This window comes from Desulfallas thermosapovorans DSM 6562 (genome assembly GCF_008124625.1).
In the GTDB taxonomy this organism is placed as follows: Bacteria; Bacillota; Desulfotomaculia; order Desulfotomaculales; family Desulfallaceae; genus Sporotomaculum; species Sporotomaculum thermosapovorans.
The window spans coordinates 288,356-346,026 of sequence record NZ_VNHM01000001.1 but is presented as its reverse complement, the minus strand read 5'-3'; the positions used below and the strand labels follow the sequence as shown (position 1 = coordinate 346,026).

Here is a 57,671-nt window from a genome sequence, read left to right as displayed (position 1 = left end):
AGGTAAAATTTAACTTTGTATGCATTGTGGACAGTTGATTTGGTGTGTGTAAATGATGGTGGTAGTAAGCAAGTTTATATATCGCGTCTGCTTGTTGGAGCGTAGAGTAGGAAGCAAGGTAGGAAAAAGTAAAAAGGACACCGCTTCGTGGCGGTGTCCTGTATTAGCGGGATAATTCCAAAAAATGTGATTCGTAAAACGATCCCGGATAGGTGTGCTTACCGGTTTTATTACTCCAGGGTCATAATCACAGTGTCGGTGTTTACAACATCGCCAGCCGCTACCTTGATCTCCTGCACGGTGCCGTCGGAGGGAGCATAAATCTTAACCATCATTTTCATTGCTTCGATGGTGGCCACCGGGTCATTGGCCTTAACCTTATCGCCCACCTTAACATCAACGGAAACCAGTTTTCCTACCATTGGAGAAACTACATTAGCCATTTTACCAACCTCCTTGGAATAATATTGTATTTTATATGCGGCTAAATTTTAATTTTCATCAATAATATTTTAAACACTTATAAATATTTTAAACATTTATAATAAAAATAATATCTTTCGCCCGCAGTCCTTCCCTCATTCTCTAATATTTGGAATATCCTTCAATTCACTTGAAAGAATTATTGCATATTTCCAATGCAACGTCAACATGTTTACTTAATAATGCTAGGTGATATTTAAACAATAATTTAATGCATGTTACCTTGTTATTTTGCCGGAATCATGCTAGAATATAACCTTAAAAGATTGCCGGGTTATAAAACCGGCTATTTATTTGTAAATGTTATTATATTACCAACGCCACTGAAGGAAATTATTGCATGGCGGTAGAATACTATTTGTAATTGCGCTGGTTTTGGATAAAATAGTACTAGCCATGGAAAACATTACATACGACAACTTAAAAGGGGGAGCATTAATGAAAGCGACCGCGGAAAAGCTGGAGAACAATACAGTAGTACTTGACGTGGAAGTTGATGCAGAACAGTTGGCCAAAGCTCTTGATCAAGCATATCGCAAATTGGTCAAAGATGTACATGTACCCGGATTTCGCAAGGGAAAAACACCGCGGGTGGTATTTGAAAATTATGTCGGCAAAGCCGCCCTTTATAATGAGGCTGTGGAATATGTCATTCCTGAAGCTTATATGAAGGCTGTAGATGAAACTGGTATTGAACCGGTTTCCCAGCCCCAGCTTGAAATTGAACAAATGGAAGAAGGCAAGGCTGTAAAATTTAAAGCCACCGTGCGTGTTAAGCCCGAGGTTGAACTGGGGCAGTACAGCGGTCTTGAAGTAACCAAGCCCAAGGCGGACATTGATGAAAAGGATGTGGATAAAGAACTGGCCAAACTGCAGGAAAGACACGCTCAATTAATTAATGTAGAGGAGGGTGCTGTGGCCAGTGGCGATCTAGCGATTATTGACTTCACCGGGCGCAAGGACGGTGTTGAATTTGAAGGCGGTAAGGGAACAGATTATTCCCTGGAGATCGGCTCGGGCACTTTTGTACCGGGTTTCGAGGACCAGCTTATCGGAGCCGGCGTGGGAGAAACCAGGGATATCACCGTAACCTTCCCGGAGGATTACCCGAATGAAGACCTCAAGGGTCAGGAAGCCGTATTTACAGTAACTGTAAAGGGTATCAAGCGGAAAGAATTAGCTGCTTTGGATGATGAATTTGCCAAGGATGTCAGTGAATTTGATACCCTGGAGGAATTAAGGAACGACCTGTTGAATAAGTTAAAAGAAGCCGCTGAAAAGCAAGCCGAGCAGCAGATTAAGGGTGAAGCGGTACAAAAGGCCGTGGGGAACGCGACGGTGGATATCCCCGAAGAAATGGTGGACACCCGGGTTGAGGAAATGTTGGATAACATGGAAAGACGTCTTTTATCCCAGGGCTTGAACATGGAGAATTACCTAAAATATACCAATTCAAGCATTGACGATTTGAAAAAAAGTTTCCGTGATGATGCCAGAAGGGGTGTAAAGACAACCCTGGTGCTGGAGGCCATTGCTAAAAAAGAAGCCATTGAAGTAAGCGATGAAGATTTGGAAAAGGAAATTGCCAGGATGGCAGAAAATTACCAGCAGGATCCCGGTGTTTTGCGCAAAATACTAGAAGGACGGAATCAGATTGAATTTATCCGGGAAGGTTTGCAGCAGCAGAAAACCATTGATTTTATCGCCGAGCGGGCCAAACTGGTTGAGGACACAAACCAAGAGGCCCAAGAATAAGTTATTAGCGTAAGGGATATTTCTATTGATATGTTCGCAACGAATTCCGACTAATAATTAGGAGGAGATCCGAGTGTCTTACCTTGTTCCCATTGTGGTTGAGCAGACCAACCGGGGTGAGAGATCCTATGATATTTATTCCAGGCTTTTAAAGGATCGGATTGTCTTTATCGGCGGTCCCATTGATGATACTGTTTCTAACCTGGTTATCGCCCAGCTATTGTTTTTGGAAGCAGAAGATCCTGAAAAAGATATTAATGTTTATATTAATTCGCCCGGCGGGGTGGTAACGGCGGGCATGGCTATATACGACACCATGCAGTATGTCAAGCCCGATGTATCCACCATTTGCCTCGGCCAGGCAGCCAGTATGGGTTCATTTTTACTGGCCGCCGGTGCACCCGGCAAGCGTTATGCACTCCCCTACGCCAGAATAATGATTCACCAACCGCTGGGCGGCGTGCAGGGTCAGGCAACGGATATTGATATCCATGCCAGAGAGATATTGCGCATGAAGGATACCTTGAATGAACTGCTGGCCAAACATACCGGCCAGCCCAAGGATAGGGTGGCCCGGGATACGGAACGTGACTTCTTTATGTCGGCTGAAGAGGCAAAAGAGTACGGCCTCATAGATAAGGTATTTGTGAGGGCCAAGCAAAGCTAAAAGAGGTGGAATTATGTTTAATGAAAAAGGTCAGCTAAAATGCTCCTTTTGCGGCAAGCTCCAGGATCAAGTGAAAAAACTCGTGGCCGGGCCGGGTGTTTACATTTGCGATGAGTGCATTGAACTATGTAATGAAATCATCGAAGAAGAATTAAACGAGGATATCGGTCTGGATCTCGGGGATATTCCCAAGCCAAAGGAAATAAAAGAGGTACTGGATCAGTATGTCATTGGGCAGGAAAGTGCTAAAAGGTCATTGGCTGTGGCTGTATACAATCACTACAAGAGAATTAACCTGGGCGGCAAAATTGATGATGTGGAATTGCAAAAGAGCAACATTGTAATGCTGGGCCCCACCGGCAGCGGGAAAACCCTGCTGGCCCAGACGCTGGCCAGATTACTGAACGTTCCCTTTGCCATAGCCGACGCTACATCGCTCACCGAGGCCGGTTACGTGGGCGAAGATGTGGAAAATATTTTGCTGAAGTTGATTCAGGCGGCCGATTATGATGTGGAAAAAGCCGAGCGGGGCATCGTCTATATTGATGAAATTGATAAAATTGCTCGCAAGTCTGAAAACCCGTCCATTACCCGGGATGTTTCAGGTGAGGGTGTGCAGCAGGCCTTGTTGAAGATACTGGAGGGCACAGTGGCCAGCGTGCCACCCCAGGGTGGTCGCAAACACCCGCACCAGGAATTCATTCAGCTTGATACCACCAACATCTTGTTTATCTGCGGTGGTGCTTTCGATGGCATTGAAAAGATTATCCAAAACCGCACCGGTCAAAAGGTAATGGGTTTTGGTGCCGAAATCAAGCCCAAACAGGAAATGCGTATCGGCGAAATATTATCCCATATATTGCCCGAAGACCTGCTGCGTTACGGGTTGATCCCCGAATTTGTGGGGCGTTTGCCGGTTATAGTTACCCTGGATGCGCTGGATGAAGAGACGCTGGTGCGCATTCTTACCGAGCCGCGCAATGCCCTGGTCAAACAATATGAAAAGTTACTGGATCTAGATGGTGTTAGTCTGGAATTCCAGGGTGATGCCCTGAGGACCATTGCCCAGGAGGCGTTACGCCGTAAAACCGGAGCCCGGGGCCTCAGATCCATACTTGAAGATATCATGCTGGATATAATGTATGACATTCCTTCCCGGCAGGATATCGCCAAGTGCATTATTACCAAGGACACTATACTGAATAAGGAAAAGCCGATCATTATTTCCATGGAGCGCAAAAAAAAGAAAGAAGAATCCGCATAAAAAAATGCCACCTTTAGGGTGGCATTTTTTTATGCGGTTTTTACCGGTAATTATTGTGCCCCGTTGCAATCACATTTTCCCGGTGGGGTCAGCATGCTGCGCCGGGTGCTGTTGTGCTTTAGCATCTTCTCCCGGTACATATTATCGTCGGCCAGTTTGTATAAATTAGCCATGTCTTTGCCTGTTTGGGCCGTGGCACAACCCAGGGATATACTGATGGGCAAATCCGGTTTTTGACGGTTATACTGTGCGATGGAATCCCTGATACGCCGGCAGGCACTCTCAGCGGCGTCCAGGTCCGACTGGGGCAAAATTATAACGAATTCATCGCCGCCCACTCTGGCTACCACATCAGAGGCACGCAGTGCATTTTTAATAATCGTTGCTGTGCTAACCAGTAATTCATCACCCTTTTTGTGGCCCAAAGAATCATTAACCTGTTTAAGCCCGTCCACATCAGCGCAGATCAATGAAACAGGGAACTGGCGTCCCTTAACCAGGCGATGCATTTCCTCTTCAAAATAATTACGATTGTACAGCCCGGTCAAGGCATCATGCAAGCTCAGAAAACGCAGGCGGTCCTCTGTTTTCTTGCGCTCGGTGATGTCCCGGGCGGTACCCCTGAAACCGCAAATTTGGCCTTTGGGGTCACGGATGGGGGAAACTGAAACCTCCAGGTCCCTTTTTTCCCCGTCCGGGCGGATAATGGCCCAGGAAAAGCCACGTTCCGGCACCCCTGTTGAAAACACCTTGTTATAGGCGGCAAAGGCCTTGCAGGCGTTTTCTTGATCCACCAGTTCACGGTAATTGCGGCCGATCAATTCTTCTCTTTTGAACCCGAATACCCGGTAGACCGACTCGTTGACAAAGGTAAAATTACCGGCAAGATCAACCTCATAGAAAACATCCTCAATATTTTCCAGAAGTAATCGATATTTTTCTTCGGATTCCTGTAATGCCCGCTCGGTTTGTTTGCGCTCGGTAATATCAATAATGGAACCGATGCTTTGCTGGGTGCCCGGAATCATGCCGATGGTGAAGAAAACTTCCAGAACCGCGCCACTGGCGTGGATGAGCCTGAATTCATAATGGTCGGGTGTCTTATTACCCTTACTCCTCCTGGACGAGTGATAAGCGAGCATTTTTTCCCGGTCGCCGGGGTGCACGAATTCATCCCATTTTCTCTTGCCGTCTACCAATTCAGCCCGGGTATACCCGGTAATGCGTTCCAATTCGCGGTTGATCATGCTGATAGTGCGGTCGTTCTCAATAACCAGCATGGCAGTGCCGGTATGCTCAAAAATAGCCTGGTACATAACTTCGGTGCGATTTATGTATTGTTCCAGTTGTTTGCGTTTTAAGCTCTCCCTTTGCAGTGTTTCTTCGTATTGATGCAGGGTGGTAATGTCCCGGGCAATTAAAATACTTCCCTTTAACCGGCCATTATCTATAAACGGGTAGGCGGCAATTTGTAAATGGCGGATTTTAGCTTCAGCGGTCAGTATGGTTCTGTTGAATACGCACGGGTGGGGAGCTTCTCCGGTGATTACCCTTTTTACCGGGCAACTAAATCTACAATCCCCCTTTACACCGGGAAATATATCATAACATTTTTTATTTAATAAAAATTTTGCAGGCCATTTGGTGATGTTCTCCGTAGCTTTGTTTGCATATACCAGGTTATCCTGGAGGTCCTTCACGTACACTGCCTCGCCAATGCATTCATTTAAAGTGTAAAAACTAAACTGGTTCATCCGGCGGCCCCCTTAATTGTGTTTGTTAATTGGACAAAGAAACCCCTTTTCCCTGCCATTGGTATTAACAAACTTCATACTATATTGCGATAAAAAAAGACAATTCACGCTGTCGGATAAAATATGTAAAAGATAGTAATAATATATGATAAATAAAGGCAATAATAGCCAGTGCGGCAGTATCAGGGGAGGTATCTATGGTGGATTTTTCCAGCGGCGTAGCCAGCTTTATTACTTTTATTCAGGTTTTTTTTGCTGTAATAATCGGATTATATTTTTGGAATTTACTTAAAGCTCAACAGGGCAATAAATCGGTGGTGGAAAGGGAATCCCGTAGAGAATTGGAAAAATTACAGAACTTGCGGCAGATATCCCTTTCCGAACCTTTAGCCGAAAGAACCAGACCCGGAAATTTTGATGAAATAATCGGGCAGTCCGAAGGTTTGAAGTCTCTAAAGGCGGCGCTGTGTGGTCCCAATCCCCAGCACGTAATTGTATATGGTCCCCCCGGGGTGGGTAAAACAGCGGCGGCCCGGCTGGTGCTGGAAGAGGCCAAAAAAAATCCCGCTTCTCCCTTTAAGGAGGACGCCAAGTTTATCGAAGTGGATGCCACCACCGCCCGTTTTGATGAGCGGGGCATAGCCGACCCCCTTATCGGCTCGGTGCATGATCCCATTTATCAGGGTGCAGGGCCCATGGGCGTGGCCGGCATACCGCAGCCCAAGCCGGGAGCGGTAACCAAAGCCCATGGCGGCATATTATTTATTGATGAAATAGGGGAACTGCATCCCATACAAATGAATAAACTGCTTAAAGTGATGGAAGATCGCAAGGTACTGTTGGAAAGCGCCTATTATAGCCCGGAAGATACTAACATTCCCGGGCATATACATGACATATTCCAAAACGGGCTGCCGGCTGATTTCAGGATGGTGGGTGCTACTACCCGTACACCCGACAGTATCCCGCCGGCCATCCGTTCCCGGTGCATGGAAATTTTCTTCCGGCCCCTTATGCCCGAGGAAATAGGAACCATTGCCGCCGGTGCTGTGCAAAAAATTGGTTTTACCATGGACGAAAAAGGTCTGGAGATTATTAAGAAATATGCCACAAGCGGCCGGGAAGCGGTTAATATTATCCAGCTGGCGGCGGGTATTGCCATTACCGAGGGGCGTAAAGAGATTTTAACTGCGGACGTGGAGTGGGTGGTCAACAGTGGCCAGTATGCACCTCGCATGGAAAAGAAAATACCCGCCAAACCCCAGGTGGGTCTGGTCAATGGTTTGGCGGTATATGGTCCCAATATGGGTATATTGCTGGAAATTGAGGTGGGGGCTATACCGGCGGCACCCGGGCAGGGTAAAGTGGTGGTTACAGGCATAGTGGATGAAGAGGAATTGGGCAGCCCGGGCAAGACTATCCGCCGCAAAAGCATGGCCCGGGGGGCGGTGGAAAATGTGCTTACCGTGCTCCGGCGGACCATGGGGGTAGACCCCCGGGATTATGACCTGCACGTAAATTTCCCCGGCGGTGCGCCGGTGGACGGCCCATCGGCCGGAGTGGCGGTGGCCACTGCTGTTTATTCCGCCATTACCGGTATACCGGTTTCCAACACAGTGGCTATGACCGGCGAGGTATCCATCCGGGGTTACGTTATGCCCGTGGGTGGCGTGGTGGCCAAAGTGGAGGCGGCCCGGCATGCCGGCGTGAAAAAAGTATTTATACCGGCAGACAATTACCAGGAAATGTTTCGGAATATGCCGGATTTGGAAGTGCTGCCGGCTGAAACACTGGAAGAAGTTATTAACGGTGCGCTACTACCGCGCATATCGGAAAAGAAACTGGTTATTAGCGGTCAGCAAAGAGAAAAACTGGGTGCCGGTAATTTTGTGCCTGCCACCGGAGCAACGGTAACGGGCGAGTGTCAGCCCGGCACCAAAACTACTTTTCAGACAAACTCTTTATGGCAAACCGGGGGTAAAGAAAGTTATTGAAGGCTAAAATTAGCAGATAATCAGTGTAAATATGCGGAAGATCGCCTACGTGCACAGTTTTTCGTTACTATGTCACTTATTGCTATGGCGATACCCTTTGTGGTGTGTTAGAATGAACTGTGGATTTGTGCCCATGCATTACTACATCGAAGGAGGTGCTCCATGAATCCGATAAAAAAGCGGGTGTTACCTCTGTTACCCTTAAGGGGAATACTGGTTTTCCCTTATATGGTTATTCACCTGGATGTGGGTCGGGAGAAATCAGTTCAAGCGATAGAAGAAGCTATGGTCAAGGAAAGGGTTATTTTCCTGGCCACCCAAAAGGAGGCCCAGACAGACGACCCCGTTGAAACAGATATCTATAGCACCGGTACCGTTGCCGAGGTAAAACAGTTGTTGAAACTGCCCGGTGGCACAATCAGGGTTTTGGTTGAGGGGATTGCCAGGGCGAAAATTAATAAATATATCAGCAGCGAGCCTTTCTTCAGTGTTGAAGTGGATCAGTATACAGAAGAATTTGATAAAAGTCCCCAGGTGGAAGCTCTAATGCGCAATCTGGTTACCCAGTTTGAGCAGTACGTTAAGTTGAGCAAAAAAATTCCGCCGGAAACCGTGGTCACGGTGGTTAATATCGATGACCCGGGACGTTTGGCTGATATAGTTGCCTCACATTTGACTTTGCGCATAGAAGATAAACAATCCGTGCTGGAAGCCATTGATATAGCAAAGCGATTGGAGAAATTATGCTCTATTGTGGCCAGAGAACTGGAAATTGTGGAAATGGAGCGCAAAATCAATGTTCGTGTGCGCAAACAAATGGAAAAAACCCAGAAAGAATACTACCTGCGGGAGCAAATAAAGGCCATCCAGCGGGAACTTGGTGATAAGGAAGACCGCATAGCCGAGGGCGAGGAACTGAGGGAAAAAATCGCCAAGGCCAAGCTGCCCAAGGAAGTGGAGGAAAAAGCCCTCAAGGAAGTGGAGCGGCTGGAAAAAATGCCCCCCATGGCTGCTGAGTCTGCAGTGGTGCGTAACTACCTGGATTGGCTTTTATCCCTGCCCTGGTCCAAAAGCACCAGGGACCGGTTGGACATCAATATGGCCGAGACGATACTGGATGAAGACCATTACGGTCTGAAAATCGTTAAGGAGCGTATCCTGGAATACCTGGCCATTCGCAAGCTGGCCAAGAAAATGAAGGGGCCCATTATTTGCTTTGTGGGGCCGCCCGGCGTGGGTAAAACTTCACTGGGCCGTTCCATCGCCCGTGCCCTGGAGCGCAAATTCGTGCGCATTTCCCTGGGCGGCGTGCGGGATGAAGCCGAGATCCGGGGACACCGCCGCACTTATGTGGGTGCTATGCCCGGGCGTATTATCCAGGGTATGAAAACTGCGGGTTCGAAGAACCCGGTATTCTTGCTGGATGAAATCGACAAGATGAGCACTGATTTCCGCGGCGACCCGTCATCGGCGCTGCTGGAAGTGCTGGATCCCGAACAGAACAACACTTTTAGTGACCACTACATTGAAGCGCCCTATGACCTGAGCAATGTTATGTTCATTACCACGGCCAATGTTCAACATAATATCCCCAGGCCGCTGTTGGACCGGATGGAGATAATTCATATTTCGGGCTACACTGAAGAAGAGAAATTGCAAATTGCCATACGTCACCTGCTTCCCAAACAAATTAAAGAGCATGGGCTAAACAACGAGATGGTGCATATATCTGAAAACACCATTCGGCGAGTTATCCGGGAATACACCAGGGAAAGCGGCGTGCGTAATTTGGAACGCAATATTGCCTCTTTATGCCGCAAGGTAGCCAAACAGATTGTATCCGGTAAGGCCGAAAAGGTTAAGGTAACCGTGCAAAACCTGGAACAATTCCTGGGCAAGCCTAAATACCGCTACGGCATAGCAGAGCAGGAAGACCAGGTGGGTGTGGCCACCGGCCTGGCCTGGACCGAGGTGGGCGGTGACACGCTGGCCATTGAAATAACCACCTACAAGGGCAAAGGCAAACTAACCCTGACCGGTAAACTGGGCGATGTAATGAAAGAATCAGCCCAGGCCAGTTATAGCTATGTGCGTAGCCGGGCCGCGGAACTGGGTATTAAAGAAGAAATGTTTGACCAGTATGATATCCACGTCCACGTTCCTGAGGGAGCTATTCCCAAGGATGGTCCCTCCGCCGGTATAACCATGGCGGTGGCCCTGGCTTCGGCACTGACCGGTCGCCGGGTGCGTCATGATGTGGCCATGACCGGTGAGATTACGCTGCGGGGGCGGGTGCTGCCCATCGGCGGGCTCAAAGAAAAGGTGCTGGCTGCGCACCGCGCCGGTATAAAAACAGTACTGCTGCCTGTTGATAACCGTAAAGATATTGAGGAAATACCCAACAATATTAAAAAACAGCTGGAATTGGTGACTGTAGGCCATATGGATGAAGTGCTTAAGATTGCACTGCGGGAATTGGAGGTTCCACCTGAGACTGAGCAAATAGAACCACCGCCCCGGGTACCATATGGAAACATTATGGAGTCCGATGGAGGAACCGAGCTACCCAATGAAAATAACTTCAGCTGAATTTGTAACCAGTGCTACGGGACTGGATAAATGCCCGGCCGGGAGTCGCCCCGAGGTGGCCCTGGCCGGTCGCTCCAATGTGGGGAAGTCCAGCCTGTTAAATAACCTGGTAAGCCGCAGGCGACTGGCTCGCACCAGTAATACGCCCGGTAGAACTCAGTTGATTAACTTTTTTTCCATTAATGATATGTTTTACCTGGTGGATTTGCCCGGCTATGGTTTTGCCAAAGTACCGGTCCGGGTTAAAGCCCGGTGGGGTAAAATGATTGAGGATTACCTGGCCAGGCGGGAGCAATTACGCGGCCTAATATTGCTGGTGGATGTACGGCATAAACCTACGGCAGATGACCAGCAGATGTACCACTGGTTGTCAACTTATCATATTCCAACTTTGGTGGTGGCCACCAAGGCGGATAAGTTGAGCCGGGGACGAGCTATACAAAATTTGGCAATGATACGTAAAAACCTTCAGTTGCCCGCAAGTGCCCCGCTAATACTTTTTTCCGCCGTAACCGGCCAGGGCAAAGAGGAAATCTGGGCTGTCATCCAAAACTGGGTAGAAAACTATGGTGCCGAAGATTCCGGTGCCGGGTGTTGAAAGCCTGGAAGAAATTCTTTCATAATCTTTTGTGCCCTGGAAAGGCATGCATATAAGGTTTAAAGTTTAAACTAACCGTTATTTATACCGTAAACACGCCAAAGAGGCTACCCCGGTCGAGCAGCCTCTTTGGCGTGTTTTACAATAAACCATAAAGCATATTTAAACCATAGTGCACAGGTTTAAAATTCGGCGGGAAACTGGGCCAATGCCAGCGGATTTGTTATACCATAAGGCGCTGTTGTTTTAATGGAAATCCACGTCTATCGACTTGTGCCGGCCATGGGTTTCCTTGGCCATGCGTACTTCCAATACACCGTTACGATAAGTGGCCTTGGCACCTTCGGTGTTAACCCTGGCGGGCAGGGAAACGTTGCGCTGGAACCGGCCGTAAAATCTTTCGGTGCGGTGATAGCGATTTTCATCCTTAACTTCGTTGGTTCTGTTGATTATGCCGGAAATGGAAAGTACATTGTCCCGTACGTCGATATGAATATCATCTTTTTTCTCCACACCGGGAATTTCACAAAGGGCCACCACTTCATTATCGGTTTCGTATACGTCAACCCGGGGTCCTATATCCCAATCACGCCTGGTGTCTCCGTAAAAAGGGGCAAAAACCCGCTCCATTTCACGGCGCATCATATCCATGCTGCGGAATGGGTCGTAGGGAACTAAAGCCATATGATCACCTCCAAGTTGTTTGAAGTTATTATAAGCTCATCGCGACAAAAAAATGCATCCCCGGCCTGCAGCTTTAAAGGCCGGGGGATTATATATTAATATGGATGATAGGTATTGTTGTTACGATATATTAGCTTTCCACCAGTTCAGTAACAGGAACCTCTCTGATACTTCCGTTGCCCTCCAGCGGTCTTACCAGGGCCATTTGGTTATCTGTGCTGAAGCCTTCTATCCATACCGGTGTCCCGTCTAACAGTACCTGATGGGTTTGTTCGGAATTAAATATTTGCCGAGCTCTTGTAACATCCATAATAATTCACTGCTCCTTTGCATTATTGAACTGTAAAGCTTTTATTACTATTATTGCCGGGTTGGCCGCAAATAATCATTTTCAATGTATAATTTTGCGCCACCAGTTTTGCTCCCTTTCCTCCTTGGGTATATACTGAATAGAGTTGGCGGCCTGGAGAGCGAAGGTGTTGTTAACGGATTTTTCATAAGTAATGGGCATGGCCAGTTGACCAGCGGTCTCCATTATTCGTACCACTTCAGTAAAGGATTGTTTTTGAACCTGGGGTGACGGCTGCCACATTTTCATATTTAAGTATTCCTCAAATAACTCGCCCCTAATTCTTTTATCCAGTTTATCCAGATAGTCGGCAGCGGCTTTGACCCCAAGCTCCGGCTCATGCTGCATCCACAGCATAGCTTTATAAATGGCGTTAACAAATCCCTGGAGCGCTTCGGGTTGTTGACTGATTATTTTGGGTTTGGCGGTGCAAAATGCGGAAGGGAAGTTTTCTGCCGCATCACCCGGGCGGGCGATAATCCGACCGGCACCGTTTTTCTCGGCCATTAGAGCTTCGGCCCCGGAGAGCTGTATATACGAGCCGCTGCCGGATTTGAAAACTCCCAGGCGCAGTTCACCGGGGATACGGTTATACAGGCATAGGTCGCGAAAGGGTACCATACCCGCGTCCCTGATGATTTTTTCCATAACCAAACCAGGCCCGGTTTCCGGCGGGTAGCAGATAACATTTTTATTTTTCATATCACCCCAGACAAAGGTTTCCTTTTCCCGGGCCAGCAAAAAGGTGCCGTCCCGGTGGGCCAAAGCAGCTACTATAACCGGCGCCGAGGGATTTACCGATTTACGGTACAGGCAATCAGCCGGGTCGGTAATTATGATATCGGCCAGGTCATCTGCGTAGGGGTCTTTGGCTGCCGTTTTCTCACCGTCCAGCAGTTGTACCTTGATACCTTGTTCGGCGAAATAACCTTCCTTTAGAGCTACGTAAAGCGGTAGCTGAAGCATGTTTCTTTCATTTTCCCATACCTTCAATGTAACTACTTCTTTTTTGCCCCTGCCATGGATGCTGAGGGTATAGATAACGGTGCTCCCCGTAAGAATACCCAGTACAATGATAAATACCAAAATAGTTTTGGGTTTAAACAAAACTCAATCACCTCTAAAACAAAACTATTCAATATTATTTATAGCTATGTGCCTGTGGCGAATTAATGACTGCAAAATCACGAACTTCTTGCGGATAAATACCGGGCATATAAATACAACTGTTGCATAAAATATAGAAATATTTTTTCGGGGGTAGATTATATGTTCAGGGGGATAACGCTGGTTAGTTGGTCCCATAGAGATGGACAGGCCGGTTTAAAACCGGGCGCGTTGTGGTCGGGGCTTGTCTGGGCACTTACAAGTACGGCATTTATATGCGCGGCACTTTTGCTCTGGGTGTTCATGACGGCACACCAAGTTTATCACTTCAGTTCTATCATCATGGCAGGCATCTGCCTGGGTACATTGCTGGGCGGTGGGGTAAGCGGCAGAACAGCGGGAAACCTGGGCTGGTTGCACGGATTATTGGTGGGGTTTATATTCTTCCTGGTTGTCACGCTGCTCCTGGTGGTTTGGAATACCGGGTTGCCCGCCGCCTTACCAGCCTGGTTGGCCCACGGCCTGGTGGTGGTGGCCCTATCCACTTTGGGAGGTATCATTGGCGTAAACATACCCGCGGCAAGGCCAAAGTCTCCAGTAACCCGCGTGCGCAGAAATCGATTCGGGGGTTAATCCGGTTTGACTGGACACGTGTTGACAAGATTAAGTAAAATAATTAATATAAGAAGAGTTAATAACCAGGCGAGGAAGGGGAGTTTGGCCGTAAAGGCGATCCCAGAGAGGGAATACCCGCAGGCTGCAAGGTATCCTGATCGCGGCGGCCCGATGTCGCCCCGGAGCTGCCGGATCGAACAGTCAATTCAGTTACTTTCCGGGAATATTGATTTCAATTCCCGGGCCAGGCTGCTAGGTCCGTGCCGGTTCAGCCCGTTACAGCTGTTCAAGAGCCGCACGGGGTATTTAATGTGTGCCCCGCTGGAATTAAGGTGGTACCGCGAAAGCCCTTTTTCGTCCTTAAACGAAAAGGGTTTTTATTATTACCGGGTAGAAATTCACAACGGAGGTTTTGATATGGCCAATCAGTTTGATATGCCCACCACCTATGCCCCCCATATAGTGGAGGATAAATGGTACCAATACTGGGAGGAAAACAAATATTTTCGTTCCGTCGTTGACCCTGAAAAAGAACCCTTTTGCATCGTTATGCCCCCGCCAAACGTCACCGGGCAGCTGCATATGGGACATGCCCTGGATAATACCCTGCAGGATATTTTGACCCGCTGGCGCCGCATGCAGGGATACAACGCCCTGTGGCTGCCCGGCACCGACCACGCCGGGATTGCCACCCAGGCCAAGGTGGAAGAGCAACTGGCCAAAGAGGGCACCAATAAATACGAGTTGGGCCGGGAGAAGTTTCTGGAGCGGGTCTGGGCCTGGAAGGAACAGTACGGGGGTCGCATTACCCACCAACTGCGCCGGCTGGGTTCTTCCTGTGACTGGGACAGGGAGCGGTTCACCATGGATGAAGGCTGTTCCGAGGCCGTGCAGGAAGTCTTTGTGCGCCTGTACCAGCGGGGCCTTATTTACCGGGACTATTATATAACCAACTGGTGCCCCCACTGCCAAACCACCATTAGTGACATCGAGGTGGAACACCGGGACAAGCCGGGCCAGCTTTACTATATTAAATATCCCGTGCAGGGCAGCCCGGATGAATTCATCACCGTGGCCACCACCAGACCCGAAACCATGCTGGGTGATACAGCGGTGGCGGTACACCCCGAAGATGATCGTTACCAACACTTAATCGGTAAAACAGTAATTTTACCCCTGGTGGAGCGGGAGATTCCCGTTATTCCGGACGAATATGTAGAGCCTGAATTTGGCACCGGCGCCGTCAAAATCACCCCGGCCCATGACCCCAACGACTTTGAAGTGGGCCGCAGGCATGATCTGCCCTCGGTACAGGTTATCGACCGGGAAGCCCGGATGACCGCCGAGGCCGGTGCCCGGTATGAAGGCCTGGACCGCTGGGAGTGCCGGAAACGCATTATCAAGGATCTGCAGGCCAGGGGCCTGCTGGTTAAGATTGAGGACCTTTCCCACGCCGTGGGGCACTGCTACCGTTGTTCATCGGTAATTGAGCCCATGCTTTCCAAACAGTGGTTTGTGCGTATGAAACCCCTGGCTGAGCCTGCTATTGCCGCAGCCAAGGACGGTCGTTTAAAATTTATCCCCGAACGTTTTACCAAGATATACTTGAACTGGATGGAAAACATCCGGGATTGGTGTATTAGCCGCCAGCTCTGGTGGGGACACCGCATACCGGTTTATTACTGCCGGGATTGCGATGAATTGATGGTAAGTAAAACCCGCCCGAAAAAATGCCGGTGTGGCTCCAGCAATCTGGAGCAGGATCCCGACGTGCTGGATACCTGGTTCAGCTCGGCACTTTGGCCCTTTTCCACCCTGGGTTGGCCCCATAAAACGGTGGACCTGGCTTATTACTATCCCACCTCGGTGCTGGTGACGGGCCGGGACATTATCTTTTTCTGGGTGGCCAGGATGATCTTCAGCGGTCTTGAACACATGGATGATGTACCCTTCCGGGAGGTGTTCATCCACGGGTTGGTGCTGGATGCCCTGGGCCGCAAAATGAGTAAATCTTTGGGTAACGGCGTTGATCCCATTGAAGTTATTGAAAGCCACGGCGCCGACAGCCTGCGGTTCATGCTGGTGACCGGCAACACCCCGGGTAACGACCTGCGCTTCCATTTTGAACGCCTGGATGGAGCCCGTAACTTTGCCAATAAGATCTGGAACGCCTCCCGGTTTGCCTTGATGAACCTGCAGGATTACGCACCGGAAAAATCACCGGAGCGGGAGCAGTATACCCTGGCCGACCGCTGGATATTGAGCCGTTACCAGCATGCGGTGCGGGAGTGCACCGGTTTTTTGGAGAAATATGAACTGGGTGAGGCGGCCAGGGTATTATATGAATTTACCTGGAACGAGCTTTGCGACTGGTATATCGAGTTGGTCAAACCGCGCCTGTACGGCAAAACCGGGACCGCCGACCGGGAAGTGGCCCAGCATGTGCTGGCCGGTGTGCTGCGGGGCGCGCTGGAACTGCTGCACCCCTTCATGCCCTTCATCACCGAGGAAATCTGGCAGCGCCTGCCCCACCGTGGCAGCACTGTTATGCGGGCTCCGTGGCCCAAGTACCAGGCGGAACTGGTGGACGGACAAGCTGAGGAGCATATGAGTATAGTTATGGAGGTAATCCGGGGTATCCGGCAGATTCGCAGCGAAATGAACGTGCCCCCGGGCAAAAAGGCCGAAGCTGTTATAGTCACTGCTGTGGCTGAATTGCGTGCCGTCCTTGACGATAACCTGACCTACGTGGAGGGACTGGCCAACTGCCAGGCCCGGGTGGTGGCCGAACTGGCCGAAAAACCCCGGCAGGCAGCCACCGCTGTAGCCCAGGATATCCAGATATTTGTGCCCCTGCGGGGTCTCATTGACGTGGATAAAGAGATGGCCCGTTTGCGCAAGGATATGCAGTCCCTGGAAAAAGATTTGGCCCGGGTGCAGGGTAAACTCAATAATCCCGGTTTCCTAAACAAAGCTCCCGCCCAAGTGGTGGAAAAGGAACGGGGTAAAGAGGCCGAACTCAGCTCCAAGCTGGGGGCCATCAAGGAACGACTGGCTGTATTCGAGGGTAAATAATGGCCTGCTGGATGATATTGCATTTAATCCGGTGAGAATGAAAGAATAAGAAGAGAAAGAGGAGCTTTATCGGTTAACAAAATAAATTACCCGTTTTCCACATGTAAATGGCGATGAGAATAAACTCATCGCCATTGGAATTTGGTGGCTCACCACTGAAAAGTAGTTCTTGCACCACCTTCTTTATGGTGTTTAAAATGGCAGCCTGCTATTACTGTCTTTACACGTACCGGTGCTTAAACATTTACTGCACGCGCCCGAGCAGCCAACGCAATCCATTGCAGGTTTATTGCAGCGCGGGCAGCGCAACGCAGCCCCGGGGTTGAAGCGGTAGCCGCACCGGCTACACGTGATTGTGATTAGTTTTATTTGTTTTTGCATGGTATACTCACTCCCGGTTGCGCGGTTAGAGCAGGTAAATCCACTAACAACCTTTTAGGCAAAGACCGTAAGGGTCGCCGGGTTAACACGGCTGGAGCAATTACGATAAGCCCGACCCCGGTTTGGGTTTTGCCGCCAGCCGGCAGGTAAACAGCACGGCCAGGGTTATGGCGATAAAGGTGGCGATCACCAGGGGAATACTTAAGCTGTCGTTGCCGCCGAATATGCCCGACAATTGTGCCACTACGCCTCCTGCAAAAAATGCAATCACCCATGTGCCGAGCCACATCAAGGCACCTTCCCCGCGGCCCCGTTCTTTGATGATGATTAATATTGAGGCAATGCAGGGCACGAATAAAGTAATGGTGATTAAGGAAATTACCGTTGCCATAGGTGTCAGCGCCATATCTGTGAGCCCCGCAGCCCCGAAATCGCGGCGGACAATACCCATGATAAAGGCGGTGGCTGTTTCCGGCGGCAGCATCAACCAGCCCACGGTCAACGGGGCTAATGCTTTTTGCAGCACTGTTAAAGCGCCTGTAATTTGTAATATACTGATGAGCAATGCCCCCAGGGCGAACAACGGTGTGGCCTCTTTCAAGAAAGCATAGGATTTAGTCCCGGTTTTGCGTAACACGTTGTCCAGCCTGGGCAGCCGCAGCGGGGGCAGGTCGATTAACAGTTCCGTGGACTTGCCCGGTAGTAAAGTGTTAAGCATTGTGCCCACTATGACCAGCACTGTCAGAATAACCAGTGCGTACAGTGCCATGTACTGGGGACCCAGTCCGGCCAGCAGGCCGGCAATTACGCCCAGTTGGGCCGAGCATGGAATAGCCAATCCCAACAAAAAAATAGTGATTCTTTTTTCCCGCTCAGAACCCAACAGCCGGGTGGTTATGCTGGCCACGGTCACGCAACCGAATCCCAATATCAGCGGTATCACAGCCCGGCCATTGAGGCCGATACCTGTGAGCACCCGGTCCACCAGCGTAGCTATGCGCGGCAGATAACCCGAATCTTCGAACAAGGAAAGAAAGAAGTAAAACCCAACCACCAGCGGCATTAACAAGCCCAGCACGTAAGTTGCCGTCATGGTCAATACCCCGAATTCGCCGGTTAGAATAATGCCCGGGTTGCTGCTTTCCGCTATAAACCGGCCTACAAAATTTCGTATCGCCGGTTCGTACATGCCGATCATAATTGATTCCTCTGTAATCCCCACCACTGTGCCCGCTACGAACACCCCGATAACCTGGTACATAGCCCAAAGGGCCATAAGTAAAATGGGTATGCCGGTAACGGGGTTAATCATATAACGTCCCAAAGTGGTACCAATTCCAGCACCGCGAGAGTTTTCGGCAACCACGTGATGCACAATATCGTTTACCCGTTCCCGGCGCTTGAGGTAAATCTGTTCCCGGTCATTCTCAGGTTCCAGGCCGTGGCGCGCTGCAACTACAGTATCGCCCTCCAATACCAAAAGCGCCTCACCCTGGCTGCCCACCCGGTCCGCCAGCCGGGTTAGTTTTTGCTGCAATTCATCGTCAATATTGCCCTTTCTGGCCAAATTAATCGAGTTTTTAACCTGCTCCAGACCTTGTTTTTTGATGGCTACGGTGGGAATTACCGGTACCCCCAACAAATCGGACAGTAAGTCGGTATCAATAACCAGTCCTTGCTTTTCGGCTTCGTCAACCATATTTAAAGCCACCAGCACCGGCACGCCGGTGTCAATAATCTGCCGGGTCAAAAATAAATCCCTTTCCAGGTGCACGGCGTTGACCACATTGATCACTACATCAGCGGCTAAAATAATGTCCCTGGCAATGCGTTCTTCATCATTAAAGGAAGAAATCCCGTACACCCCAGGGGTGTCGATAACAACGTCACCGCCCAGGCGCCCGTGGGAAATTTCCAGGGTTGTTCCCGGGTAGTTGGAAACATCCACATATAGCCCCGTAATATAGTTGAAAAAAACTGATTTACCGGCGTTGGGGTTACCGGCCAGAACAATCCTACGGGCGCCCGGGGGGATGCTTATATTTATATTTGTGTTATGGCAATGGGCCATGTGCTTTCACCACCTTAAACGTCAAATAAATGGAAACTATTGAAATGTAATATATGGTAGCCTCTGGCTTATCAGGATCGCCTGTTTGTTAATTCAAAGCTATCGTGATTCTGTTGGCCAATCCCCGGCCAATGGCGATTTCCTGCCTGTTTTTTCGCAGTACGATGGGACCGGCAGGCAATACCTCCTCACATAATACAACCTCCCCCTCGGCAATGCCGAAACGGATGGCCTGGGCCCGAATGTTTTCGTTCGGAATGCTGATAATCTTGACGTGCTGACCGCGCTTGGCCTTATCCAAAGTCATGCTTAGGCACCTCCATATGAATTTTGCAATCGAGTTTAGAATAACGATTATCATTATCATAGTAATGACAAAATAAAAAGGTCGTATGATTCCTTTATGATATTGCATTGATAATGATTATCAAATTCATTATATTGGGTATGGACTGCCTTGTCAATTAGTTAATGAAAAAATGGGCTTTTTTTGATTTTGCTTTAATGTTGTATGTCCAATACAGAAGGTTCAAATTAAAAAGCGGTATCTTAATTGAGATACCACTTTACAGTTAGATTTACTTGTTGTCTTTAAACTTCCATATTTCAGCCACTTTATTTAATTTTTCGGCCGTGCCGGTCAATTCCCGGGCTATGGCCGCGGTTTGCTGGGAACTGGCGGCTGATTGCTGGGCCACCGCGGCGATGGCCTGGGTACTACCCAGCATGCCGGCGGTGGAATCGGCCTGTTCCCTGGCCACCCGGGCGATTTTTTCCACCAGCGCTCTGGTATCATGCATGGTATGGCTGATATCGTCAAAGATTTTTCCGGCTTCCTGGGAACGTTCAAGGCTGGTTTTTACTGCATTGACGGTATCGTTTACAGCACCCATGATTTCATTGACAATTTGGGCTACCTCTTGGGTGGCCCGGCCCGAATCTTCGGCCAGACTGCGTACTTCCTCGGCCACAACGGCAAAACCACGGCCGTGTTCGCCCGCCCTGGCGGCTTCGATGGCAGCGTTCAGGGCCAGCAGGTTGGTCTGGGCGGCGATGTTTTGAATAACCTCAAGAAATTGTCCGATACGTTCCGAACTGTGGCTTAAATGGATAAACTTCTGTTCCAGCAGGTTCATGCCCGCCAGCGCTTCCTTTATGGCGGCGCTGCCCTGGTCGGTGGTTGTGGCGGTATTGCGGGCGGCCCGGGCGGCTTCATCCGCCTGCCGGGCGCTATCTTCCACCTGTCCGGTAAACTTTTCAATGGACTGCAGCAACCTGGTTACCTGTTCCGCCTGTTCTTGACTACCTGAGCTGACCTGCTGGGTGCCAAGGGTAATTTGTTCCGCCGCCCGGTCCAGAATGACACTGGCATCCCTGACCAGGGCAAACCATTTATGTACTCCTTTGAGGATTTTACGCACATTATTAATTAATAAATTAAACTCTCCCCAACCGTAATTTTTATCTTCTATCTGTCCCGTCAAGTCGCCCTTAATGGCTTTTTCGGTATTATCCAGAACATGCTGAAGATTTAGGTGTAAAGGAGCAAATAAAAAATAACAGGCCGTTGCGGTAATTAGTAATCCAACCAGCCCTCCGCATAATAGACCCGCGGCGGTATCTCCGCCTAACCACCACCCGCAATAAGTGGCGATAAGGGTGATCAGGCCGGCGGCAGCGGAAAGCAATATGATTTGCGCCCGAAAAGAATTCATTAATTCCCCCCCTGTTTTTTGGATAATATTAAATGAGGAGTTCGCCAAAATATTCTAAATTACCTGCCGGGTAGCTTTTTTTGTTATTTATGATTTAATAGGGTATAGGAAAAAGCATATCATTGTAGAATTGTATTGTTAAATTTTTCGCCCGGAGTGTGATAACATTGTTATACGAAGAAGCCATGGAATATCTGCAAAATTTGACCAAGTTTGGTATGAACTTCGGACTTGGGCGTATTACTGAATTGTTGCGCCGGCTGGGTGACCCCCACCGGCGAATTAAAGTGATACATGTGGGCGGTACCAACGGTAAGGGATCAACCACGGCTATGCTGGCCGGTGTTCTGCAATGCGCGGGCTACCGGGTGGGCACCTTTACATCTCCCCATTTGCATGCCTATACCGAGCGCTACCGGATCAATGGTAGGGAAATTGACCCCGGCCGGGTGGCCGGCTTGATCACCCGGCTGCGCCCGCACCTGGAAGCCATGGTCCAGGAAGGTTTTGAGCACCCCACTGAATTTGAAGTCAGCACAGCTTTAGCCTTTTGCTACTTTGCCGAGGAAGCTGTGGATTACTTGGTCTTGGAAGTGGGGCTGGGCGGTGCCATTGATTCCACCAATGTAGTGCACCCGCTGGTATCCGTTATCACCAACGTAGCCATGGACCACATGGACTACCTTGGTAATACCGTAGCAGATATCGCCCGGGTCAAGGCAGGGATTATAAAACCAGGTGTACCGGTGGTCACCGCTGCGGAAAATCCCGACGCGCTGGCAATTATCAAGGAAACCTGCCGCGAGAAAGGATGCCACCTGCTTCAGGTGGGCAAGGATGTTACCTGGACCTGTGGCGGGCACTCCCTACGGGGGCAGCATTTTAGTTACCTGGGCCAAAGGCTCTACTTACCGGATTTATGGATACCTTTAATTGGTCGGCACCAGGTGATGAATGCCGCCACTGCCCTGGGTGTGCTGGAAATATTGGCCGGCCAGGGGGTGCACATAACCGAAAATGCGCTCAAAGAAGGGCTTTCCCGTGCAGTTTGGCCGGCTCGTTTGGAATTAATCGGTGATAAACCGCCGGTTTTAATTGACGGGGCGCATAATTATGACGGAGCCCTTAGCCTGCGTCACGCCCTTGATGATTATTTCCCGGGGCGGGACGTAATTATGGTGTTGGGTATGCTGGGCGACAAGGAACGAGCCCGGGTGGTAGCCGAGCTGGCGCCGCGGGCACGTTATGTAATAATTACCAGACCCAACAGCCCCCGGGCCGGTGACTGGCAGCAAATGGCTGCTGAGGCTCGCCGGTATTTGGCGGAGGTGGACACCGTAGAGAATATCTCCGGGGCAGTGCAGACTGCGTTAAAAAAAGCCCGGGAGAGTGATCTGGTATGTATAACCGGTTCGTTGTATATGGTGGCCGAAGCCAGAGAAATTGTGTTGGAGTTGCGACGGTAGTCCTGTGTTGACAGGAGCAAATGGGGCATCTTGTTCATTGACGATAAATGCATTTTGCGGTAGACTTTAGTGCAAATAGCCCCTGAAGGCTGGTTCATATTTGCGGGCCAAAGTATAATAATGTCATGTTTGTCATAATTTTATTACGGAGAATGATAAAGTAAATTTTAAAAAAATGAATAGCTGCAAGCTTGTGTATGATAAAATGAGAAGGTAAAAATAGAATCCAAAAAGAACTTTGCTTGCTGCTTGATAGTATGTTTGGGGTGGAACGATGGCCAAGAATTATCGGAGTAGTAATGGTTTCTGGGTGCCCTTTTTGCTGTTGGTGGCCGGTGGACTGGCTGGCAGCGTCATTGCCAACAGTCTGGCCAAAACAGTGCCTTTTTTAGCCAACAACACAAAGATTGGCTGGCAACCGGCTACACTGGATCTAAATTTCGTGCAGCTAACCTTGGGTTTTACTATGCATATCGGACCCCTCACCGCTCTGGGGCTGGTGCTGGGGTATATTGCATACAGAAAAATGTAGTTTGTGGACGGTTTTGACACAGTAAGTGCTGGCGCGGCCAGTGTTTATAAAATATGAGCATAGTTATAGCAAAAGTGGAGGTAAAAAATTGCCCACTATCTATCTGGCATCATCGTCACCGCGGCGGCGGGAATTACTTGACCAAATCGGTTTACCCCATGTTGTATTCACCGTGGACATTGATGAAACGCTACCGCCGGGACTGCCACCCGCTGAACAGGTGATGTCGCTGTCCCGAAGCAAGGCCGAAGCTGCGGCGGCTACGCTGGCGGAAGGAATTGTTCTAGCCGCCGATACAGTGGTGGTGCTGGGCGGTGAGGTGTTGGGTAAACCGGAAAATGAATCGGCAGCCCGGGTTATGCTGGAACGCTTGCAAGGAAATACCCACGAAGTATATACCGGTATTACATTGATGGAATTAGCCGGCGGGCGGGTATTATCCGGATACGAACGCACCGAGGTGCGGTTACGGGAAATGTCCCGGGCTGAAATCGAGCATTATGTTGCCACCAAAGAGCCCCTGGATAAAGCCGGCGCCTATGGTGTGCAGGGAAGGGCGGCGGTTTTTGTTGCCGGTATCCGGGGTTGTTATTTTAATGTGGTGGGATTACCCTTGTTTAAACTGGCGCAAATGCTAAAGGAATTAAATATTGAGGTATCCCAATGCTGGAGGTAGGTTGGGTTGGAATCTCCGGTTTATCGTGTTGCCATAAAGGACATGCCCGTGCCCCTGCGGCCCCGGGAAAGGTTGCTGCAGGAAGGCCCGGAGGCGTTGTCCGATATTGAGTTGCTGGCCATTATGCTTCGCACCGGCCATGCCGCAGCCAGTGCGGTGGAATTGGCCACGGCGTTGCTGGGACATTTCGGCGGCATTAAGCAATTGCTGGACGCCTCGGCGGAAGAACTGATTGTTTTTAAGGGCGTGGGCCCGGCCAAGGTGGCTCAAATCAGGGCTGCGCTGGAACTAGGCCGGCGGGTGGCCATGGCCACCACCTGGGACAGGCCCTGTATCAAATCACCGGAAAACGCCGCCGCGCTAGTGATGGAAGAAATGCGCCACCTGGACCGGGAACACTTCTGTGCCCTGCTTTTAAACGTTAAAAATCAGGTCCTGGCCAGGGAAACGATTTCCGTGGGTACACTTAATTCATCGGCGATCCACCCGCGGGAGCTGTTTAAAGCGGCCATCAGGCGCAGCGCCGCCGGGGTTATACTGGTGCATAATCATCCCAGCGGTGATCCCACGCCCAGCCGCCAGGATATCGAGGTCACCAAACGTTTGATTGAAGCGGGAAATATCATCGGTATTGAAGTTCTGGATCACCTGGTAATTGGAGATAATAAGTTCGTTAGTTTCAAGGCCAAGGGCCTGATGTAAAAACAATCGCCACAGAGAGGGGCCTGTATTAATGCGATTAGGCATTTTTTCCAAGGATATGGGAATTGACCTGGGGACGGCAAATTCACTGGTTTATGTTAAAGGCAAGGGAATAGTATTGCGGGAGCCGTCGGTGGTGGCTATCCAGCGGGACAGCGGTAATGTGCTGGCGGTGGGTGAAGAGGCCAAGCAGATGATCGGTCGCACCCCCGGCAATATTATAGCCATTCGCCCCATGAAGGACGGTGTTATTGCCGATTTTGACGTTACCCAGAGCATGATCAGATATTTTATCAGTAAAGCGCTTCGCGGCCGTACTTTTTTAATCAGACCCCGGGTGGTGGTTTCCGTGCCCTCCGGAGTCACGGCGGTGGAGGAACGGGCGGTACGGGAGGCCGCGCTGCAGGCCGGGGCCCGGGAAGCATACCTGATTGAAGAGCCCATGGCTGCTGCCATCGGAGCCGGGCTGCCGGTGCATGAGCCCACGGGCAATATGATTGTGGATATCGGTGGCGGTACCACCGAGGTAGCGGTTATTTCTCTGGGGGGTATCGTCATCAGCCGTTCCGTGCGCAAAGCCGGGGATGAAATGGATGACGCCATTATTCAGCATGTGAAAAAGACCTACAATTTAATGATTGGTGAGCGTACCGCTGAAGAAATAAAAATTGAAATCGGGACCGCTTATCCCATTGATACGGTGGAAACCTACGATGTGCGGGGACGGGATCTGGTCAGCGGCTTGCCCAAAACCATAGAAATAACTTCGGAGGAGATTTACAAGGCACTGTCCGAGCCCGTTTCCAGTATTTTGGAAGCAATTAAGAGTACCCTGGAACTGACCCCGCCGGAACTGGCCGCAGATATCATGGACCGGGGGATAGTGATGGCGGGTGGCGGCTCTTTGCTGCGGGGCCTTGACCGCCTGGTCAGCGAGCAAACCGGCATGCCTGTGCACCAGGCTGATGAACCGCTGCTGGCGGTGGCCTACGGTACCGGGCGGGTGCTGGAAAACATTAATATCTTGCGAAAAGTAATTATCCAACCCAAGAAATTGGCATAATGCAGCGATTTATAATTTGAATATAAGGTGTGTGGCATGTGTCCCGTCTATCAGCTGGAAAAGGCCTGTTTTTATTGGGCATATTGGTGGTGGTAATACTGGCGGGTCTGCATTTTTCCGCGGACGACGCAGGTGAACTTACTCCCCTTGAGTCCACCATCCGGGATGTGCTGGCACCAGTGCAGCGGGTGGTAATGGTGGTGGGGGATAAGGTCAGTGACTGGGTTTCCTTCCCTGCCCGGCTATACAATGTTTCCCGGCATAACCGTGACCTGGAACAACAGGTGGTGGAGTTGGAGGGGAAACTGTCCGATTACAATGAAATCCGGGCTGAAAATGCCCGCCTTAAAGAACAACTGGATTTCAAGACCGGCCTGGCGGATCAGGTGACCATGGAATCAGCCGAGGTAGTTGGACGCTCGGCTGATGATTGGTTTGGCAGCATCTTGATTAACAAAGGTTCCGCCAGCGGTATCCAAACCGATATGGCTGTGGTCACTCCATCCGGCCTGGTGGGGCGGGTGACCAGTGTTTCCAAGCATACCGCCGAGGTACTGCTCATCACCGACCCCCGCAGCGGTGTGGGTTGCCTGGTGCAGGAGTCCCGCGCCCCCGGTATTGTGGAGGGGGTGGCCGGAGGGATGAGGGTTGTGCATATGGTACACATACCTTCTGATCTAGCCCCTGAGAAAGGAGACCGGATTGTCACTTCGGGGTTTGGCAGTGTTTTCCCCAAGGGCATACCGGTGGGTACGGTGCAGGAAACCCATAAAGAAGAATCAGGCCTTTTTAAAATGGCAGTGATCAAACCCTTTGTTGATTTTAACCGTTTAGAGGAGGTCCTGGTGATTATTTCGGCCAATCCCGGGGGAGCTTAGGTGCTCTGCGGAGGTGTATATATTGCAACCGATAATTTTTTTGCTGTTGGTACCGGTGTTGTTGATATTACAAAGCACAGCCCTTAACCACATTGTTCTTTACGGGATTAAACCCGACTTTTTGTTGATACTGGTTATACTAAATGGCTTCCTCCGGGGTACCCGGGAGGGGGCTTTTTTGGGTTTTTTAGCTGGCGTTATTCAGGACATGGCTTACGGGGGATACTTCGGGTTAAATGCTTTAACCAAAATGGCCGCCGGCTACCTGGCCGGGTTGGGGGAAGGCCGGCTTTACCGGGATAACCGGGTCATTGCCGCCGGGCTGACCTGGGTTTGTACACTGGGGGCTCAGCTACTCTTTTATTTGTTGCTGTTACTGGTGGATATACAGGTACCCATGGTCACGGCACTGGTGCATATAATCCTGCCGGCGGCTTTTTATAACGCGCTGGTGGTACTGATCATCTACGGTTTTTATTGTCGTTTTTGCAGCAACAGCCCGGCCCGTAAAGGTGAGTACTTTAATCCCTAAAACGGTGCGGTTATAAATAAATAACCACCGGCCCCGTTTTGTCCCCCGGTACCGTTCGTATCATTATACAGGAATTGTCTCTAATATTATGATGGACGTGAAAGGTTGGCACTTATGAAAAGAAAAAAACTAATTGAGTATAAAATGAAATATTTAATGGGTGCCACTTTTTTGATACTGCTGGTGCTGCTGGCTAGAGTATCATACATGCAGTTGGTCCAGACCGAGCAGTATCGCACTCTGGCGCGCAATAATTATATTCGTATAGCGCCGGTATTTGCTCCCCGGGGTGAAATATTCGATCGCAATGGTGAAAAGATCGTTACCAACCGGCCCATTTACACTGTGTCCATAAATGATTTGAGCCTGGAGGGCACCACCCATCACCTTTATCTGGACCGCATCGGGCCGGATACGGTACAAATGGCCGAAACACTGGCCTGGATACTGGCCGGAGATGAGGAGTCGGTGCAGTATTTCCAGCAGATCAGCGGTATGACGCCGGAGCAGTTTGAAAAGGAAGTCAGCCGGGACGATGATGAAGACTCTTACCGGGCCAAAAAAGAAGCCATTGAGGAAATCATCAAGGAGCGGGTCAGCAGTAATAAAGTCCAACTGGAAAAGGGTGAGCCCCTGGAGATCGCCGTAGTTTATAATCCCTCCACAGTGGCTACCCTGCAGAAGCGGAACCTGGCATCCTTTGGGGTCAGGCTGGAAAAGAAAACCGATGTTTTAAGTGAACTGGTGACCATGCTGCACCGGGAAGGTGTATTTGAGGATAAAACCGTATATCAAGTGGAATCGGATGTGCGGGCAACCATAAGGGAGAAAAAATATTACAGGCCTTATGAGCCGGTGTTGGTGGCCGAAAATATTCCCCCCCAAACAGTGGTGACCCTGCGGGAAAGACAAATAGAAATGCCCGGCGTGGTGGTGGATATTCAGCCCGTACGGGATTACCCGTACCAGAGCTTGCTGGCTCATGCGCTGGGTTATGTGCAAAATATCAAGCGGGAGCAGTATGAGGAGCATAAAGACGAAGGCTACTTTATGAACGATCTTTACGGGCAAAACGGCCTGGAGCTGGTATACGAGTCATACCTGCGGGGCGAACACGGTGCCCGGCAGATGGAAGTGGATGCCAACAGCCGGCCGGTGCGGGATTTGGGGCTAAAAGAGCCCGTACCGGGGAACGATTTGGTGCTGACCATTGACCTGAATTTACAAATGGCCGCGGAAAAAGCGCTGGCGGACGGGGTTAAGCGGGCCCAGGACGCGGGCTACAGCCGGTCCAAGGCCGGTGCGGCGGTGGTTATGGATGTGCGCACAGGGGCCGTCCGGGCCATGGCCAGTTATCCTTCATACAATCCCGGAATATTCACCGGCGGGTTGACCAGCACCCAGTGGCAGCAGCTGCAGGATTCCGGTGCGCTGCTCAATCGCACCATATCCGCCATATACCCGCCCGGATCAACCTTTAAGATGGTTACCGCGGCGGCCATACTGGAGCATGAAATTGTGGATCCCGATCATAAAATGCACGACCCCGGTTATTACCGGCTGGGCCAGGGTATTTTCCGGGACTGGAAACCCGGCGGCCATGGTATGGTTGATATACGCAAAGCCCTGGAGGTGTCCTGTGACACTTACTTTTATAATTACGGGCGTATGGCCGGGGTGGACGCCATATCAAATATGGCCAAAGAATTCGGGCTGGGCGAAAAAACGGGCATTAATTTGCCGGGGGAACTGAGCGGTGTGGTGCCCACTCCCCAGTGGAAATATGAACTGGTCAAAAATATGTTGATTATGTATAACAATGATTTTGCCCGGGTACGTGAACTTAACCAGCAAATTGAGCACGAAAAAAATGCAACCCGCAAAGAACAATTGCAAAAGGCCAGGGATGAGGAACTGGAAAAACAACTGGCCAAACATGAATGGGATCTAAACTGGCAGCAATATGAAACCGTCAACATGTCCATCGGGCAGGGGGATAATACCTATACCATCATGCAGCTAGCCGCTTACGTGGCGGCCATAGCCAACAACGGGACACTGTACAAGCCCTACCTGGTGGAAAAAATCGTTAACCCGGATGGCCGGGTGATTAAACAGTTCCAGCCCGAGGTAAAACGCCGGGTAAATGTATCCCCGAAAACTTTACAAATTCTCCGGGAAGGTATGCATATGGTGGCCCTGCCTCCCAACGGTACTGCCTCGGCAATGTTCGGGCTTGATGTGGCGGCTAAAACAGGTACCGCGGAGGTGCTGGATGCAAATGGCAAAAAAATAGGCAACCATGCCCTGTTTGTAGCCTTTGCTCCCTATGAAAATCCCGAAGTGGCCGTGGCTGTGATACTGGAATACGGCCATGCCGGCGGTACTTACGCCGGTCCCATCGCCCGCGGGATACTGGATGCTTATTTAACCGGTCCCGCAGCCGGTGCAACTGAAGAAACCCGGGGGCAGGGACAGGAGCGTGAACAAGCGCCGGATTATACCCCCGGCAGCATGGACATTCTCGGCTATCAGCCGGCCGGCATCGGAGATTTGCCCGAGGGTTGGGATGCCCTGCCCGCATTGAACTGGCCGGGCTGGGAGCAACCATCCGGTGGCGGCGCTGCGGTGCAAGGGGAAATGCAGGAAAACGAGGGAAATGACCGGGTGCAACAGACCACGACGACGACGGCACCGGCCCGGCAAGAGCCCACCGCGCCAACCCAACCGGTGCAAACCACTTCTCCCCCGGCGACTCCCGCATCACCTCCGGCGGGTAACAACACTCCTGAGCAACCGCCGGAGGAGACCGAACCGCCGCCGGTGGAGCCGCCACCGGCCCAGACCCAACCGCCGGAGGGAGAAGCTCAACCGCCGCCGGTGGAGACGCCGCCTGCGGAAGGTCCCGGGGAACAGTCCCAGGCTTCACCCGGTACGACCACGCAAGATCCGCCTTAACATCCGTGTAATGTTAATTTTATTGTTTTTTGTTTTTTTAGCAGGATTTGGTTACGTGACGTAGAAATATAAACTAGCGTTAAAACTGGTTTTGCGGGGAGGAATAAGGGCGTGGCTCCGGATTGGACTGGCGGGAATCTGGTGCAATTCCCCGGTAAGGAAGGGGTAGATCCCGAGGAGATGGATGATAATACAGTTCTGGTCCAACGCACCTTGCGTTCCGGACAATCGATATATTATGACGGCAATGTGGTAATAGTCGGCGATATTAATCCAGGTGGGGAAGTGGTGGCCACCGGCAATGTGGTGGTCATGGGCTATCTACGCGGAGTGGTGCACGCAGGTGCCGGCGGCAATGAAAACGCTGCTGTTTACGCCTTCCGCATGAGGCCTACCCAATTACGGATAGCGGGTCACATTACCCGCGCCCCGGACGGGGATGAGGTAGAGCCCATCGTTCCCGAGGTGGCAAGGATTAAAGACGGCATTGTGGTGATAGAGGCCTTTCCATCCGGCCCGGAACGCCATACATAGAGTCAACTTACTGTTAATCAGCACACAAGGGAGGAAGTAATCTTTATGGGAGAAGTAATAGTCATTACTTCAGGCAAGGGAGGGGTGGGTAAAACTACCACCAGCGCTAATCTGGGTGCCGGCCTGGCCTCTTTGGGCAACAAAGTGTGTTTAATTGACGCTGACATCGGCCTGCGTAATCTGGATGTGGTTATGGGTTTGGAGAACCGCATTGTATATGATTTAGTAGATGTTACCAGTGGAAACTGCCCTTTTCGCAAGGCGCTGATAAAGGATAAACGTTTTGAAAACCTGTTTTTGTTACCGGCTGCGCAGACCAAGGATAAAACAGCGGTAAATCCCGACCAGATGCGGGGGCTCACCGGAGAAATCAAGAATGATTTCGACTATGTTATTGTGGACTGTCCCGCTGGTATTGAGCAAGGTTTTCGCAACGCCATTGCCGGTGCCAACCAGGCCATCGTTGTTACCACCCCCGAAGTTTCGGCTGTGAGGGATGCTGATCGTATTATCGGTCTTTTGGAAAAGGAAGAGTTGCGGGACCCCAAACTGTTGGTCAACCGGATGCGCTACCATATGGTAAAACACGGGGACATGATGAGTATTGAGGATATCATTGATGTGCTGGCCGTGGATTTGCTCGGTGTTGTGCCTGAGGACGAGCAAGTGGTGATAAGTACTAACCGGGGCGAGATGGTGGTCATGAACGATTCATCCAAGTCTGGCCAGGCTTATCGTAATATTGTACGCCGGATAAAGGGTGAGGATGTCCCGATGATGAACCTGGATGACGAAGGTGGATTGATGAGCAAGTTGAAACGGATCATCGGCCTTAAGTAGTGGGAAGGGGGGGAAGGAATGCTGGAGTTTATAAACCGAATCTTTGGGCGTGATACCCATTCCAGCAGAACCGTAGCCAAAGAGAGACTGCGCCTGGTACTGGTACATGACCGTGCCGGCGTTTCACCGGAACTATTACAGGCATTAAAATCCGATTTAATCAGAGTGATTTCCAACTACATGGAGATTGATGAGCATGCTTTGGAAGTTTCACTGGATAGCAATGAAAATCAGGTGGCGCTGGTAGCCAATATACCGGTGAAGAAAATGAAGAGAACGGTGCAAACTGGGACTGCTTGATATTTTAATTTTATTTTTGCCCGGTAGCTTTATTTACCGGCTTTTTTTGTGCCATCCCCTGTTATATAATTAAAACCGTAGTGTTTTTGCAAGGCGGTGATACCTGGGGTGGGTTACAAACGCTATTTTAAAAACCTGGACTATACCCTGGTTGGGGTAACCGGGGTTATATTATTATTCAGCCTGGTAATGATAGGCAGCGCCAGCACCGATTACGGCTGGTGGATGCGGTTGGGCCTGGATGTGGACAAGCTGCAGGAAGCCAATATTTTGCAGCGACTGTTGTGGATGAAAAAAGAGTATGTGCTCAAACAATTTATCTGGATACTACTGGGTATTGCAGCTGCTGCAGCCGTTATATATATACCATACGATGACTGGCGCCGGTATACCAGGCACCTTTATATCATCAATCTGCTGCTTCTCGGTTCAGTGCTGGCAATAGGGCATACCGCCATGGGAGCACAACGCTGGATTGATATCGGTCCCTTTGCCTTTCAACCATCGGAGTTTGCCAAAATTATTATCATTATCACCCTGGCTGATTTTTTAGCGAAAAGGGAGGGACAGTTCCGTACAATTAAGTCACTGCTGCCATGCTTTATTTTTGTGGGCGTTCCGCTGTTGTTTATTTTAATGCAGCCTGATTTGGGCACTTCACTGGTTTTCATCGCCATATTATTTGGCATGTTATTTATAGCCAGTTCCAAGCCTCTTTCGGTTACCGGTATATTCGCCGGGGGACTGGCTGCGGTGGTGGGGCTGATTTGGTCACATTTACGGTTCGGCACCTGGATTCCCCTGCATGATTACCAGCTTAAACGGCTGATAATTTTTATGGATCCCTGGTCGGATATACAAGGGGCCGGGTATCATGTCATTCAATCGCAAATTGCCATTGGCTCTAGTGGTTTTTGGGGTAAAGGATTAATGCTGGGCACCCAGAGCTTTTTGGAATTTCTGCCCATCAGGCATACCGACTTTATTTTCTCGGTGCTGGCTGAAGAAACCGGTTTTTTGGGTGTCGCAGTGCTGTTATTGCTATTTGGCATCTTCCTGTACCGGGGATTGCGCATTGCCAGTGAGTCCAAGGATATGTTCGGCACCTTGTTGGCGGTGGGCATTGTGAGTATGATAGCATTCCATATACTGGTGAATATTGGCATGGCCATTGCTATTATGCCTGTTACCGGACTGCCCCTGCCACTGTTCAGTTACGGGGGGAGCAGCATGATAACCAATATGATTGCCGTCGGCATATTGCTAAATATTTACATGCGCCGGCAAAAGAGTATTTTTTAGCCCAAAAAGCAGTGTTTTGCTTTGGCAGGCGTCCCTTTAAAAAATTTGAGCAGGCTGTCTTGCATTGCAGGGGGCCTGTTTTTTTTTGGCTATACAGACCTGAATGTATCTTAAAATGTTTTTGAACAAATTATAAACTAGATGTAAAGATGATTTTGATGTAAAGATGATTTTTTCGGAGGATGGAAATGGGAAAACTAAACAGTGTGCGCCAGGTGGTCAAAAAGGATTTTAACTGGTATGGCTCGGTGGGTACAAAAATAGGTGTGGACAGCGTGGAGGTGCTGGCCCGGGTGGAGAACATCCGCACCCAGCTCCTGGATAATTCGGTGCTGCGGGTGGATGTGGCGATACGTATATTTGCCATAGTACCCGAAAAAGAGGGCGGTATCCAGAACAGTGCCATTTCTAAAAAAAGCGTGACCAAGGACATCGATACCAGCTATTTTATTCAGCTGCGGCGCGTTGAACAATTCAATGATATAGTTTCCATTCACCATGATATAAAAGTGGATAGGGTTAGTGTGCGCATGGGAAGGGTTTCGGTGGTGGGAACCCTCAGTTTAGAAGTAACATACCTGGGCTATGTGATTTTAGAAGGGATGGTAACTGAATTTTCCCGCAATGCCGCCGTTGGTGGTGCCCTGGTCAGCATCAGAGAGTTTAACGGGCGAGAGGTGCTTTTTTCCACTACCACCGAACGGGACGGGAGTTACCTCTTTAATGAAATAACCCCGGGCACCTATTTGGTTACCGTTGAGGCCGAGGGTTATGAAACGGCGGAACAGGTGGCCGTGGTTATGCTGCACGACCGGGTTAATTTTATTCTGCACCGGCTATAAGCTTGTCATATTTGTCCACCCCCTCAAATATATATATGATAAACCAGCTGTTATTGATTTGGCAGCGATAGGTCGGGGGGGTAAAGACTTTGAGATGGAATAAATTATCTCGCCCGGGCGGGCGTAAAAAAAACGGGTATGATGAATGGGCCGAATATTACCAGTCCGTAAAGGGCAGGCGCCCGCCGGCACCTTCTTACAAGCGCCCCAAAAGGCCCGGCGGCTTGTTTAGAATCAGCGCCGTACTGGTCATACTGGCCATGCTGATGGTGGTGCGTTATTACCCGCATCCCGTTGGTGAGCAGGTGCGGGACAATTTAAGGTACTTGCTGACGGCCCAGTGGGACTTTCGGCCGGTACTGGATAAATCAATTCAACTGGCTGCGCAGCTGGTTAACTGGGACAACCCGGTAATTCACGGCCCGGGCACGGGAATTGATGCCAGCCCCGTAACAGGTGACGGGTTGGTCCAGGAGGAGTTGTCCTTGCCGGTTTCCGGTACAGTGGTGGGGCAGTTCGGGTGGACTGAGTCTCCGGTGGATAATATGGAAAGGTACCACGCCGGCATAGATATCAGCGCGTCACCGGGAGCACCCGTATACGCCGCGTTAGCCGGTAAGGTGGAAAGAATTGCCGAAGATAAGGAATTGGGACAATATATATTGATCAATCATGGTGCCGGGACTTACACATTATATGGTTGTGTGGCGGATGTAACTGTGGAAGAAGGCCAGCAGGTGCAGGCAGGTCAGGCCATTGCCTCGGTTGGTGAGAACGGTGATGTGCCCGGTGGAGGGCTGCATTTTGAACTGCGGGAAAACGGCAAGCTGGTAGACCCGCTGGCCCGCATGGATATAAACGGGGAATAACAGGGGGTGCCGGTATGCGACTGGGGCGTGTATTTGGTGTTGATATTTACCTGAACCCCTTTTTCCTGGCTTTGCTGGCTTTGTTTTTTGTGGCCGGGGTATTGGACCGGGGTTTGGTGGCCTTTGGGGTGGTCCTGGTGCATGAAATGGCCCATGCCCTGGTGGCCCGCCACCTGGGTATCACCGCCAATGAAGTTGAACTGCTACCCTTCGGCGGGGTGGCCCGGGCCGGCACCGAATTACAGGTGGACCCGTTGCGGGAAACCTATACCGCATTGGCCGGCCCCGCCAGCAACCTGGCCATGATTACCCTGGCTGTGGCACTAAAAAATTACGGGCTCTGGCATAGTGACCTGGGTCCATTTTTTTTGCAGTGCAACCTGCTGATGGCAGCCTTCAACCTTTTGCCCGCCCTGCCCCTTGACGGCGGGCGCATTTTACGCTCCTACCTAGCCTCCCGTATTGGCATCACCCCGGCCACTTACCGGACAGCTTTGCTGGGGCAAGCATTTGCCGTGCTAATCGTGCTGGTAAGTGTGCCGGGGATATGGTGGGGTGCCTGCGGGCTGGATATTCCGGTAACAGCCTTTTTCCTTTTTTACGCCGCCACCCGGGAGCGCAGTGCCGCGCCCTACTTATTTGTGCAGCTTTTAATGCGCAAGCAGCAGGAACTGCGCCGGGAAGGTGTACTGCCTGTTAAACAACTGGTAGCCATGGAGAACATCCCCCTGGGACAGCTGATCCAACCCTTTTTACCCCGCCGGTTTCACCTGGTGACGGTGCTGGACCGGCGCTGGCATTATATGGGCACAATTAACGAGCTCACTATTATCGATGCGCTGTTGAACAGGGGAGCCGATGTACCTGTTGGCGAGCTGGTTAAAAAATAATATCACACCAAAGGTTAATTTTTGACAAACTTTTAAAATGTAATAATAGTTAAATGGGTAAAATAAAAATATCGATTTGCTTTGCATAAAATCGACAGGTAATGAAAATTTTTTACCGGCTTATTGACAATTACAATCGGGCTGTATTTTATGGTATATTTTAAATAGCCGTTGCTGGATATATTGGCAAGTTATGTAGTTTAGTGATGTGACAAATAATTTGGAGGATTGCCGTAGAAATGGAGAAACAGCTGGATAAGATACTGCGACGGGTACAAAAGCCCGGTCGCTACTCGGGCGGCGAATGGAATGCGGTGCGCAAGGATTGGCAAAGCACAGACGTTAAAATGGCTTTCGCCTTCCCCGATGTGTATGAAGTGGGCATGAGCCACCTGGGACTGCAGATTTTATACGGGATGGTCAATGACCGCGAGGATGCCTTGCTGGAAAGGGTATTCGCACCCTGGCCTGATATGGAGGAACAACTGCGCAATACGGGCTTGCCGCTTACCAGTCTGGAATCCCGCAGACCATTGCGGGATTTTGATATTATTGGTTTTACCCTGCAGTACGAGTTAAGTTTTACCAACATACTGAATATGCTGGATTTGGCCGGTATTCCCCTGCGGTCGGCGGACCGGGCCGGGGGGGATTATCCCCTGGTGGTGGCCGGCGGACCCTGTGCCTTTAATCCCGAGCCCATAGCGGATTTCATCGATGTATTCGTTATCGGTGAGGGTGAGGAGGCTGTAAATGAATTATTGGACGCCTATCTGTCCGCACGGCGCAGCGGCGAGGGGCGGCGGGATTTATTGCTGCGGCTGGCCGGATGCGACGGATTTTATGTGCCGTCATTATACCGGGTGGAGTATAATGAGCAGGGAACTGTACACATGGTCACTCCGGTGGGGAAAAACGTGCCCGCACTGGTGCGAAAAAGGGTGGTGGCGGACATGGATGCCGCTTATTTTCCCACCCGTATGGTGGTGCCCGCCATAGAATCGGTGCACGACCGGGCCATGCTGGAGGTGCAGCGGGGCTGCACCCGGGGCTGCCGCTTTTGCCAGGCCGGAGTTATTTACCGCCCGGTACGGGAAAAGGAACCCCAAACGCTGCTGCGCCATGCCGGTGAGCTACTCTGTTCCACCGGGTGGGGGGAAATATCGCTAACCTCCCTGAGCACATCGGATTATTCCCGGGTGGCACCACTGGTCAGTGAACTTATTAAGCAACACGGCCCTGCAGGCGTCAATGTTTCGCTACCCTCGCTGCGGGTGGACGCTTTTTCGGTGGGTCTGGCCAGGGAAGTGCAAAAGGTGCGCCGGTCCAGCCTGACCTTTGCTCCCGAGGCCGGTACCCAGCGCCTGAGGGATGTAATTAATAAGGGGGTAACCGAGGATAACCTGATGGAGGCCGTCGAGGCGGCCTTTACTGCGGGCTGGCATTCAATTAAACTTTATTTTATGATCGGCCTGCCCACGGAAACAGATGAAGATTTACATGGGATAGCGAATCTGGCCCGGCGGGTACTGAACAAAGGGCATGCCCTGGTGCGGGCCAAAGGGAGGCTTAAAGTGACCGTCAGTGTTTCTTCATTTGTACCCAAATCCCATACCGCCTTCCAGTGGGAACCTCAAAACACCATGGCGGAGCTGAAACGCAAGCAGGCCTTGCTGCGGGATTTATTGCGCGGCCGGGGGCTTGTTTTTAAGTGGCATGATCCGCAAAGCAGCTTTTTGGAAGCTGTTCTGTCCCGGGGTGACCGGCGCCTGGCTCCCGCCATCGAGGCAGCCTGGCAAAATGGTGCCCGATTTGACGGCTGGTCGGAGTTTTTTGATTTGGGCAAGTGGCAAAGGGCCTTTGAAAGTACAGGTGTTGATCCCCGGTGGTACGCCTACCATCGCTATGAGTATAATGATACATTGCCCTGGGACCATATCAGTGCCGGGGTGAGCAAAAAATATCTGGTACGGGAACACCGCCGGTCCATGGAGGGGGCAATTACCCCCGACTGCCGCAACGGGCGGTGCCCGGGGTGTGGCTTGTGTACCACCCTGGCAACGAAACCGTACCTGGCGGGGGGTGAAACCGTTGCCCCGTTACCGGATACAGTACAGTAAAAGGGGAAGCTCCTGCTATATTTCCCATCTTGACCTGGTGCGCACACTGGAGCGTGCCTTTCGCCGGGCCGGTTTGCCCATTGCCTTTTCGGAAGGGTTTAATCCCCATCCCCGGTTCAGTTTTGCCGCTCCGTTGCCCGTGGGTGTGGAGGGATTGGCCGAGGTTTTGGAGGTGGAACTACAGGAGCCGGTGGAACACAAGGACCTGGCCCAGCGCTTAAATGGTACGCTGCCGCCGGGGTTGGCGGTGCTGGAAGTAACCAGTGTGCCCGATAACGCCCCGGCCCCCATGGCGACGCTAACCGGGGCAGGTTATGTAGTGCACATTGATGCCGATGATTTACCCGGGCCGCTGCCTGAAGGGGCTGTGCAGGATTTCTTGGACCAGGAACGGATAGAAGTGACCCGTAAAAGCAAAGATGGCAAGGAAAAGATACGGGATATACGACCAGGTATTTTAAAAATGGAAGTGCTTTCTCAGGTCAGCGGTTTAACGGTCCAGCTTGAATTAAAAACCGGCAGTACCATGAATGTACGGCCCGAAGAAGTCATGGAGGCCTTTTTCCGGTTCACCGGTATGACGCTGGATAAAGCGGATCTGGAAATTGTCAGGACGAGACTTTTTTAACGGGCCAACGGAAAAAAGAGATGGTGGAGAAAAAGAATGTTTAAAGAGATAATTATTAATGTGGGTGAAGAGGAAACCAGGGTGGCCGTACTGGAAAACAAAGTTTTGGTGGAGATGTACATTGAGCGTTCCCCCAACCAGCGGTTGGTGGGTAACATATTCAAAGGCCGGGTGGAAAACGTGTTACCCGGTATGCAGGCCTCCTTTGTGGATATAGGCCTGGAGAAAAATGCTTTTTTATATGTGGAAGATGCTATCCCCGCTCGTACCCCGGACATGGGGCAGGGGCAGGGCAATTCAGCCATGGGCACAAACATATGTGATATTTTAAAGCAAGGCCAGGAAGTTATTGTGCAGATTGTCAAGGAGCCCATCGGTACCAAGGGGGCCCGGGTGACCACCCACATTACTTTACCCGGACGTTACCTGGTGCTAATGCCCACGGTGGATTATATCGGTATTTCCAGGCGCATTGAGGACGAGCAGGAAAGGGACCGCCTGCGGGAAATGGCTGCCCGGATCAAGCCCGTTGGTATGGGCGTTATTGTACGTACCGTGGCCGAAGGGGTTGATGAAGAAGAACTGCGCCAGGATGTAAACCTGTTAACCAACCTGTGGCGTAAAATTATCAACCGCTCCAACCACGGACCGGTACCCAATTTACTGCACCGGGATCTGGAACTGGTACAGCGCATCTTAAGGGATATATTTACCGAGGATGTAGACCGGCTGATTATCGATTCCCGTTATGAGTACGAAAAAATACTGGACTTACTGGATATCACCGGGCCGCGCCTGAAGGTCAAAGTTTTCCTGGACGAAAAAAACAATCTTTTTGAAGAAAACAATATCGATGTAGAAATTGAAAAGGCCATTAAAAACACGGTATGGCTTAAATGCGGCGGCTACATTGTTATCGACCAGGCCGAGGCGCTCACCGCTGTGGATGTAAACACGGGCAAATACGTGGGCAGCACCAATCTCGAAGACACGGTGCTGAAAACCAACCTGGACGCTGCGGTGGAAATCGCCCGCCAGTTACGCCTGCGCAATATCGGCGGCATTATTATTGTGGACTTTATCGATATGAACCAGGAGGAACACCGGCGACAGGTATTGGAAGTGCTTGAGGAAGAGATTCGCAAGGATAAAACCAAGACCAACATACTGGGAATTACGCAGCTGGGCCTGGTGGAGATGACCAGGAAAAAGGTACGGCCCAGTTTGGCGGAAGTACTGCAAAAGGCCTGTCCCTATTGCGAGGGGCGGGGCAAGGTGTTAACCGAGGAAACAGTGGGTATCAACATCAAACAGCAAATTTACCAGATGGCCAAACAAACCGGGGCGGACACTATTTTAGTCGAGGCCAACCCCCTGGTGGCGGCCCGGCTCATCGGCAGCGGAGGGGCCAACCTGAGGGAATTGGAAGCCCGCACCGGCAAAACCCTGTATATCAGGGGCTCCGCCGAGCAGCATATCGAATCGGTCACCATGCGCCCCATTTATGACCAGGCGGATATGCAGGGTCATGATTTGCCGGTTGAACCGGGCCAGGTGCTGGAGGTGCTGGTGGAAGAGCCCCATGTGAGTAACAATAACGACGGTATTGCCCGGATTAACGGCTTTATACTGGATATCGAGGGAGGCGGGGCGATGGTGGGCAAAACGGTGCCCGTTGAGGTGAACAAAGTTTTTCGTACTTACGCCCGGGCCAGGTTGCTTAAAGGGTAAATCCCCGGTTTAACGCAAATGAGCTTGACAAAGAATGTCGTTATGATAAAATACTTTAATGTAGGCTATTAACGAATACCGCACGGAAAGGGTCTTTAAAAAGGTGCCAAACCTTACCCGGTTCCGGCGAGTCCTGAAATTGAGGGGGAAAAGAATGTACGCTATTATTGAAACCGGCGGTAAGCAATACCGCGTCAGTGAAGGGGATACCCTGTATATTGAAAAATTACCTGCCGAAGTGGGAGAGACCTACGAAGTGAACAAAGTGCTGGCTGTGGAAAAAGACGGGCAGCTGCAGGTGGGTACTCCTGTATTGGATGGGGCTAAAGTACTGCTCAAAGTGGAAAAACATGGTAAGGACAGGAAGATTATTGTTTTCAAATACAAACCCAAAAAAAATTACCGGCGTAAAAAAGGCCACCGCCAGCCCTTTACCAAGGTTGTGGTGGAAAAAATACAAGCCTAGCACGGAGGTGAATTAAATTGGCACATAAGAAAGGTGTAGGTAGTTCTCGTAACGGTCGCGATTCCAATCCTAAGATGCTTGGCGTTAAACGGGGCGATGGTCAATTCGTTACCGCAGGCAGCATTCTGGTTCGCCAGCGGGGCACCCGTATACATCCCGGTCAAAACGTGGGGCGCGGGGGAGACGATACATTGTTTGCCAAGGTGGACGGTATTGTATCCTTCCAAACCAGGGGTAAGAATAAAAAGGTGGTCAATATTAAGGAAGTTGCAGCAGAAGCAGCCATCTAGTTCAAACAAGTTGCAGTATAACCCATAAAAACAGTCCTTAAAGGGGCTGTTTTTTTAATTGCGCCCATGGTTTTATCATTGGGGGAAAGGTACCCGGCCGGTCCGGTAAAGTAATACCGGTGGCGTTTTTTTATACACTGCCCCCGGCGAGCAGGAAATTATTCACAAACGTCGAATATTACCATAATTTAACGCAATATTGATTTTTTGTGGTATAATGCTTGGTATGTGCCGCAAGCCGGTGCTGGACCGGGTAAGAGGGGAGAGATTTACTTGGAAACCGCCAAAATGCTGGAGCTGCTTTCGGTGCAGAGGCATGATTTTCTAAATCACCTGCAGGTCATTTCGGGCTTGATCCAATTAAAGAAGGAAGCCGCGGCCCGGGAATACATAAAAAGGGTTACCGGTGATATTATCAGCTTGAGCAAAGTTGTACATTTAAACATCCCCGAGGTGGCCGCGGTTTTGCTGTATGCCAATAACCGGGCGGCCAATCACCGGATTGAAATTAATTTTGATATACAAATCAACCCCGGTGAAAGCACGGTGCCCGGTGAGCTTTTGGCGGCCCTGCTGGGTGAAGTTTTAAACGATATTATAGATTACCTGTCCCCGCCGGAGGTTTTAAGCCGTAAGGTATCCGTCAGCATAACCGGTACCCCCGGCGACTGCACATGGCAAATCAGCTTTGGTGCTGTCCCCGACCTACCCCCCACCCGGATAATGGACAGCGCCCGCCGTGCTGAAGAACAAGGGGTTAGGCTTAAAGTTCATATAACCGGCTGAGGTATTGGTATATACTGATTTGGTAATGGACCGCGGTTGTACCGTTTTTGAAGGCGGGCATTAATGTACATAATAAGAAAGAGGCATTGATATAAAAACCAAACGTGTCTGAAAACTAAAAGCACAGGTGAAACAAATATGTTCTACGACAGGGCTAAAATCTATGTCAAGGGAGGCGACGGCGGTGATGGCTGTGTAGCCTTCCGGCGTGAAAAATATGTGCCCGAAGGCGGCCCGTGGGGCGGTGACGGCGGCCGGGGCGGCAACGTCATCTTTCGTGGCGACGGGGGGCTGCGCACCCTGGTGGATTTTCGCTACCAGCGCCATTACAAGGCCCAACGGGGCCAGCACGGGCGGGGTAAAGGCATGCACGGCCGCCAGGGCGGGGATCTGGTGATCCGGGTACCCCTGGGTACTGTAATCCGGGAAGAAGATACTAACCGGGTACTGGGTGATATCACCGTGGACGGCCAGGAGGTGGTGGTGGCCCGGGGCGGGCGCGGCGGCCGGGGCAATGCCCGGTTTGCCACCCCGCAAAATAAAGCACCCACCATGGCCGAAAAGGGCGAGCCCGGCGAGGAGCGCCAGCTGGTGCTGGAATTGAAACTGCTGGCTGATGTGGGATTGCTGGGCTTTCCCAACGCCGGCAAATCCACCCTGATCGCCCGGGTTTCAGCGGCCCGGCCCAAAATAGCGGATTATCCATTCACCACCCTGACCCCCAATTTAGGGGTGGTCAGCCTGGGTGAGGGGGAAAGTTTTGTCATGGCCGACATACCGGGCCTCATCGAGGGCGCCCATGATGGGGCCGGGCTGGGGCATCATTTTTTGCGCCATGTGGAGCGCACCAAACTGCTGGTGCACGTGCTGGACGGAGCGGGCACCGGGGGCCGCGACCCGCTGGACGATTTCCGTGTCATTAACCGGGAACTGGCTCTGTATGATCAGACCCTGGCGGCCCGGCCCCAGGTGGTGGCGGTGAATAAAATGGATCTGCCGGGCAGTGAAGAAAACCTGGAGCGCATAAAAAACGCCCTGGCTGGTGAGTATGAAATATTTGCCATTTCAGCGGTTACCGGAGCGGGCACCGCTGAATTAATTCGCCGGGTGTACGAACTGCTCAAGGAATTACCTGTTCCGGATTTGCCCGGAATACAGACAGCGGAAGCGGCGGAAACAGTACACCGGTCCGAGCCGCGGTTCAGCATCCGCAGGGAGGGTGATGAACTGGTGGTTACGGGCCGGGAAATAGAAAAACACGTGGCCATGACGGATCTGGACAACGAAGCGGCGGTGAACCGGCTGCAGCGCATTATGCAGGTGATGGGCCTAGAACAGGCGCTGCGGGATTACGGCGCTAAAAACGGTGATATTGTGCGGATTAAGGATTTAACATTTGAATTTGTTGAATAAAGCGGAGTGGGTGCATGGAAAAGAGAAATTACAGTCGCATGCAGCGGATAGTGGTCAAGGTTGGCTCCAGCTCCCTCACTTATAACACGGGCAAACTGAACATCTGCCAGATTGAGGCGCTGGTGCGCCAGCTGGCCGACTTGCACAACCGGGGCCTGGATGTGCTGCTGGTTACTTCCGGGGCGGTGGGGGCCGGAATGGGCAAACTGGGTTTTAAAGAACGTCCCCGCACCATCCCTGAGAAGCAGGCGGCGGCTGCCGTGGGACAGGGTTTGCTGCTGCATATGTACGAAAAATTATTTGCCGAATACGGGCTGGTGGTGGGGCAAGTGCTGTTGACCCGGGAGGATTTTGCCGACCGCCGCCGGTTTTTGAACGCCCGCCACACGCTACAAACCATGCTGAACATGCATATTATACCGGTGATCAATGAAAACGACACCGTGGCGGTGGATGAAATCAAACTGGGTGATAACGACAACCTGGCAGCCATGGTGGCCGCCCTGGTGGACGCGGATCTTTTGATCCTTCTTTCGGATGTGGACGGGCTGTACGATGATAAACCAGGCACGCCCGGCGCCCGGGTCATCCGGGAAATCCACGAGATAAACGGTGAGATAGAAGCCCTGGCCGGAGGGGTGGGGTCGGCGGTGGGCACAGGGGGTATGGCCACCAAAATCCAGGCCGCCCGCATAGCCATGCACTCGGGCCTGGTGACGGTGATTGCCCGGGCCGCCGAGCCCGACGTGATCAGGCGGTTGGTGAGCGGTGAACCCCTGGGCACCGCCTTTTGGCCATCGGTAAAACTGGTGAATAAAAAAAGGTGGATCGCTTTTAGCGCCACTGTCTGCGGGCGCATTTACATAGATGAAGGGGCGGTCCGGGCCTTGCGGGAAAAGGGCAAAAGCCTGTTACCCTCGGGGGTGGTCAAAGTGGAAGGCGATTTCGAAATGGGCAATACGGTGAGTGTAATGGACCTGACCGGCAAGGAAATAGCCCGGGGAATAGTCAACTATGCCGCCCCCGAAATAGAACGTATCAAGGGCAAACAAACCAGTGAAATAGCCATGGTACTGGGCTATAAGGATTATGACGAGGTGATCCACCGGGACAACCTGGCGCTGGAGTAGGCATAAAGAACAAAGTATTAACCTTGCAAGGAGGCTTAGAATATGGAACAACAGGTCATTGCCAAGGCCCAAAAAGCCAAAGAGGCGGCCCGCCGGCTGGCCTACCTGCCCACGGATATCAAAAACAATGCTTTGCTGGCCATGGCGGACAGTTTAATCAAGAACACTGAGAAGATACTGGAGGCTAACGAAATTGACGTTCGCGCGGGCCGGGAAAAGGGGCTCTCCCGGGCGCTGATCGACCGGCTACTGTTGACCTCGGAACGGGTGGCGGATATGGCGGAAGGATTGCGCATGGTGGCCTCGCTGCCCGACCCGGTGGGGGAAGTGGAAAGCATGTGGACCCGTCCCAACGGGCTGCGGATAGGACGCACCCGGGTTCCCCTGGGCGTGGTGGGCATAATATATGAAGCCCGGCCCAATGTAACGGTGGATGCCGCCGGGTTATGCCTGAAAGCCGGTAATGCGGTGGTGCTCCGGGGCGGCTCCGAGGCCATCAATTCCAACACTGCCATTACCAATATCATAGCCGCCGCGGCTACCGGAGCCGGGCTGCCCGAGGGCGCCATCAACCTGATTGAAATTACCGACCGGGCAGCGGTTAACATCATGCTGAAATTAAACGATTATATCGATGTAATTATCCCCCGGGGCGGCGCCGGTTTAATTCAAACCGTGGTGCAAAACGCCACCGTACCCGTCATTGAAACCGGTGTGGGCAACTGTCACGTTTTCGTGGACCGCTATGCCGATTTGGAGGCCGCCCGGCGAATCGTTATTAATGCCAAATGCCAGCGCCCCGGGGTTTGTAACGCCATAGAATCATTGCTGATCCACCGGGCTGTGGCTGGTGAATTCCTGCCCGGAATCCTCGCTGCACTGAAAGAGTCCGGGGTGGAGGTGCGCGGCTGCCAGCGTACCAGGGATGCGGCCGATTGGGTAAAACCGGCCACCGAAGAAGACTATGCCGGCGAGTTCCTGGATTTGATTATTGCCGTAAAAGTGGTGGACAGCCTGGATGAGGCGCTGGATCATATTTATCATTACGGCACCAAACATTCCGAAGCCATTGTAACGGAGAATTACACCCGGGCCATGCGCTTTTTAAATGAAGTGGATGCCGCGGCAGTATATGTCAATGCCTCCACCCGTTTTACCGACGGCGGTCAATACGGTTTCGGGGCCGAGATCGGCATCAGCACCCAAAAGCTGCACGCCCGGGGACCCATGGGGTTAAAAGAGCTGACCACCAACAAATATATTGTATTCGGCCAGGGGCAAATCAGGGGGTAACGGGTAACCTTACCCCATTAGGCCCTGTATCGCAAAATCCACCCGGATTTAGTGCCGGTATGCCTGGGGCCGCACCCCCGGGGCGTTGTTATTCTGACCTGATGGAGTTTGCCAAAATGAGTGATATAAATAAACCGGCCCAGCCGGAAAAAAGAAGAATCGGCCTGATGGGGGGTACCTTTGACCCGGTGCACCACGGCCATTTGGTGGCGGCGGAGGAAGCCCGCTACCAGTTTGGTATGGAAAAGGTGATCTTTATCCCGGCGGGAAAGCCTCCGCACAAAACCAGACAGGATATTTCACCGCCGGAACATCGCCTGGAAATGACCAGGCTGGCGGTCAGTTCCAACCCCCATTTCACCATATCCGACCTGGAGATGAAAAGGGAAGGATTGTCCTACACCATTGACACGGTGCGGGCCATGAAAAAAGTATATGCCGGGTGGGAAATATTCTTTATCACGGGTTCCGATGCCGTGCTGGAAATACTAACCTGGAAAAACGTGGAGGGACTGCTCCAGGAATGCTTTTTTATTGCGGCCACCCGACCGGGGTTTAACCTGGAGGCTTTGGGTCATAAACTGAGCCACCTGTCCAGGGAAGCTGTGGCTAAAATTAAAACCATCGAGGTGCCCGCGCTGGCCATTTCATCCACCGATATCAGACACCGGGTGCGGGAAGGCAGGCCTATAAAATATTTGCTGCCGGAAGCTGTGGAAAAATTTATCTATCAAAATAAATTATACCAAATTTAATGCTGGTAAAATCTTAGCCCGCCAACATTGCATCAGGCATTTTTCTTTTGCAAATAATACTGACACATCATCATTTGAAAGCAGCAATGCAATGGAAAAGAGGTGATCTGATGGCGAAGACATTATATGTGGGAAATCTACCGTGGAAAACCAAAGCCGAGGATTTGGATGAGGCCTTTTCACGATACGGGGAAGTACTGGGCAGTCGCATTATTACCGATAGGGAAACCGGCCGTTCCCGCGGCTTTGGTTTTGTGGAGGTAAAAGACGAGGATGCCGAAGGAATGATTGCAGCATTAAACGGCACCGATTTCGAGGGGCGGGTCATCACCGTCAACGAAGCCCGGGCCAGGGAATAGCATAGTTTATTAATAAAGCCTCCTTTTGTGGAGGTTTTCCTTTATGTTCAAAATAAAGCTGTCAGAACAAATGGAGGAAAATCTTTCCCCTTGTTGAAATATGCAAAAAAATATTTCAACGGGGGTTTTTTATGTCAGGCGGCAATATCTGATGGTAAGTTAATTAACGTAGATGTGCGTAATTACCACTGGTTTGCACGGGGTTACTTGTCGAATGTGGGGATGCTTGGTAGATGGGGCGACATTGTCAATACAATGTGAGATGGTCTTGGGCGTAAATTCCTTTTCACCATAGTAAGGGATTAAAAGATACATATTTAAAGGAAACATGAAAACACTACTGGTAATAACAAAAACCATCTATCAGGGAGGAATAATATGGATACAAGAACGCAGCCCGTGACACAAACACCCCGGGACATAGCCGGCGTTGTAACCAACATGACAAATTTCCAGGGGGAATTTAACCTTAATAAATCAGGTTTTAACCCAAATATGCCGGGTCATACCAGTGACCATGACATGATTTTAAGGCAACCACCGCGAACTACCAAGGAAATCGGGGCGGGGATTGGTCTGCCCAAAGAAGTGCGTCATGAAATGGCATTAATGCTGGATGATCACCTTTGTGCCTTGAATGTTGCCCTGCATCAATATAACAAGCATCACTGGTTAACGGAGGGTGCCGAGTCATTTATAAGCCTGCACCATCTACTTGATGAACACATTGAAAAAACGCAAAAGCATATAGATATGATTGGCGAAAGGGTGGCCCGGCTTGGCATGGTACCCACTGCCCACCCGGTCACCCAGCATGAACTATCATATATCAAGCATGAAGTGGAAGGGCGCTATACCATGCGGGATTTTCTCCGCAATGACCTGGAGCACGAATTGAAGATACAGGAAATGCTGCGCAAGCAAATCGCCCGCGCCCACGAGTTGCAGGATTTCGGCACCGTGCAGGTTCTGGAAGAAGTGCTTTTGGAACGGGAAGACCTTGGATATCACCTCTACAGTGTACTGGAGGATGATACCCTGGTACGGGGGATGAATCACCTGCTGGATGAAAAATTTGACCGGGCCGGTGACCGTCCCATGAATCCGGGCTCCAGATTGCAGTAACAATTCCGGTTGGATTAAAATCGAAAAGCAGCCATTGCTCCGGTGACGGAGAACATGGCTGCTTTTTTTAGCAATGGTGGTGTTTTTGTTACCGGGGTTTTGAAAAAATTTTCCCGGCGCTCCAGTGTATGCTTATGCGGAAAGGAGCGTGGGATTTGATGTACTTGCGTTTAAATGAAAAACAGTATAACCGGTTGGAAAATATCCTTTGCCCCGGGGGCAGCTGGCTGTTTCCCGACAATCTTGGCGGTATGCTGGCACGAAAAATATCTCGCTCCATGGGATGGCCCGTGGCACCGGGGGATGTTGTTGCAGTGATGGAGGGATGGGGGCGGGAGATTCTCAGTCATTTGGCCGGTAATATCTCCACGGCATACAAAGGTCAAGCCGGTCCCACTGACTATTCCCGGTTGTGGACGGCATACAGTTTATATTACCTGCCGGCTAATTTTCCCAAAGTGCTCAGGGTTTTGCTCGGGCTGTTACGGGGAGGAGTGCTCCCTAAAAAATTGAAACTGTTGGATATTGGAACCGGCCCCGGCACCGTTTCGTTGGCCGTTCTTTATTTTTACGATATGATATCTTTGGTTGCCGGCAAGGAAGGCCTGAGTGTGGAAATTACGCTTTTGGACCGCTTCCGGGAGCATTTGGACTTTGCACTGGCTAATATAAAAAGCTGGCAGGTGCTGCAGCAAATCTCTTTCCCGGTTAAGGTCAATCCTGTTGTTTGTGGCTGCCTGGAAAAAGAAAGCGATCAGCTTCGTAAATTATTAAACACAGGGGGCTATAATCTGGTCGTGCCCTCCCATGTAATTAATGAATACGAACTTCATGATACAACTTCGGCTCTGGATGTTGTCCAATTTGCCCTGGAGATGACCGCTGATAACGGCAGCCTGGTCATTATTGAACCGGCAACAGAAGGCATTTCCCGCAGGATCGCCCGTTTACACTGGCAGTTAAAGTCTGCTGGATTGGCCACTGCTTTTGCCCCCTGTGCTTACCCGTGGAAGAAATACCCCGGGAAGCAGCGGCGATGCGCTTGCTGGAGTCATGCCTGTGAGCCGTGGCATAAACCTGCTTCCGTGCAGGTACTTGAAAAGTACGGGGCTTGTTCCAAAAATGATGTGGATTTTAACTATTTAATACTGCGCAAGGACGGGTTGAACCGGTTTAAAGCCCATCGCAACCCCGGGAAATATGCCCGGGAGGGATATGTTAAATTGCTGCACGGCTATAAATATATGGGAGAAAAAGTGAACATAGTTGGGGTGGCCACCAACGTTTACCGGCGCAGCGAGTTGATGATAATAGACATTTGCGATGGCACCTGCGGTACCCATAATTATTGTTATATAGAAGCCCGGGGAAACTGTTGGAGCCCGGCTAATGATATGCTGCGCAGTGTCAGACACGGTGACTTTATTGATTTGCGTGGCGTTGGTGTGGCTCCCGGTGCGCGGGGCAGTCATTACACCCTTAAGTTGAGTGGGGATACGAAAGCCGTTGTATATCGCTAAATTGAGCAAATTCATTGGAGTCGTTTAACCGGTCTTGTTAATAATTTTGTCTGCTGTCAGTATGGAGGTATTGTATGTGCGATAGAAAGAATCATAACCAACAGGTTAGCTTGAAGTTCGGCAAGGTAACTAAAACGTTTCCGCTGGTGGAACTGCCCTGTAAACACATTGTCGTTAAATCCGCCAAGGAACTGCACGGGTGGTGGCCGGGCAAGCGGGAGTGTACCGCGGAGCGACTGCTGGTAAACCCTTACAACGGGTGCACCCATAATTGTGCCTTTTGTTATGCCCATGCTATGTGGGGATATTTTAATCTTTATCACAGCCGGAAAATAGTTACAGTTTTTGAAGATTTCCATCTCGAAGTGGCCCGCCAGCTGGACGGGCTGGAAGTGGCCAGCTGCGGGTACCTGTCTCCGGTGACAGACCCTTTTCAGCCTTTAAATATCAAGTATCAACTGTCCGAAAAGCTAATTAAAGTTTTTGTGGACCGCAATTTGCCCATTGAGTTCATCACTAAAAATGTTATCACGGATGAGGCCCTCAGGTTAATGGAAAAACAGGAACATTCTTTCGGGCAGGTATCCATTATTACCCCGGATGAGGAGTTGCGCCGGCGTTTAGTGCCGGGCGGTGCACCCACTGAAAAACTGTTGGATAATTTAACCCGGTTAAAACAGGCCGGCAAATTTGCTGTATGCCGCATAGACCCCATTATTCCCGGCATCACTGATGATGAAAGACAACTGGACCAACTGGTGGGTATGGCGGTTAAGGCCGGTGCAGATCATATTATCACCAGTTGTATGGATATTCCGCAAAAAATCAGGCCTGTCCTGATAGCGCAGCTTGCGGGTATCAACAGCAGTATTCCCCGCTTGTACCGGGAGCTGTATACAGAAAACCTGGACGGCCAGTGGCATGTCAATATAAATACCCGCCGTTTACTGTTTCAAATGATGTCTGGTATTTGCCGCCGGCACGGGGTGAGTTTGGCCCTGTGCATGGAATATGAATCGGTAAATGGACGGGTGCACGGTTTAAACCGGGAGTTTATGACCACCAGGAATTGCGAAGGTTTGGACGTCCCTTTATACATCAGGCAAGGCGGTACTTTTAGACCGGTGAATTGCGACGGGGCCTGCTTGTTATGTAAAGAACCGGTTTGCGGTATCAGTGAGCTGGCCGGCGGCGGAGCCTGGAAGTTAAAAGACTATCGCAGGTGGAGCAAACAGATCAAAGAAAACAAGGAACCCAGGTTGTTCTAGTTTATAATATTCCCTGGTCAAACTGTTCCTACGTTTAAAGGTGCTTTCGCTGGTCTAAAATTCCATCTATGACCGGCCAGGGGCTGGGCCTTAAATAGAATTGTCAGACATCGAGAACCTCCGGTGTGCAAAAAACCCCGGAGGTTCTCGCAAAAAAACTTTTTGTTGAAGGAAGCAGGAAAACCCGCGCCAATAGCGAATTGTAGAGGTGGAAAAACTTGCATGTTTGTTTGACTTTATCTGATCAATGCCACATATTGGTAAAAATAAGGTGTCTTAACGGAGGTTCTCGAAAAACGTTTCTGGAGGCCTTGGGCCGCAAGGGCTGAGCACCCCTGCAGTCTGAATAAAAATAATTCCCCTTGGGGAATTGAAACATGTGCAAGTGACGTCCGCTGTCGCTGTCGTCCAGCGACGTCTGAATAAAAATAATTCCCCTTGGGGAATTGAAGCAATGTAAACTCCCAGGGGAAGGTTTCATCTCCTAAACCGGTATGTCTGAATAAAAATAATTCCCCTTGGGGAATTGAAGCTGTATATTAAAAACCCCTCCTACTTTGCTCGTAATTGCTTCTGGCCGGAATAATTCCCCTTATGTTGCAAACGTGGTTTTCGAGGATACGGTAGAATAGAGCCCATATAGGCTCTATTATTAATTTTGAAAAAAATTTTTTACTGGGTTTTGATATTATAGGTTTTGATGAATTTAACAAAATCTTATGAAAAGAGGCGAGAAAATTGTCTGGTAGAATTCTATTAACTTCATTGAGTGCATACCCAAAAAATACAGTGTATTACCTGGAAAAGGATGCTTCTAAAAAGGTTGAAACAGATTTGGCTACTTTGGCTTTACTGCAACTCCTACCACGGGAAGAGTTGCCGCATAAAATTATTGTTTTGTGCACAACTCTAATTTTGGAGAAAATTTACCCGGTGTTTAGAGAAAAAGTAATAACGGAATATCCCAAGATGGATGTAGTATACATTAAAATACCCGATGGCAAATCAACCGAAGAATTATGGCAGATTATGCACGAAATTTTAGTTGATCAAGATTTAATTCCTGCAAAATGCCGGCTTACTCTGGACTTAACCCACGGGTATAGAACTTTTCCCTTTTTATTTTTTACTGCTGCTCTGTATTTAAAAGCTCTTCGCGGTGTAAATATAGATGCGGCTTATTATGGCCTCTATGAAATGATAGAAAGGGATAAACCTAAACCAATTGTGGATGTATCCCTCATCCTGGACATGGTGGAATGGTTTTATGCCGCCAGAATATTTTCAGAAACCGGCCAGGCCGGCAGCCTGTTAGATAGATTGGCACCTTACGCCGTATTGCCGGAAGGTGTAAGCGGCCGTGAACGCAAGCCGTACGAGTTGGTGGAAAAACTGCGCCAGGACTTCAAACAGGTGGCTGATGCCTATGCCCAGGCGTTGCCATTGGAGTTTGGTATTGCGGCGGACAAGCTCTTAAAAAAATTGAGCGGGCCTTTGCCGGAGCACCTGCAGGCCCAAATGCCCCTGCCGGAGGAGTTGTTTGGTACCATAAAACAATTTATCACTCCCTTTGCCCTGCCGGGACTGAAAAAGGGAAAGCAAAAACTTGGACTGGATTACTGTGAACTCCGGCGCCAGGCCAGTATTATCGACAGGTATATGGAACAGGGTTATGTAAACTTTGCAGCCGGGTTGATACGTGAATGGATGGTTTCCGTTTGCTTGTATCACGTCCAGGCAGGGGATGAACCAAAGGTGGTTGGTGAAAAGTGGCTTTCCAACAAAGACTACGGGCGTAAGGGTGTAGAAGAAAAGCTGGGGGCATTGGGTGATACTTACCGTCATCGCAAGGAGCAACTTGATGGGCAGCAACAGTGGCTGGCTTCTCTATGGAAATATATGACGGATAAACGCAACGGCCTTCATCACCATGGTTTCCGGCAAAACAACGCTTTGCTGGGCCAAGAACACTTGGCGGATATCCGGTCCAAGTGGCAGGAATTAAAGGATGCGCTGGAAGATGGTACAAAATGGAGACTTGATTTTTCTCCTATGGCTGCAGAAAGCGCCGAGCCCTTAGGTGGCGGCACGCTGCTGGTCACCCCTTTGGGGCTTTCCAAAGGGCTGTTGTATTCGGCCCTGCGTCACATTAATCCCGACGCCCTGTTTGTTATATCTTCCGCTGATGCAGCCTGTTACCTGGATGAAATAAAGCAAGCGGCAAGCTGGGAAGGTGATGTTTTTACCCGGTATATGCAGGACGTCCATGCGGGTTTTTCCGAAGGCCCGGGTATTTGTGCCGCTGCGCTGCCGTTAATGAAGCAATATAGCCGGGTGGTGGTGAATATCACCGGTGGCACCACGGCTATGCAGCATATTGTGCAGCAAGTCTTTGAACAGGCATTATCCGGAGCCGTCCAGGTGCGGCGCATTGCCCTGGTGGACAGGCGGAACCCGGCGGAACAGCGGGAACAGCCCTATGTCACGGGGGAATTGATAGAACTGGGAGATTAACCTGGCTGTACAATTACCACATAATAGATACCTGCACCGGATGTTCAGGGGGACGATCTCTGTTACGCGCATTTTAATTTTTTAAGAATCCCCCGGTGGCAATTAATAACGAACGAATAGCCCGGCAAAAAAGCCGGGCTTTAATTTGCCGGCCAAAAGGCCCCTAAAACGGTATCCGGTGTGCCAGGTTTAGCAGTGCGGCGGCGGTGTCCTCGTCCCGGCGTTCCATGGCCTGTTGCAGCACCGCAGGCCAGCTGGCAAAATAGTCCACCATTGCCCCGGGCAGCCCGGGCTGGCCGAAAATCTCCCGGTATTTTTCCATGGCTTTCTTCACAGCATTTTTGTATTCCTTTCTGTACCTGTCACCGGCCCCGGCCAGGTGCCCGGCTTGCTCTGCCAGCACCCCCAGGCCGATGGTCTGTAGTGTTACATTATCATTATCCCTGAAACAAATTTCCAGGGCGCGGCGGTGCCACTCCAACCCGGCTTTAATACTGCCCGTGGCCAGGTAATAGCTGCCCTTTTTCCAGCATATGATTTCCACCGGGTGGTCTGTAAAACCCTTCAGCACCGGGTGGTTATCCAGAGCGTGTTTTTGCCAGGCCTGCTCCATATTACCGGCCAACTCCCCGGGGGCCGCGGCGGCCATCAGGCGGGCATAATGCATCAAGCCGAAATCATATTCCCTGTGCCGGTCGCCGGCCAGGGCCGCGGCAATTTCCTGGGTGGTGACCTCCTGCTGTTTTTTATTCACTCCCAGGGCCAGGTAGTGCAGCGCATCTTGGAAATTACCGGCATCCGTTTCGATGTGGCAGCGGTACATGTAATGCCGGGACAGGTCGTGGGCGCTGGTGAACTGGTCCAGTGCCGCGTCGGAGTCCCTCTGCGCCAGCCGGTAACTGGCGGGGTCCAGCCTGCCTTTGAACATGTAAGCCTGCAGCCTGTTACCCAGTATTTTTCCTTTCAGATCCGATTTTATCGAGTCCGGAAATACTCCGGGCAGGGCGATTGGATATAGCTCGATGGTATCGTTATAAAAGCGTTCCAGGGTATTCATCAGCTTGATGGTGGCGTCAAAATCATAGCAGTTATTGAAATGCACTGCTTCCCAGAACAGAAATTCCATAATATGCTGGAAGTTCTCCCAGTGCCCGGCCAGCGGGGGGATGATTTCTTTTATTTCGTTGATAATTTGCTCCGCCATGCGCACGTTGCCCCGGTGATTGGCAATGGCCAGCACTGATGAGGAAATTTCCAGTGTAATCAGGTTAAGTAAATTTTCATCCAGTGCGGCCGCAGGTGTTTCTTTCAGGGGGCGTAACAGGTGGTTATTGAGCAGTTCCATTAAAAACAGGGCCTGGTCGTACCGCCTGTCCACATTGATGATATAGTTGATCCGGTTTTTGATTGTAGTCAGGTGGTAGTTACGCCCGGTGTCCGGCAGTTCCATCAACTTGTTAACCAGCCGGGGCAAAAGCTTATATAATTTATCGGCGGTGGCCCGGTGGTTGAATCTTTGTTCCTCTAGCAGGGAGGTGCAAATCATGAAAAAGGCTTCGCCCAGGTCACCGGCCGCCATCAGGCGCTCCACGGCACTGATGGTGCCGTACTCCAGTACGCTGTATATATAGCCGTGCTCTTCGATGGTTGCCAGCAGTTCTTGTTGTGCTGCACCTGAAAACTTGGTATTTCTGCAAAACCAGGCATGGCACAGCACATCCGCCAGCATGAGCCGGTACTCTTCCCTGGCGGAGCCGGTGATAAATTTTTTTACGTCCCATTTACTGCTGCCACCGGCCATGCCCCGGCGCAGCCAGGCCCAGTGCAACCGTTCCTGCAGCCGGGCGGTGTATTCCTGCCTCTCAATACCTGTGATCGAGCCGGGGTGCTGTTTATCCTTTACCATGCGCACAGCCGCGTCAATGGACAGGCTGATACTTTCATACTGGGTATTCAGGGTGCTGAAAAGCTGGGTAATACCCTCCGCCAGCATGTTCAAATAAGTTATATCGGGGTTAACAATTTGCAACCTTTCGGTGTTTTCAACCATGAATACTTTGACCTGCCCGGCTGTTAACTGCCGAACCGTGGACAGGGCCATGGCGGGAAACTTTTCGCGGGGCAGTTCATTGGCGTGCAGCGTTCCCCGCCCGGACCAGTTTATGCCCGAGGCACGGCAGGCGGACAACAGAATATCCCTAGCCTGCTTTTCGGTCAGGGCACCCCGGGGGACAAGTATCCCGCCCACCAGCGAATTGCGCCGGTCCTGCGACGTTGCATCATTAAACACTCCGCTTTCGTCCAAAAACAGATCAAACTCTACCAGGGCCATTTTTTCCTCCTTTATCCTTTTTGATTTAACGGGATAATTAGTTAAATAATATAATTTTTGCATGGCCGGCTGCAATAGAAATAGCCGACAAGTGGATAGCCCGGGCATGGTAGTTTATATGACTTGTCGCCGCTGGAATTTATCAACGAACTAGCAGCAGGCATTTGGATTTTATCTAATGTTTTCTGCGGTGGGGCTATGTGGTAAGATAAATATTGATATAGAATTCCCAAAAGATGACCCTGGCCGCACCAATGACTCCTCCAATCCCGCCTGGTGGTACCTGGAAACACCGCCCACCAACGTGGAGCTAGAGGAATTCTTGAAGTTCACCAACATTTATTTTGACGGCGCACCGCCAAATGAGGAAGACAAGGAGAATATTCTTGATTATCTGGTCTGGAAGAGGAAAAGGGAGAGGAAGAAAGGAAAAGGAAAGCAGGGGTGGTGAAAAATGAGTATCCAAAGAAAAGAATTATACCGGTTGATAGATGTGCTACCAGAAAAAGAAATTCCGGTAGCAAAAAGGTTTCTTGAATTTATCATAAACGAGGCGCATTTTGAAGACATCAAGTGGCTAAACGCCGATTTGGCAGATTGGCCCGTCTATGATTGGGGCGCTGAAGGACCTCCGAAGGGTAAGCCTGTACGCTATATTAAAGGAAAAGGCCTAGAAATTATAGGAGGACGGGAACCTTGAATGCCGGCATAAGAGCAGGAGACGTCGTTTTAGTCAGTCTTCCCGCCCACCTACCCAAAGGGCACGAACAAGCAGGCGTAAGACCGGCAATAATAACAGCTGTGCACTAGGGTTATCTTCGCTACCCGGTTGTCATAGTTGTTCCTGTAACCTCGCAAACTGGAAGATGGACAAAGCGGAATCCTTTGCTGTATCAGCAAATACCTGAAGGTTGCGGTGGGCTTCCCAAACCATCAGTAGTTTTAATCGACCAAATACGCGCTGTTGATATACGCAGGATAAGGTCATAAGTGGGAACGCTTGAACAGAAGATCTTTCAAAAAATAAAACAGGGCTTAATTGAATTATTTTCCTCATAAAAAACCTGTTACTGTTGGTTATAGTAGCAGGTTTTGGCTTAATATGGCGGCATGATGGTAACACTTAATAGTTTTTTTTACCGCATTTGCCGGCATTGTTTAGATAAGGTGGCAGAATAAAAATAATTCCCCTTGGGAATTGAAACCTCCCGCCGTTCCAGTGTAAGTAAATAGCTACATTATTAGTCGGAATAAAAATAATCCCCTCCAGGGGATCGAATTCTCGAAAAATTATCTATCTTATGTCCCGATCCAGAACACCGGTCACCTGATTAGCAAATTTAAAAGCCCGGCACATGCAGGCCGGGCCTTAATATTCATGTCGTTTTAACTAATAATAATCCTTGAACAAACCGTTCCGATTGTCCAGGTAGCTTCTCACCGGTTTAAAATCCCTTCTATGTACCGGGCAGGGGCCGTATTGCATAATAGCTTCAATATGCTGCCTGGTGCCGTATCCCTTGTGTTTGTCGAACCCGTACTGGGGATAAAGGGCGTGGTATTCCTCCATGATTTTATCTCGCTCCACCTTGGCCAGTATGGAGGCGGCCGCAATGGACAGGCTTTTGGCGTCCCCGCCCACTATCGCCTGCTGCTTTATTTTTACCCCGGGGATGATGAAACCATCCACCAGCAGTATTTCCGGCTTTACATCCAGCTTGTCCACAGCCCGGGCCATGGCCAGGAAGCTGGCGTTGCGGATATTCAGCCTTTCGATTTCCTCCACCGTGGCCAGGTCCACACTCCAGCCCAGGGCGGCTTCCTTGATTTGCTCCGCCAGTTGTTTTCTTTTCCCGGCGGTTAACTGTTTGGAGTCGTTAACGCCGGTCAGCGCCTCAATATCCTCCGGCAGAATCACTGCGCCGGCCGCCACCGGACCGGCCAGGGGACCCCGGCCCGCTTCGTCCACCCCGGCGATTAACCGGTATCCCTGGGAGCGACAGTTATCCTCATATTTAAGAATGTTTTTCAGCCGTTCCTTTTCTCTAATCCCTTTATCCCTCTCATTAATTAACTTGTTATATAACTTTTGCACGCCGGAACGACTATCTCTGGCCAGCACCGGTAAAATTTCTTCATCTACTTGTTCACTGGCGGCAAGCATTTTCTTAATCTCTTCAATCTTCATGGCGGATATATCCAATGCAGGCACTTCCCCACGGGTATTTAATTTATATTCCATTTTACCATCTTTGCCGCCGTTTTTTCAAAAATTGGCCCGGAAAAAATAATCAACCGGGCAGGCAAATAGGTCCCGAGCCATGGCCGAGGACCTGGTCCCGGGCCTTTGCAATCCGCCGGTAAACGTAGTCCTTGGCTGCTTGAACAGCCGCCGCGGGGTCCGGGTTAAAGCAAAGGTAGGCGGCAATGGCGGAGGATAATGTGCACCCTGTACC

Annotated in this window: 51 protein-coding genes and 1 pseudogene (1 of these 52 cut by a window edge); 41 read left to right on the top strand and 11 right to left on the bottom strand. The window is 50.6% G+C overall.

The genetic code is table 11. The features are described 5' to 3' along the window. Positions 1-230 precede the first annotated feature (230 nt). Positions 231-443, bottom strand: a complete 213-nt coding sequence (locus LX24_RS01695) for a biotin/lipoyl-containing protein (RefSeq protein ID WP_166510395.1) — start codon at positions 441-443, stop codon at positions 231-233. Between the two features lie 478 nt (positions 444-921). Between LX24_RS01695 and tig the strand changes: the two genes are divergently transcribed. The 3 genes from tig to clpX all read left to right on the top strand — a co-directional run bounded on the left by tig (position 922) and on the right by clpX (position 4,169). Further along, positions 922-2,238, top strand: a complete 1,317-nt coding sequence (gene tig / locus LX24_RS01690; protein WP_166510394.1) for a trigger factor — start codon at positions 922-924, stop codon at positions 2,236-2,238. A 73-nt stretch (positions 2,239-2,311) separates the two neighbouring features. After that, positions 2,312-2,905, top strand: a complete 594-nt coding sequence (gene clpP / locus LX24_RS01685; protein ID WP_166510393.1) for an ATP-dependent Clp endopeptidase proteolytic subunit ClpP — start codon at positions 2,312-2,314, stop codon at positions 2,903-2,905. Positions 2,906-2,918: 13 nt separating this feature from the next. Next, the gene (clpX, locus tag LX24_RS01680; RefSeq protein ID WP_166510392.1) at positions 2,919-4,169 is read left to right on the top strand and encodes an ATP-dependent Clp protease ATP-binding subunit ClpX; all 1,251 of its coding nucleotides are present in this window, start codon (positions 2,919-2,921) and stop codon (positions 4,167-4,169) included. Positions 4,170-4,219: 50 nt separating this feature from the next. Here clpX and LX24_RS01675 read toward each other — a convergent pair whose 3' ends face one another. After that, the gene (locus LX24_RS01675; protein WP_166510391.1) at positions 4,220-5,923 is read right to left on the bottom strand and encodes a PAS domain S-box protein; all 1,704 of its coding nucleotides are present in this window, start codon (positions 5,921-5,923) and stop codon (positions 4,220-4,222) included. 197 nt (positions 5,924-6,120) lie between these two features. Between LX24_RS01675 and lonB the strand changes: the two genes are divergently transcribed. The 3 genes from lonB (at position 6,121) to yihA (ending at position 11,104) form a co-directional block, all read left to right on the top strand. Next, on the top strand, positions 6,121-7,917 hold the full coding sequence (gene lonB, locus LX24_RS01670) for an ATP-dependent protease LonB (RefSeq protein ID WP_166510390.1): 1,797 nt from the start codon (positions 6,121-6,123) through the stop codon (positions 7,915-7,917). A 162-nt stretch (positions 7,918-8,079) separates the two neighbouring features. Then, positions 8,080-10,506, top strand: coding sequence for an endopeptidase La (gene lon / locus LX24_RS01665; RefSeq protein WP_166510389.1), 2,427 nt, complete (start codon positions 8,080-8,082; stop codon positions 10,504-10,506). Next, complete coding sequence (yihA, locus tag LX24_RS01660) at positions 10,487-11,104, top strand: ribosome biogenesis GTP-binding protein YihA/YsxC (protein WP_166510388.1); 618 nt, start codon at positions 10,487-10,489, stop codon at positions 11,102-11,104. Before lon ends, yihA begins: the two co-directional genes overlap by 20 nt. 246 nt (positions 11,105-11,350) lie before the next feature. Here yihA and LX24_RS01655 read toward each other — a convergent pair whose 3' ends face one another. The 3 genes from LX24_RS01655 to LX24_RS01645 all read right to left on the bottom strand — a co-directional run bounded on the left by LX24_RS01655 (position 11,351) and on the right by LX24_RS01645 (position 13,244). Further along, entirely contained in the window at positions 11,351-11,788 is a 438-nt protein-coding gene (locus LX24_RS01655) for an Hsp20/alpha crystallin family protein (protein ID WP_166510387.1), read from the bottom strand. Between the two features lie 130 nt (positions 11,789-11,918). Then, a complete protein-coding gene (locus LX24_RS01650) occupies positions 11,919-12,098 on the bottom strand; it encodes an H-type small acid-soluble spore protein (RefSeq protein WP_166510386.1) in 180 nt (59 codons plus the stop codon). Positions 12,099-12,179: 81 nt separating this feature from the next. Next, the gene (locus LX24_RS01645; protein ID WP_166510385.1) at positions 12,180-13,244 is read right to left on the bottom strand and encodes an ABC transporter substrate-binding protein; all 1,065 of its coding nucleotides are present in this window, start codon (positions 13,242-13,244) and stop codon (positions 12,180-12,182) included. 162 nt (positions 13,245-13,406) lie between these two features. Here LX24_RS01645 and LX24_RS01640 point away from each other — a divergent pair, with 162 nt between their 5' ends. Then, a complete protein-coding gene (locus tag LX24_RS01640) occupies positions 13,407-13,877 on the top strand; it encodes a TIGR04086 family membrane protein (RefSeq protein WP_166510384.1) in 471 nt (156 codons plus the stop codon). 399 nt (positions 13,878-14,276) lie between these two features. Beyond that, the gene (locus LX24_RS01635; RefSeq protein ID WP_166510383.1) at positions 14,277-16,934 is read left to right on the top strand and encodes a valine--tRNA ligase; all 2,658 of its coding nucleotides are present in this window, start codon (positions 14,277-14,279) and stop codon (positions 16,932-16,934) included. A 481-nt stretch (positions 16,935-17,415) separates the two neighbouring features. Here the strand turns inward: LX24_RS01635 and feoB are convergent, their stop codons facing one another. The 3 genes from feoB to LX24_RS01620 all read right to left on the bottom strand — a co-directional run bounded on the left by feoB (position 17,416) and on the right by LX24_RS01620 (position 21,101). Next, positions 17,416-19,386, bottom strand: coding sequence for a ferrous iron transport protein B (gene feoB / locus LX24_RS01630; protein ID WP_166510382.1), 1,971 nt, complete (start codon positions 19,384-19,386; stop codon positions 17,416-17,418). Positions 19,387-19,474: 88 nt separating this feature from the next. Continuing rightward, positions 19,475-19,693, bottom strand: coding sequence for a FeoA family protein (locus LX24_RS01625; RefSeq protein ID WP_166510381.1), 219 nt, complete (start codon positions 19,691-19,693; stop codon positions 19,475-19,477). 271 nt (positions 19,694-19,964) lie between these two features. Next, positions 19,965-21,101, bottom strand: coding sequence for a methyl-accepting chemotaxis protein (locus LX24_RS01620; RefSeq protein ID WP_166510380.1), 1,137 nt, complete (start codon positions 21,099-21,101; stop codon positions 19,965-19,967). 167 nt (positions 21,102-21,268) lie between these two features. Between LX24_RS01620 and LX24_RS01615 the strand changes: the two genes are divergently transcribed. From LX24_RS01615 to LX24_RS01470, 30 genes are all read left to right on the top strand, one after another. Further along, positions 21,269-22,567: a bifunctional folylpolyglutamate synthase/dihydrofolate synthase gene (locus tag LX24_RS01615; protein WP_166510379.1), complete on the top strand. Its 1,299-nt coding sequence runs from the start codon at positions 21,269-21,271 to the stop codon at positions 22,565-22,567. A gap of 274 nt (positions 22,568-22,841) precedes the next feature. Continuing rightward, positions 22,842-23,099, top strand: a complete 258-nt coding sequence (locus tag LX24_RS01610; RefSeq protein ID WP_166510378.1) for a DUF4321 domain-containing protein — start codon at positions 22,842-22,844, stop codon at positions 23,097-23,099. 88 nt (positions 23,100-23,187) lie between these two features. Continuing rightward, positions 23,188-23,775 (top strand): Maf family protein, encoded by a 588-nt coding sequence (locus LX24_RS01605; protein WP_166510377.1) that lies wholly within the window; start codon positions 23,188-23,190, stop codon positions 23,773-23,775. 6 nt (positions 23,776-23,781) lie between these two features. Continuing rightward, complete coding sequence (gene radC, locus LX24_RS01600; RefSeq protein ID WP_279233164.1) at positions 23,782-24,477, top strand: RadC family protein; 696 nt, start codon at positions 23,782-23,784, stop codon at positions 24,475-24,477. A 31-nt stretch (positions 24,478-24,508) separates the two neighbouring features. Next, a complete protein-coding gene (locus LX24_RS01595; protein ID WP_166510376.1) occupies positions 24,509-25,540 on the top strand; it encodes a rod shape-determining protein in 1,032 nt (343 codons plus the stop codon). Between the two features lie 38 nt (positions 25,541-25,578). After that, on the top strand, positions 25,579-26,418 hold the full coding sequence (gene mreC, locus LX24_RS01590) for a rod shape-determining protein MreC (protein WP_166510375.1): 840 nt from the start codon (positions 25,579-25,581) through the stop codon (positions 26,416-26,418). Positions 26,419-26,440: 22 nt separating this feature from the next. After that, positions 26,441-26,950: a rod shape-determining protein MreD gene (gene mreD / locus LX24_RS01585; RefSeq protein ID WP_166510374.1), complete on the top strand. Its 510-nt coding sequence runs from the start codon at positions 26,441-26,443 to the stop codon at positions 26,948-26,950. A gap of 114 nt (positions 26,951-27,064) precedes the next feature. Beyond that, positions 27,065-29,908 (top strand): penicillin-binding protein 2, encoded by a 2,844-nt coding sequence (gene mrdA, locus LX24_RS01580; RefSeq protein ID WP_166510373.1) that lies wholly within the window; start codon positions 27,065-27,067, stop codon positions 29,906-29,908. A gap of 180 nt (positions 29,909-30,088) precedes the next feature. Then, entirely contained in the window at positions 30,089-30,442 is a 354-nt protein-coding gene (gene minC / locus LX24_RS01575) for a septum site-determining protein MinC (protein ID WP_166510433.1), read from the top strand. Positions 30,443-30,487: 45 nt separating this feature from the next. Continuing rightward, a complete protein-coding gene (minD, locus tag LX24_RS01570) occupies positions 30,488-31,282 on the top strand; it encodes a septum site-determining protein MinD (protein WP_166510372.1) in 795 nt (264 codons plus the stop codon). An 18-nt stretch (positions 31,283-31,300) separates the two neighbouring features. Continuing rightward, positions 31,301-31,582 carry a cell division topological specificity factor MinE gene (minE, locus tag LX24_RS01565; RefSeq protein WP_166510371.1) on the top strand — a complete coding sequence of 94 codons (282 nt, stop codon included), beginning with the start codon at positions 31,301-31,303 and terminating at the stop codon, positions 31,580-31,582. 108 nt (positions 31,583-31,690) lie between these two features. After that, positions 31,691-32,884 (top strand): rod shape-determining protein RodA, encoded by a 1,194-nt coding sequence (gene rodA, locus LX24_RS01560; protein ID WP_166510370.1) that lies wholly within the window; start codon positions 31,691-31,693, stop codon positions 32,882-32,884. Positions 32,885-33,072: 188 nt separating this feature from the next. Beyond that, complete coding sequence (locus LX24_RS01555) at positions 33,073-33,726, top strand: carboxypeptidase-like regulatory domain-containing protein (RefSeq protein WP_166510369.1); 654 nt, start codon at positions 33,073-33,075, stop codon at positions 33,724-33,726. Positions 33,727-33,815: 89 nt separating this feature from the next. Continuing rightward, positions 33,816-34,595 (top strand): murein hydrolase activator EnvC family protein, encoded by a 780-nt coding sequence (locus tag LX24_RS01550; RefSeq protein WP_166510368.1) that lies wholly within the window; start codon positions 33,816-33,818, stop codon positions 34,593-34,595. 14 nt (positions 34,596-34,609) lie between these two features. After that, the gene (locus LX24_RS01545; protein ID WP_166510367.1) at positions 34,610-35,485 is read left to right on the top strand and encodes a M50 family metallopeptidase; all 876 of its coding nucleotides are present in this window, start codon (positions 34,610-34,612) and stop codon (positions 35,483-35,485) included. A gap of 239 nt (positions 35,486-35,724) precedes the next feature. Then, on the top strand, positions 35,725-37,605 hold the full coding sequence (locus LX24_RS01540) for a TIGR03960 family B12-binding radical SAM protein (RefSeq protein ID WP_166510366.1): 1,881 nt from the start codon (positions 35,725-35,727) through the stop codon (positions 37,603-37,605). Beyond that, the gene (locus LX24_RS01535) at positions 37,577-38,233 is read left to right on the top strand and encodes a TIGR03936 family radical SAM-associated protein (RefSeq protein WP_166510365.1); all 657 of its coding nucleotides are present in this window, start codon (positions 37,577-37,579) and stop codon (positions 38,231-38,233) included. The genes LX24_RS01540 and LX24_RS01535 overlap by 29 nt, the downstream gene beginning before the upstream one ends. Positions 38,234-38,269: 36 nt before the next feature. Beyond that, complete coding sequence (locus tag LX24_RS01530) at positions 38,270-39,964, top strand: Rne/Rng family ribonuclease (protein ID WP_166510364.1); 1,695 nt, start codon at positions 38,270-38,272, stop codon at positions 39,962-39,964. A gap of 154 nt (positions 39,965-40,118) precedes the next feature. Further along, positions 40,119-40,430 carry a 50S ribosomal protein L21 gene (rplU, locus tag LX24_RS01525; RefSeq protein ID WP_166510363.1) on the top strand — a complete coding sequence of 104 codons (312 nt, stop codon included), beginning with the start codon at positions 40,119-40,121 and terminating at the stop codon, positions 40,428-40,430. 17 nt (positions 40,431-40,447) lie between these two features. Then, positions 40,448-40,720, top strand: coding sequence for a 50S ribosomal protein L27 (gene rpmA / locus LX24_RS01520; RefSeq protein ID WP_166510362.1), 273 nt, complete (start codon positions 40,448-40,450; stop codon positions 40,718-40,720). 273 nt (positions 40,721-40,993) lie between these two features. After that, positions 40,994-41,506 carry a sensor histidine kinase gene (locus tag LX24_RS01515; RefSeq protein WP_166510361.1) on the top strand — a complete coding sequence of 171 codons (513 nt, stop codon included), beginning with the start codon at positions 40,994-40,996 and terminating at the stop codon, positions 41,504-41,506. 138 nt (positions 41,507-41,644) lie between these two features. Then, positions 41,645-42,919 (top strand): GTPase ObgE, encoded by a 1,275-nt coding sequence (gene obgE / locus LX24_RS01510; RefSeq protein WP_166510360.1) that lies wholly within the window; start codon positions 41,645-41,647, stop codon positions 42,917-42,919. A 14-nt stretch (positions 42,920-42,933) separates the two neighbouring features. Then, positions 42,934-44,049, top strand: coding sequence for a glutamate 5-kinase (proB, locus tag LX24_RS01505; RefSeq protein ID WP_166510359.1), 1,116 nt, complete (start codon positions 42,934-42,936; stop codon positions 44,047-44,049). 42 nt (positions 44,050-44,091) lie between these two features. Next, a complete protein-coding gene (locus LX24_RS01500; RefSeq protein WP_166510358.1) occupies positions 44,092-45,342 on the top strand; it encodes a glutamate-5-semialdehyde dehydrogenase in 1,251 nt (416 codons plus the stop codon). 116 nt (positions 45,343-45,458) lie between these two features. Continuing rightward, the gene (gene nadD, locus LX24_RS01495) at positions 45,459-46,097 is read left to right on the top strand and encodes a nicotinate-nucleotide adenylyltransferase (protein WP_166510357.1); all 639 of its coding nucleotides are present in this window, start codon (positions 45,459-45,461) and stop codon (positions 46,095-46,097) included. Between the two features lie 110 nt (positions 46,098-46,207). Beyond that, entirely contained in the window at positions 46,208-46,456 is a 249-nt protein-coding gene (locus LX24_RS01490; protein ID WP_166510356.1) for an RNA recognition motif domain-containing protein, read from the top strand. A gap of 378 nt (positions 46,457-46,834) precedes the next feature. Then, positions 46,835-47,581 carry a Dps family protein gene (locus tag LX24_RS01485; protein WP_243131565.1) on the top strand — a complete coding sequence of 249 codons (747 nt, stop codon included), beginning with the start codon at positions 46,835-46,837 and terminating at the stop codon, positions 47,579-47,581. A 155-nt stretch (positions 47,582-47,736) separates the two neighbouring features. Then, positions 47,737-49,101, top strand: a complete 1,365-nt coding sequence (locus tag LX24_RS01480) for a small ribosomal subunit Rsm22 family protein (RefSeq protein WP_166510355.1) — start codon at positions 47,737-47,739, stop codon at positions 49,099-49,101. 74 nt (positions 49,102-49,175) lie between these two features. Continuing rightward, a complete protein-coding gene (locus LX24_RS01475; RefSeq protein ID WP_166510354.1) occupies positions 49,176-50,369 on the top strand; it encodes an SPL family radical SAM protein in 1,194 nt (397 codons plus the stop codon). Between the two features lie 738 nt (positions 50,370-51,107). Then, entirely contained in the window at positions 51,108-52,883 is a 1,776-nt protein-coding gene (locus LX24_RS01470) for a CRISPR-associated DxTHG motif protein (protein WP_166510353.1), read from the top strand. A 163-nt stretch (positions 52,884-53,046) separates the two neighbouring features. On the opposite strand, the gene LX24_RS01465 is transcribed toward LX24_RS01470, so the two are convergent. Then, positions 53,047-55,215, bottom strand: coding sequence for a hypothetical protein (locus LX24_RS01465; protein WP_166510352.1), 2,169 nt, complete (start codon positions 55,213-55,215; stop codon positions 53,047-53,049). Positions 55,216-55,393: 178 nt separating this feature from the next. Between LX24_RS01465 and LX24_RS01460 the strand changes: the two genes are divergently transcribed. From LX24_RS01460 to LX24_RS15275, 3 genes and pseudogenes are all read left to right on the top strand, one after another. After that, the gene (locus tag LX24_RS01460; protein WP_166510351.1) at positions 55,394-55,666 is read left to right on the top strand and encodes a hypothetical protein; all 273 of its coding nucleotides are present in this window, start codon (positions 55,394-55,396) and stop codon (positions 55,664-55,666) included. Positions 55,667-55,669: 3 nt separating this feature from the next. Then, positions 55,670-55,915, top strand: a complete 246-nt coding sequence (locus LX24_RS01455; RefSeq protein WP_166510350.1) for a hypothetical protein — start codon at positions 55,670-55,672, stop codon at positions 55,913-55,915. Between the two features lie 131 nt (positions 55,916-56,046). Next, positions 56,047-56,205, top strand: a pseudogene (locus LX24_RS15275) (type II toxin-antitoxin system PemK/MazF family toxin); the annotation flags it as partial. A gap of 400 nt (positions 56,206-56,605) precedes the next feature. Here the strand turns inward: LX24_RS15275 and LX24_RS01445 are convergent. Beyond that, positions 56,606-57,457: a ribonuclease HII gene (locus LX24_RS01445; RefSeq protein ID WP_166510349.1), complete on the bottom strand. Its 852-nt coding sequence runs from the start codon at positions 57,455-57,457 to the stop codon at positions 56,606-56,608. 49 nt (positions 57,458-57,506) lie between these two features. Next, positions 57,507-57,671: the end of a bifunctional hydroxymethylpyrimidine kinase/phosphomethylpyrimidine kinase gene (thiD, locus tag LX24_RS01440; RefSeq protein WP_243131564.1), read on the bottom strand. Its footprint extends 621 nt past the window's final position; only the last 165 of its 786 coding nucleotides appear in the window; the start codon falls outside the window, past its right edge — the gene reads right to left on this strand; it ends in the stop codon at positions 57,507-57,509.

Coding starts and splice junctions, on each gene's coding strand:
- LX24_RS01465 (WP_166510352.1), bottom strand. CDS start 55,215: ATGGCCCTGGTAGAGTTTGATCTGTTTTTGGACGAAAGCGGAGTGTTT.
- feoB (WP_166510382.1), bottom strand. CDS start 19,386: ATGGCCCATTGCCATAACACAAATATAAATATAAGCATCCCCCCGGGC.
- LX24_RS01655 (WP_166510387.1), bottom strand. CDS start 11,788: ATGGCTTTAGTTCCCTACGACCCATTCCGCAGCATGGATATGATGCGC.
- LX24_RS01475 (WP_166510354.1), top strand. CDS start 49,176: ATGTGCGATAGAAAGAATCATAACCAACAGGTTAGCTTGAAGTTCGGC.
- LX24_RS01635 (WP_166510383.1), top strand. CDS start 14,277: ATGGCCAATCAGTTTGATATGCCCACCACCTATGCCCCCCATATAGTG.
- clpX (WP_166510392.1), top strand. CDS start 2,919: ATGTTTAATGAAAAAGGTCAGCTAAAATGCTCCTTTTGCGGCAAGCTC.
- LX24_RS01625 (WP_166510381.1), bottom strand. CDS start 19,693: ATGACTTTGGATAAGGCCAAGCGCGGTCAGCACGTCAAGATTATCAGC.
- lon (WP_166510389.1), top strand. CDS start 8,080: ATGAATCCGATAAAAAAGCGGGTGTTACCTCTGTTACCCTTAAGGGGA.
- minD (WP_166510372.1), top strand. CDS start 30,488: ATGGGAGAAGTAATAGTCATTACTTCAGGCAAGGGAGGGGTGGGTAAA.
- LX24_RS01530 (WP_166510364.1), top strand. CDS start 38,270: ATGTTTAAAGAGATAATTATTAATGTGGGTGAAGAGGAAACCAGGGTG.
- LX24_RS01675 (WP_166510391.1), bottom strand. CDS start 5,923: ATGAACCAGTTTAGTTTTTACACTTTAAATGAATGCATTGGCGAGGCA.
- LX24_RS01455 (WP_166510350.1), top strand. CDS start 55,670: ATGAGTATCCAAAGAAAAGAATTATACCGGTTGATAGATGTGCTACCA.
- LX24_RS01500 (WP_166510358.1), top strand. CDS start 44,092: ATGGAACAACAGGTCATTGCCAAGGCCCAAAAAGCCAAAGAGGCGGCC.
- LX24_RS01640 (WP_166510384.1), top strand. CDS start 13,407: ATGTTCAGGGGGATAACGCTGGTTAGTTGGTCCCATAGAGATGGACAG.
- rplU (WP_166510363.1), top strand. CDS start 40,119: ATGTACGCTATTATTGAAACCGGCGGTAAGCAATACCGCGTCAGTGAA.
- minC (WP_166510433.1), top strand. CDS start 30,089: ATGGATGATAATACAGTTCTGGTCCAACGCACCTTGCGTTCCGGACAA.
- lonB (WP_166510390.1), top strand. CDS start 6,121: ATGGTGGATTTTTCCAGCGGCGTAGCCAGCTTTATTACTTTTATTCAG.
- proB (WP_166510359.1), top strand. CDS start 42,934: ATGGAAAAGAGAAATTACAGTCGCATGCAGCGGATAGTGGTCAAGGTT.
- LX24_RS01490 (WP_166510356.1), top strand. CDS start 46,208: ATGGCGAAGACATTATATGTGGGAAATCTACCGTGGAAAACCAAAGCC.
- LX24_RS01620 (WP_166510380.1), bottom strand. CDS start 21,101: ATGAATTCTTTTCGGGCGCAAATCATATTGCTTTCCGCTGCCGCCGGC.
- LX24_RS01540 (WP_166510366.1), top strand. CDS start 35,725: ATGGAGAAACAGCTGGATAAGATACTGCGACGGGTACAAAAGCCCGGT.
- mrdA (WP_166510373.1), top strand. CDS start 27,065: ATGAAAAGAAAAAAACTAATTGAGTATAAAATGAAATATTTAATGGGT.
- minE (WP_166510371.1), top strand. CDS start 31,301: ATGCTGGAGTTTATAAACCGAATCTTTGGGCGTGATACCCATTCCAGC.
- LX24_RS01610 (WP_166510378.1), top strand. CDS start 22,842: ATGGCCAAGAATTATCGGAGTAGTAATGGTTTCTGGGTGCCCTTTTTG.
- LX24_RS01445 (WP_166510349.1), bottom strand. CDS start 57,457: ATGGAATATAAATTAAATACCCGTGGGGAAGTGCCTGCATTGGATATA.
- LX24_RS01555 (WP_166510369.1), top strand. CDS start 33,073: ATGGGAAAACTAAACAGTGTGCGCCAGGTGGTCAAAAAGGATTTTAAC.
- LX24_RS01485 (WP_243131565.1), top strand. CDS start 46,835: ATGGATACAAGAACGCAGCCCGTGACACAAACACCCCGGGACATAGCC.
- LX24_RS01695 (WP_166510395.1), bottom strand. CDS start 443: ATGGCTAATGTAGTTTCTCCAATGGTAGGAAAACTGGTTTCCGTTGAT.
- LX24_RS01545 (WP_166510367.1), top strand. CDS start 34,610: ATGCGACTGGGGCGTGTATTTGGTGTTGATATTTACCTGAACCCCTTT.
- LX24_RS01460 (WP_166510351.1), top strand. CDS start 55,394: ATGTTTTCTGCGGTGGGGCTATGTGGTAAGATAAATATTGATATAGAA.
- yihA (WP_166510388.1), top strand. CDS start 10,487: ATGAAAATAACTTCAGCTGAATTTGTAACCAGTGCTACGGGACTGGAT.
- tig (WP_166510394.1), top strand. CDS start 922: ATGAAAGCGACCGCGGAAAAGCTGGAGAACAATACAGTAGTACTTGAC.
- nadD (WP_166510357.1), top strand. CDS start 45,459: ATGAGTGATATAAATAAACCGGCCCAGCCGGAAAAAAGAAGAATCGGC.
- LX24_RS01650 (WP_166510386.1), bottom strand. CDS start 12,098: ATGGATGTTACAAGAGCTCGGCAAATATTTAATTCCGAACAAACCCAT.
- LX24_RS01595 (WP_166510376.1), top strand. CDS start 24,509: ATGCGATTAGGCATTTTTTCCAAGGATATGGGAATTGACCTGGGGACG.
- obgE (WP_166510360.1), top strand. CDS start 41,645: ATGTTCTACGACAGGGCTAAAATCTATGTCAAGGGAGGCGACGGCGGT.